Here is a 48,945-nt window from a genome sequence, read left to right as displayed (position 1 = left end):
CCCCTCGGGTGGCCCGGGGCCCCGCCGGCCCCCCGCGGGGGGCCCCCGCACGCTCGACTTCAGGTGGCTAGGCGAGGGTCCACTGCTGGTTGGTGCCGCCGTGGCAGGACCAGAGCTGGACCTTGGAGCCGTTGGCGGTCGCCGCACCGGACACGTCCAGGCACAGGCCGGACTGGCGGTTGGTGATCGTCCCGTTCGCGTTCAGGTTCCATTTCTGGTTGGTGCCGCCGTGGCACGACCAGATGATGGCGGCCGTCCCGTTCGCGGTCCCGCCTCCCGAGGCGTCCAGGCACTTCCGCGTCGTTCCCGAGTAGACCGAGAGTTCACCGGCGGTGGTGTACGTCCACCGCTGGTTCGCGCCGGTCCAGCAGTCGTAGATCTGCACCTGCGTGCCGTCGGTGGTCGACTGGTTCGGCACGTCCACGCAGCGGCCGGAAGCGGTGCCGCGCAACTGCCCGGAGCGCTCGGTCGGCGGGGGAGTGGTGGTCGGCGGCGTCGTGGAGCCCGGATCGCAGGTCGCGTTGGTCTGGGTCAGCAGGCCGAGCCGCCAAGGGAGTCCGTTGTAGTCGCCGCCGGAGTTCGGGTCGCGGCCCTGGTAGAGGTACCGCATGTCGCACGACGGCACCGTCAGCGACTGGTCCACGACCGTGCGGACCATCTCCCCGTGGCTGACGTCGTTGGTCCACGAACCGGACGGGAAGGACACGTTCGCCTTGCCCGCGAAGGGGTTGCTCTCGCTGGCCGCGAGCGCGCTCCAGGGCCCGGCGATGCTGCTCGAGGTCCACGACCGGAAGTAGCGGCCGTTCGAGCCGATCGCCTCGATGATGAGCAGGTACTGGTTTGAACCGTCCACCTTGTAGACGTTGCTGGCCTCCCACAGCGCGTACTTGTTGGAGTCCTGCATGACGATCACGGGTTCGCTCATGCCGTTCGGGAAGTTCGCCACGGAGGTCTGCGACCGGTAGAGGTGCCCGTTGTCGTCCGAGGAGAACAGGTGGCAGTTGGCGGTGTCACAGATGACCCACATGTCGACCCAGTAGCCGTTGCCGATGTTGTTCTTGATGATCTGGGGCATCGAGCCGTAGAAGTGCTTCGGCGCGGTCCATCCGGCCGGGTTCGAGATGTCCGGGTTGGTGGAGTAGGCGGCGTTGCCGTCCTGGTAGACGAGGTACCAGAGGCGTTGCGGCGCATAGTAGAACACCTCAGGAGCGGCGCGGTAGCCGGCGCCGATCCCGGACCGGTCGAGGTAGTAGTGCGGGGCCGAGCCCGCCTGCGACCAATCGCTGAAGTGCGTGTACATGAGGTTGTAGCCGGCCGCGGAGCTCGCGGTGCTGGCGAACACGTGGTACTCGCCGCCGTAGTAGACGACGGTGGGGTCCTTGATCCCCTGCGGATTGTGGGAGCCGTCCGGTTTGGGCCCGATGAGCGGCCCGGTCGAGTTCCAATGGAACGTGCTGGGCAGGGACTGCGCCTGTGCCGGGTGAGGCGCCGGATCCGCGACGGCGGCGAACGCGGCCGCCGCCACCGCGACCACGAACGCGGCGGCGAACACCACGATCCGCGCCCGAAGGGTGGATGGTTTCACTGGGGGTGCCTTTCTCTTGCAGCCGTACGCTTCTGCCGCGGGTACCGAAGCTGTTATCGATCACAGCCGCAGCGGCTTCGAAACGTTCGATCAGGATCCCGAAACGTACGAATCCTCGGATCAGCATAGCCACGCAAGATGAGGCATGTAAATAGATCAATGTGGTCGCAGCGTGCCAACCTCCGAACCCGGTGGCGGCCCGGGCCCTCAGTCGGCGTGCTGCTGCGAGAGCTCCCAGAGCCGCTGCAGGAGCGCCTCGTCGAGCCCGCCGCTCGGGGCCTCGTGCGCGGCGGCCCCGGCCGGGCCGTGCACCTCCGCGTGCAACTGCTCCATGCGCCGGTCGAGCTGCTCGGCCGCCGCCGCGGCCGCGCTCAGCTCCTCGGCGAGGTGCGCGGGGACGGCGCCGTCGTACTTGTAGAAGATCTTGTGCTCCAGGCTCGCCCAGAAGTCCATCGCGATCGTGCGGATCTGGACCTCGACGACCACCGGGACGGGCCCGGTCGACAGGAACACCGGCACTTCGATGATCGCGTGCAGGCTCTTGTACCCGTTCGGCTTCGGGTTCTCGATGTAGTCCTTGACCGTGAGCACCCGCACGTCGTGCTGGGAGGTGAGGGTCTTGAGGACGCGGTACGTGTCCGCGATGAAGCTGCAGGTGATGCGGATGCCGGCGATGTCCGTGATGTGCTCGCGGATCGACTCCAGCGAGGGCTCCAGGCCGCGGCGCGCGACCTTGTCGAGGATGCTCTCGGGCGTCTTGATCCGCGAGGCGACGTGCTCGATGGGGTTGTAGTTGTGCAGGTGGAGGAATTCCCTGCGGAGGATCGTCACCTTCGTGAGCACCTCGTCCGCGGCGAACTGGTACTCCATCAGGAACCGGGCGAAGTCCTCCCGCATCCGGCGCGCGAACGCGACCATCCCCGCGTCGGGCGCCGCGCCCTCCATCCCGCCGATGCCGTGCTCGTCCCGGATTGCGTCCATGCTTGAACGGTATCCAGCCGGGGCCGCCCCGGCGAAGCACGCCACCCGTCGTGTCGGTCACCCTCGGGCCCGGAATGCGATCCGCGCTCGGCATCCCGGCGGATCGGCGCGCTCCGCTGAACTCGCGCGCCTCCATCTGCTCTCGTACTCGGCGCCCGAATCCGAACCGGTCGGCGTCGCCGAAACGGCGGTCAAGTTGCTGTGCAAGGGCATCGCGGAGCCGGGCGCTCCGGTGGAACGCCGGCTCGTCACCCCGCGGCCCGACCGGAGCCCGAGTGTCGCGGACCCGGCCCAGACGTCGAAGCGCGAATCCCCGCGAGGATGACTGCGATGCCGTGGTCGAACTCCCCGTCGGCATCGGCGGCCGCGAGTTCGGCCGACGCGGCGGCGGTGAGCGGGAACCGGTCCGCATCGACGGCCTCGTCCAACCGGCCGTCCACATAGGGATTGGAGGCGTAGTCGGCGCCCATGCGCGACTGCTCCTCGATGACGTAGCCGATCGTGTAGTGCATCAGGATCGTGGCGGCGCGTATGGCGCTCCGGTCGTCGAACCCGGCGTCGATCATCATGCGCAGGGTCAGCTCCATGGTGCGCCACAGGGAGTCGTTGCTGACGAAGGTCCCCGCCAGCACCTTCGCGCCGTCGCGGCGGCGCAGCATCGCGCCGCGCAGCCGCCCGACGAGGGCGGCCAGCCACTCCTCCCAGGTGGTGCCGCGGCGGGGCGCCTCCAGGCCCTCCACCGCCTCGGCGAAGACGTGCTCGGCCATGGTGTCGAGCAGTTCGCGCTTGTTCTTGACGTGCCAGTAGAGCGCGGGGGCCTTCACATCGAGCCGGCCGGCGAGCGCGCGCATGGTCAGGCCGTCGAGCCCGACCTCGTCGAGCAGGTCGAGCGCGGTCTCGGCGATGAGCTGAGCGGTGAGCTTCACATCCGTCTCCAATCGGGGGCCGCTTGACACCTTAACAGGGTTCGATCTAGCCTTAACGATGTTAGATTTAACAACGTTAAGGAGTGCGTGATGGCTTCCACCCAGACCACCGACGTCGTCATCGCCGGAGCCGGCCCCACCGGCCTCATGCTCGCCCTCGAGCTCCGCCTCGCCGGGATCGACGTGACCCTGGTCGACGCCCTGCCCGGGCGCAGCGGCGAGTCCCGCGCGGGCGGCATCCACGCCCGCACGATGGAACTGCTCGACCAGCGCGGCCTGCTCGCGCCCCTCCTGGAGCGCGGCCGCGTCATGCAGGCCGGCCACTTCGGCGGGCTCCGCATGGACTTCGGCGACTTCCCGACCCGCTTCCCCTACATGCTCGGCCTCGTCCAGTCCGAGATCGAACGCGAACTCGACGCCCGCGCCCGCGACGCCGGCGCTGCCGTCCACTGGGGATCGCCCGTGGTCGGGCTCGCCCAGGACGGGACCGGCGTCGAGGTCGAACTGGGCGGCGAGCACCCGCGCCGCGTCCGCGCGGCCTACCTCGTCGGCTGCGACGGCGGCCGCTCGTCCGTCCGCAAGCTCGCTGGGATCGGCTTCTCCGGCACCGAGTCCACCGTGCTCGGCATGCTCGCGGACGTCCAGCTCGCCGACCCGCCGGAGGACATGTTCTTCGGCGCGCGGCGCGGCCCCGGCGACTACTCGGTGATCCAGTTGCAGCCCGGCTCTTGGCGACTCATCGTGCAGCGCCACGACCGCGTCCACGAACGCGGCGCCGAACCGACCTTCGAGGACTTCCGCCGCAGCTTCACGGAAGTGGCCGGGACCGACTTCGGGATGCACGACCCGATCTGGTTCTCGCACTACGGCGACGCGGCCCGCCTGGCCGACCGCTACCGCGACGGCCGCGTCCTCCTTGCCGGGGATGCCGCCCACATTCATTACCCCGCAGGAGGACAAGGCCTCAACACCGGCGTCCAGGACGCGGTCAACCTGGGCTGGAAGCTCGCCGCGTCCGTGCGCGGCGACGCCCCCGCCGGCCTGCTCGACACCTATGGGGGCGAACGGCGTCCGGTCGGCGAGCGGCTCCTGCACAACACCCGCGCCCAGACCCAGCTCATGCGCCCCGGCGCCCACGCCGACGCCCTCCGGGACGTCATGGGCGACCTGCTCGGCACCGACGACGTGCGCCACCGCCTCGGCCTCATGATCACCGGGCTCGACCAGCGCTACGAGACCGGCTGCGACCACCCCCTGGCCGGCCGCCGCGTGCCGGACGCGGAGCTGCGCGCCCCCGGCGGAGTGACGCGGATCGGCGAGCTGCTCGGCTCGGGCCGTCCGGTGCTGCTCGCGCTCCGAGACGCCGACGCGTTGGAGGCCACCGCGAAAGGCTGGCTCGACCAGGTCGTCTTCGCTTTGGCCGCATCGGTGTCGGAGCACTGGCCGCTTCCCGGCCAAGGCGAGTGCGCGGTCCCGGCGGGCGTCCTGATCCGCCCCGACGGCCATGCCGCCTGGGCCGGCGAAGCCGATGACGCGGACGGTCTCCGGGCGGCCTTGGCACGCTGGGTCGGCGACCGACCCGGTGTCGCCTGATCCGGGATGAGGGCGGGGCCCGGCCCCGCCCTGGTCAGGCGGCGGCGTACTCGTCCGCAGACAGCTCGAAGACCCGCACCCGCCGACCGGTGCCGGGGCTGACGGTCTCGCGCTCCAGGCGCATGCCGAGTTTGACCATGATGCGTTCGGAGGCGGCGTTGCCCACTTGAGCGATGCTGACGATCCGCTCGAGACCTCGATCCTCGAACCCGAACGCGGCCACGGCTTGCGCGGACTCGGTGGCCAGGCCCTGCCCCCAGTGGTCGCGGCCGAGCCGCCACCCGATCTCGACGGCGGGCAGCACCTCCGGCAGGAAGCGGGGGACGGCGAGGCCGGTGAACCCGGCGAGCCGCCCGGTCGCGCGGATCTCCAAGGCGAACAGGCCGAAGCCGTCGGTCTCCCAGTCGTGTTCCCAGGCCGCGATGCCGTCGCGGGTCTGCCGCTCGTCGCGCACGCTGCCGTCGCGGATCCAGCGCATGACCTCGGGATCGGCGTTGACGGCGGCCATCGGCGCGACGTCCTCCTCCCGCCAGCGGCGGAGTGTCAGGCGGGGAGTCTCGAGCACGACCATCCGGGCATCGTACGGCCGGTTTCCCCACGCGCCCTTGCGGACCTCAGCCGGAGACGACCGGGCCGCGCCCGATTCACTCATCACTGTGGACGGCCTGGTGCATGAACGCGGCGCGGGTGAAGCGGCCGTCGGCCCGGACGTGCCTTCTCGGTCAGCCTCGTTTGCCGCGGATCTTCATGTCCTCCAAACAGACCAGGCTCGTGTCCGTGATGCGGCCCTCGAAGCCGCGCTCCCCGATGCCGGCCTCGGCCCGATCTTCGGCTTCCAGGCGGGCGAGCAAGTCGGCGTCCTCTGGGCTGCCATCCTCGATGCTCAGCAGGTACCGGAACTGGTACCCGACCAGTTCGGGGCCGTAGAGGAACACGCCCTCGGGGGCGAAGCGGGCGGCGAACATGTCGTGCTCGCTCTGCTCGGCGCGGAGCCGCTCCCGCTGCGCGGCGGTGAGGTTCTCGAAGCGGCCGCGGACGGTCGCGCGGTAGGTGCGGCTCATGCCGGTGCTCCTTCGCTGCGGGTGGCGGCGGTGAACAGCGCGACGATCTCCGCGGTCACCTCGCCCGCATCGTTCGGCGTGGCGGACAAGCGCATCGCCGTGTTGTCGAGGACCGTGCGCACCGCGAACGCCATCGTCGGCGCGTCGAAGGCGCGCATCTCGCCGGCTCGCTGGCCTTCCTCGAAGAGGGCGACGAGGTCGGCGACGGAGGCGGCGGCGCGGTCGCCGTAGTACTGCGGCTGCTGCCGCCCGAAGTACTCGACCACCGCGATGAGCGCGCGGGTGGCGTCCGGATGCGCCGAGCAGTACTCGAGGAAGGCGCGGAGGTACGCCGCGAGCCGCGTCCCGCTCGGGGCCTCGGCCTGGAGGCATTCCCGGAGCTGCGGGCCGAGTTCGCCGACCACCGATTCGGCCACGGCCGCCGCCAGTTCGTCCTTGCTCGAGTAGTTGCCGTGCACGGCGCCCCGGCTGAAGCCGGCGTGCTCGGCGACGGCGTTCAGCGAGGTCGCGGCCACGCCGGACTGCGCGAACAGCTCGATCGCGGCCTCGACGAGGCGTCGTCGCGTCTCCACCTGGCTCTCCTTGCGGGTGAGCCTGGTCGGGCGGGTTTCCCTATGCACGAAACCAAGAATACAAGCCGGTATCCAGATGTCAACCTGTATTTGAAACCGATCAGGACGGGCGGCGCTTCCACACCTTGAAGTCGCTGATCTCCAGGTGGCTCCAGGTGGTGCGGAGGGCGAACCAGCCGTCCGTGTAAGGCTCGGGGTCGGTGTAGTCGAACAGGAGCGAGCCGTTGATCCAGTACTGCACGCGCTGCCCGTCGACGATCTGGCGGACGCGGTGGGGTTCGTTCGCGGTGAGCAGCGGTTCGGTGCGGTCGTAGATGAGCGGCCGGTTGCCCGGCTCGCCCACGTAGCGGCGGAAGCGGGTGGTGGTGTTGTAGTTGCCGCCGAAGCCCACGTAGTAGGTCTTCAGGTAGTCGTATTCGGCGAGCGCGCCGCCGCGGATCGTGGCGAAGAGGTCGTCGGGGGAGCGGACATCCCTTGCGCCCCAGAAGGTGTTGAGGTCCGAGACGCGGTCGTTCGGGCCGCCCGCGCTGATCGGGACGGCCGTGTACTCGACCGCGGAAGGGCCTTCGAGCAGGTGGCGGTACCAGATCGTGGCCCCGGCCGGGACGTCCACGATCAGCTTGCCGCGCTCGGCTTCCACGGTGCCGCCGTTCTCGAGTTCGGCGGTCCAGTGCCGCAGGCCGTGCCGGAAGTCGTCCCGCGCGGCCAGGTGCCAGTGGCCCCGGTTCGCGGCCGGATCCGCTTGGGCCGCAGCGGGTGCGATGAGCGCAGCGGTGGCGGCCGCGCCGAGAGCGGCGAGGGAGCGTCGGGTGAGTCGCAAGGTGGTTCCTCTCGGAGTGGGTAGAACGGCGCCGCGCGCCGGAACCGGCGCGCGGCGAAGGGAAGCGACGTCGTCAGCGGTCCTGGTTGAGGCCCCAGGATTCGCGGATGCGGTTGTCGGCGGCGCGGAACAGCGCGTCCACGAGGATGCCGATCACCAGGACCGTGATGATCCAGGTGAGCACCCGCGCGGAGTCGCTGAACTCCCTGGCGCCCTGCATGAGTGCGCCGATCGAGCCCTGCCCGGCCACGATCACCAGCAGCTCGCCCGCCATGAGCGACCGCCACGCGAACGCCCAGCCCTGCTTGAGGCCGGAGACGAACGACGGCAGCGTCGCGGGCAGGATCACGTGCCGGTACAAGGTCAGGCCGCGCATGCCCAGGACCGCGCCGACCCGCTTCCAGGCCGGCGGCACGTAGTCGATGCCGGAGATGATCCCGTTCGCGATCGAGGGCACCGCCCCGAGCACGACCACGAACATGATCGTGGACTCCGAGATCTGGAACAGCAGGATGGCCAGCGGGAACCAGATGATCGACGGCATCGTCTGCAGCCCCGTGATGAGCGACCCGATCGCCGCGCGCAGCGGCTTGAACCGCGCCACCGCGATGCCCAGCGCCGAGCCGACCGCCACCGACAGGGCGAACCCGGTCACCGCGCGCTGCAGCGTGATCCCGATGGCCTGCCAGTAATCCGGTGTGGCCATATAGGACGACAGGTCCTCCCACACCGTCAGCGGCGACGGGAGCACCCACGGGTCCTTCCAGCCGCTCACGAACAGCGCCTGCCACGCTCCGATGACGAGGACCAGCGCGAGCACCTTCGGCCACGTCCCGGCCCACAGGCGCGAGCCGAACCGGCCCCACCGGGTGTCGGAGACCGGCACGCGCTCCAGCTCGTCCAGCCCGGAGACCGTCTGGCGCGAATCGTCCTTCTCTTTGGCGCCCAAGACTTCAGCCGGCATGGCGGGCCACCTCTTCCCGCAGCGCGTCGGTGATCTCGGCCGCGAGCTCGGCGACCGGCGCCGAGTCGATGCGGCGCGGCCGCTCGAGCCCCACGTCGTACGTGTTGAGCACCCGGCCCGGCCGTGAACTGAGCAGCACCACCTGGTCGCCCAGGCGCACCGCCTCGCGCACGTTGTGGGTGACGAACAGGACCGTCAGCTCCCGCTCGCGCCAGATCCGCTCCAGCTCGTCGTGGAGGAGGTCGCGGGTCATCGCGTCGAGCGCCCCGAACGGCTCGTCCATGAGCAGCACCGAGGCGTCCTGCGCGAGGGCCCGCGCGAGCGCCACGCGCTGGCGCATGCCGCCGGACAGCTCGTGGGGGCGCTTGTGCGCGAACCCGGTGAGACGCACGGTCTCCAGCAGCTCCGCGGCCTTGCGGCGTCGTTCAGCCCGACCGACGCCTCTCACCCGCAGTGCGATCTCGATGTTGCCCGTGACGGTGAGCCACGGGAACAGCGCCGACTCCTGGAACATCATGGCCACCGGGCGGTCGACGTTCGTGATCGATCCGGCCGTGAGGTCGTCGAGCCCGGCGACGAGCGAGAGCAGCGTGCTCTTGCCGCAGCCGGAGGCGCCGAGCAGGCAGACGAAGCTGCCCGGCCGGACGCTGAGGGACACGCCGTCGAGGGCCGTGACGGCCCCGGGGCCCCGGCCGTAGCGCTTGACCACGTCGGTCAGCACCACGGCGCCGGAGCCCTGGGCCTCGTCGGCGGCCCGCTCGGCGGTGCCGTGGGGCGGCGCCGTGCGGGCGGGGCTCATGCGAGGTCACCCGCCGAGACCTCGGCGTCGCCGCGCGCGGACAGCACCTCGTTGAGCGGGTCGAGCTTGTAGATGCCCTTAAGGTCCACGTCCTCGAGGAGGCCGACCTCGACGGCGTGCTCTTTGCTGCCGTCGAGCGAGGCCGCGATCGGGTCCGCGGTGAAGCTCAGGTTCGCGAAGGCCGCGGCGATGACGGCGTCGTCCAGGCGCTTGTCGGTCAGGGACTCGATGCGGTCGTTCGAGACGGTCTGCGCCTCTTCGGGATTGGCGGCGATGTAGTCGAGGGCGGCGAGGTGGCCTTCGAGGAACGCCTTGACGAGCGCGGGCTTCTCGTCGAGGAACTTCTTGGAGACGATCACGTGCGTGGTGACGAACTCGCCGCCGTCCCACAGCTCGCGTTCGTTGAGGAACTCGACCGCGCCGTGCTTGAGCAGGAGGTCCGAGTAGCGCGGCTCGACGGCCCACGCGGCCTGGACGGTGCCGTCGTCGAACGCGGCGGCCACCTCGGAGTTCTCGATCGGGGTCACGGCGACGTCGCCGCCGCCGTTCTCGTCGGTCGCGAAGCCCTGCTCCTTGAGCCAGTAGCGGGCCGCGACGTCCTGGGTGTTGCCGAGCTGCGGCGTGGCGAGGGCCTTGCCGCGCAGGTCTTCCACGGTCGCGATCTCGGGCTTGACCACGAGGCCCGCGCCGCCGGAGGTGGAGCCCGCGATGATGTGGAGCGCCTGGCCGCCGGACTGCGCCCAGCCGTTGATCGCCGGGTTCGGGCCGATGTACGAGATGTCGATGGCGCCGTTGAACAGCGCCTCGATGGCCGAGGGGCCGGCGTTGAACACGGTCTCCTCGATGGTCACCTCGGCGGGCAGCGTCTGCTTGAAGACCTCCGCCTGGAGGCCGACGAGGGCGGGCGCGTGGGTGACGTTGCCGAAGTAGCCGAGGCGGATGGTCCCGCTGGCCGTGTCCTCGGCGCCGGCGGCATCGTCCTCGCCGCACGCGGCGAGCACCGGTGCGGCGGCGAGGACGGCGCCGGCGGCGGCGATCACGCTGCGGCGCTTGACGTTCTTGGGGGGCAAGGGGATGGCGCTCATGGCTCTCATTCTCTATTACTTCGATTAACTTGATCAGAATAGTAGGAATAATAGGCACGCCCGCCGCACCGGGCAACCACCGTCCCACTGGCTGGCACGCCGCACGCCTTGCGACCTGTCGTTCATCTGACAGGCGCCGTCCGCGTTGGAGGGTTCGGGAATGCTTTGTCGCGTTTAGTCCCGGCGCTCATCCGCACGGTCGCGAATAGGCGCCGTGCGAGCCGCGGCGACGCCGACGGCGAGGAGCAGGACCGAGCCGCCCAGGACGACCGGGTACCCGAAGGCCCCGGCCGCGGCGGTGGCCGCTGCGCCCGTGGCGAGGGAGACGCCGGTGCCGATCGTGGTCAGCGCGGTGTAGTCGCTCCCGGCGCTCGCGGGCCGGGAGAGGTCCATGCACACGGTGGACGCCGTGGTGACCGCCGCGGCGTAGGCCAGGTGGATCGCGATCACCACGGCCGCAACGAACATGTGGCCACCGCTGCCGAACGCGACCGGGAGGAGCCCCGCAGCGGCGAGGAGCTGCGCGGTCCCGAACAGCGTCAGGCTGCGGGCCCGCCCGACCCGGGCGGTGACGCGGCCGGCGGCGATCCCGCCCGCGATCGCGGCGAGGCTGCCGAGGACGGTCACCGTGAGGGAGATGCGGGTCAGCGACCAGCCGAGGTCCACGAGCATCGGGGTGAGTACCGCGAAGTAGCCGCCGATGCCCGCCCACATCAACGGCAGCAGCACCAGCGCCCACCGGGCCGTCCCGGGCTGCCGCAGCAGAGTGGCGAGCGAACCGAACCCGGCCCGGTCGCGGGCCTCCGCGGGCGGTTCCCGGAACCGGAGGATCTGCATGAGCGGCAAGAGGGTCGCCGCCGCGAGGCAGACCAGCGCGGGCGTCCACCCCCACCGGTCGAAGACGAGCAGCACCGCGCCGGCGCCGACGAGCGTGCCGAGGAACCCGGCGGCGGTCTGCACGCCGTTGGCGATCCCGCGATCGGCCGCGTCGAGCAGCCTGACCGACAAGGCATCGGTCGCGACGTCCTGCACGCCCATGACCACCCAGATCGCCACCACCAGCGCGGCGACCGCGGCGAGGTCGTCCACCGGGTCGAGCGGGACCAGCGCCGCCACGAGCAGCACCATCGCGGGCTGCGCGACGAGCAGCCACGACCGGTAGTGGCCGAGGCGGCGGACCCCGAAGCGGTCCATCAGCGGCGCCCACGCGAGGCGCGCCAAGCCGATGAGGGTGAGCGCCTGGAGGGCGCCGAGCCGTTCGAGCGGGACGCCTTCCCGGTAGAGGATGGTCGTCAGCCCGCCCATGCCGAGAAAGCTCGGGGCCAGCCACTGCGAGACCCACAGCCCCGCCAGGAGCGCGTGCGTCCTGCGGCGCGTCACCGGCGCGCGTCGAGGCGTTCGATCCACTCAGGACGAGCAGACCAGGCCTCGCGCACGTACCGGTCGACGAACGGCGCGAACACGTCCCCGGGGGCGTCGTCCCAGTCCAGACCCCCTTGCGGCGGTTGGGGATCGTATTCGAGCGCGTACTGGAGGAGCCGCGCGGTCGGGGCCCCGGCGAGACGGGCCGCGAGATGGAACGCCATGTCGATCCCGGCGGAGACGCCCGCCGCGGTGACGACCGGGCCGTCCTCGACCCATCTGGCGGCCACCGGGATCGCGCCGAAGACGCCGAGCAGGTGCCGGTACGTCCAGTGCGTCGTGGCGCGGCGGCCCTCCAAGAGTCCGGCCGCCGCCAGCAGCAGCGAACCGGTGCACACCGACGCGACGATCTCGGCGCCTTCGGCGGCCCCGCGCAGGTAGTCGAGCAGGCGCGGGTCGCCCATCGCCCGCAGCGCCGGCGCGTCCCCGCCCGGCACCACGAGCGCGAACGGATGAGGCGCCTCCTCGAACGTGCGGTCCGCGGCCACGGCCAGGGGCGTGTCGGTCGGCATGGGCCCCAGCCGCTCCGCCACCACCGCGACCTCGAACCCCGGCGACGCCTGCGCCAAGCCGGCGAGGACCTGCAAGGGCCCCACCAGGTCCAGGGCCGTGATCCCGGGATACAGCACGAACGCGATCGTCTGCACCTGCGCCGCTTGCGGATTCGTCGTCATGCCCACGAGCCTCCAGCGGCCCGAGCGATCGCAGCGCCTCGATGTCCGAAAACCTGCGAACCGCGTCGAACCGACCCGCCCTGCTAGCCTCGCCCTCATGCTCGAACCGCGGCGCATGGTCATCGTCGGCTACCCCGGAGCCGAAATGCTCGACATCGCCTCGCCCGCAGACGTGTTCGACGCCGCGAACCGGCTCGGCGCCGAGCGCGGCTACACGATCGAACTCGCCGGCGCCGACGGCGGCGAGATCCGCTGCCAGTCCGGGCTGCGGCTCCTCGCCGACCTCCGGCTCGACCAGGTTCGCGGCCCGCTCGACACGATTCTCGTCGCGGGCGGCCGGACCCACGAGGCCGCCGCCGCCGACCCGCGGCTCACCGCCCAGGTCCGGCGCCTGGCCCACCTGAGCCGCCGCGTCGCCTCGGTGTGCACCGGCGCGACGGTCCTCGCCGCGGCCGGGCTGCTGAACGGGCGCCGCGCCACGACCCACTGGGCCTACGCGGACCTGCTCGCCGCCCAGTACCCGCTGGTCGAAGTGGACGCGGGGCCGCTGTTCATCCGCGACGGCCGCATCGCGACCGCCGCCGGCGTCACCAGCGCGCTCGACCTCGCGCTGGCGTTCGTGGAAGAGGACGAAGGGGCCTCGCTCGCGAGGGAGGCGGCCCGCCGCCTGGTGACCTACCTGCAGCGCCCCAGCAACCAGGCGCAGATCAGCACGTTCCTCGCCGCGCCGCCGCCCGAGCACCGGATCGTGCGCGACCTCGCCGCGCACGCGGTCGCGCATCCGGGCGCGGACCTCTCCACGGCGGCCCTCGCCGCCCGGGCCGGGGTGAGCGCCCGGCAGCTCGCGCGGCTGTTCGCGGCCCACGTGGGCACGACCCCGGGCCGGTACGTGCGCATGGTCCGCACCGAGGCCGCCGCCCGGCTGCTCGAGACGAGCGAGCTGCCCCTGGCCGCGGTCGCGCGGCGCTGCGGATTCGGCTCCACCGAGACGCTGCGCACGGCCTTCCTCGAGCACCTCGACACCACGCCCTCGACCCACCGCCGCCTCCACCGCCGCGCCGCGTCGCGAGTGTGAAGGCGGGAGCCCGTCCGAGCCGAGTGTCGGGTTCGGTCGCGGCGGGCGCGCCTGCGGTGATCGTGCCCGAACGACCGAAACCGAGGCGCGCCCGCGTCCCCTTCGGAGCAGGGCGCGGGCCCGTGCCAGGCGTCGGGGCTTGGAAAGAGCGCTGAACGGGTATTTCCTTCCGGCCACCGGAAAGGGAGGCCCGAAATGTCTCAATCATCAATGCCCCGCACGCGCACGCCCGTGCAGACCGTGACGATGGCGATCGCCCTCGTCTTCCTGCTCGTCGGAATCCTCGGGTTCATCCCGGGCATCACGACCGATTTCGACACCATGACGTTCGCGGGCCATCATTCGGACGCGATGCTCCTGGGCGTCTTCGGGGTGTCCGTGCTGCACAACATCGTGCACCTGCTGTTCGGGGTCGTCGGCCTCGTCATGGCCCGCACCGCGGGCGGCTCGGTCGCGTTCCTGCTCGTGGGCGGCGCGATCTACCTCGTGCTCTGGATCTACGGCCTGCTGGTCGACCTCGACTCGACGGCGAACTTCGTGCCGTTCAACGAGGCCGACAACTGGCTCCACCTGATCCTCGGCGTCGCGATGGTCGGACTCGGCCTCGTGTTCTCGCGGGGCACCCGCGGCGTCACGACCTGAGCCGCGCCGACCGACCGCGGACGGGCCCCGCCCGCGGCCGGTTTCAGCGCCCTGGTCGGAGGGTAATCGCGGGCCGCTGCCGCCGAGCGAAGGAGACGAGCTTGCGAGGACCATGGGATTGGCAGGCCATGCGCGCGAAGCACGCGCTGGCGGCCCGCGCGCCCGAGCCCGACGCGCGCTTCACGAGCCGCTGGACCAACGTCCGCGGACTCCAGGTCCACTCGCGCGAATCGCGCGACGCGCCGATCGGGGTCACCCCGGTCGTGCTCGTGCACGGCCTGGCGGTCTCGCACCGCTACCTCATGCCGGTCGGCGCGCTCCTCGCCGCGCGGTACCCCGTCCGCGCGGTCGACCTGCCCGGGTTCGGACTCAGTGAGCACCCGGACGCGATCCTCGACGTCCCCGCGCTCGCCGAACGGCTCGCCGAATGGCTCAAGGCCAGCGGCAACGCGCCCGCCGACCTCCTCGGCAACTCCTTCGGCACCCAGATCGCCGTCGACCTCGCCGCCCGCCACCCCGAACTCGTCCGCAGACTGGTCCTGGCGGGCCCCACCATGGATCCGGAGGCGCGCAGCATGCCGCGCCAGGCGCTGCGCTGGCTGCGGGGCCTCCACCGTGAGGATCCCGGCCAGTTCCCGATCCTCATGCGCGACCTCGCCGACGCCGGGCTCGTCCGGGCGGTGCGCACTTTCCGTGCGGCGCTCCGCGACCCGATCGAGGAGAAGCTGCCCGCGGTCGAGGCGCCCACCCTGGTCACCCGCGGCGAGCATGAAGCCGTCTCCTCCAGCGAGTGGGCCGAACGGGCCGCCCGCCTGCTGCGGCACGGCGAGCTCGCGGTCGTCCCCGGCAGCCCTCACGACGCCACCTACACCGCCGCGGGTCCGCTCGCGGCCGTCGTGATGCCGTTCCTCGACCGCGACCCGTGACGGGCCCGGCCACCCCGAAAACCCCGCTACGGGTACCCGCGTTCCCGGCGGCCGTGCGGACGGCGGCGCACCAGCCGATCCTGCTCCATCCCGCTCCGCCGCCGCTTTCGCCGCAACGACGGTTCCCTGGTAATACCAGTACCCCTTTCGGGCCCCGTCCCGGACGTACCGTGGACCGCATGGATCGACGGCAGGACGCAGCGGAATTCCTCAGGTCACGGCGCGACAGGGTCACCCCGGACAAGGCCGGGATCTTCGGATCGGGCCGCCGCCGCGTGCCGGGGCTGCGCCGTGAAGAGGTCGCGTTCCTGGCCGGGGTGAGCGTGGACTACTACGTGCGCATGGAGAGAGGCGACCTGCGCGGCGTCTCCCCGGAGGTGCTGGACGCCCTCGCGCGGGCGCTGCAGTTGGACGAGGCCGAGACCGCCTACCTCCACGACCTCGCCCACGCCGCCGGGCCCGGCGCCCGCAAGCGCCGCGAGCAGTCCGCCGAAGCGAAGGTCCGCCCCGGGCTGCAGCAGTTCATCGACGCCGTCACGGGCGCGGCCGTCACCGTCCAGAACCGCGCCGGCGACATCGTCGCGGCCAACGCCCTCGGCCGGGCCCTGTACAAGCCGGTGCTCGAGAGCGCCGCGGCGCGCGGCAACACCGGCCGGTTCCTGTTCCTGGACCCGGCGGCCCGCACGTTCTGGCCCGAGTGGACGCTGGTCGCCGACCAGATCGTGGCCTCGATGCGGTCGATCGCCGGTCAGTACCCGCACGACAAGTCCCTCACCGACCACATCGGCGAGCTCGTGACCCGCTCCGAGGACTTCCGCGTCCGCTGGGCCGCGCACGACGTGCGCTTCCACCGCAGCGGGTTGAAGCGCCTCCACCACCCGGACGTGGGCGACCTCGAGCTGACGTACGAGACCATGGAGCTCCCCGCGAGCCCCGAGCTGCGCATGACGGCCTACACCGCCGAGGCCGGGTCGCCCAGCGCCGAGCGCCTCGCCCTGCTGGGCAGCCTCGCCGCCACGGACGCGCCCGCCGACACGGATGGAATCACGACTCGCCGAACGTGAGGCCCATGGGGGTAACGCCAGTCCCTCCCGGGGCGGCCGGATCGCGATTAGCGTCGAGACCGACCGATCCACCAGGAAGGACAGCGCAACGATGAAGGCCGCATTCATGTACGCCGCAGGGGACGTCCGCGTCGAGGAGGTCCCCGATCCCGTCCTCAAAGCACCCACCGACGCGATCGTGCGGGTCGTTCGCTCGTGCATCTGCGGGTCCGACCTGCACCCGTACCACTCGCTCCCGGCCACGCCCGAAGGCACCACGATGGGCCACGAGTTCGTCGGCGTCGTCGAGGACACCGGCTCCGAGGTGAGCTCGATCCGCAAGGGCGACTTCGTGATCGCTCCCTTCGCGGTCTCGGACGGCACGTGTGAGTTCTGCCGCGAGGGCCTGCATACCTCGTGCCTGCACGGCGGCTTCTGGAACGACCCCGGCATCGGCACCCAAGGCGGCCAGGCCGAAGCGGTCCGCGTCCCGCAGGCCGACGGCACGCTCGTGGCCGTGCCCGGGATCGGCGAGGACTCCGCGCACCTGGCCTCGCTGCTCACGCTCTCGGACGTGTACGGCACCGGCTGGCACGCCGCCCGCACCGCCCGCGTGGGCGAGGGCGACACGGTCGCCGTCGTCGGCGACGGCGCTGTCGGGCTCATGGCCGTGCTCGCCGCCAAGCAGCTCGGTGCCGAGCAGATCATCCTCATGGGACGCCACAAGGCCCGCACCGACCTCGGGCGCGAGTACGGCGCCACCGACGTGGTCGCCGAACGCGGCGACGAAGGCATCGCCAAGGTCCGCGAGCTGACCGGCGGCCGCGGGGTCCGCAAGGTCCTCGAGGCCGTGGGCCACCTGCCCGCCTACGAGCAGTCCCTCGGGATCGTCCGCGACGGCGGCACGGTCTCCCGCGTCGGCGTGCCGCAGTACGCGGACGCCCAGATCGGCTGGCCGTTCTTCGGCCGCAACCTGACCCTGACCGGCGGACCCGCGCCCGTGCGCGGCTACATCGAGCAACTGCTCCCGGCCGTCCTCGACGGCAGCGTCGACCCCGGCAAGGTCTTCGACCGCACCATCGGCATCGACGAGGTCCCGGCCGGATACGCGGCCATGGACGCCCGCGAGGCCCTCAAGGTCATGATCCGGATGTGAAGGAGCCGAGACCATGGAACTCATCGAGCAGCAGCCCACCGCCACCGGCCCGGCCGACTGGTTCACCGGCTCGGTCTACATCAGCCCGATCTGCGCCGGCGCCGCGCCCTCGCGTCTGCGCGCGAGCCTCGTCCGGTTCACCCCCGGCGCCCGCACGCACTGGCACCGCCACCGCCTCGGCCAGACCCTCCACATCGTCTCGGGCATCGCGCTCGTCGGCACCCGCGACGGCCGGATCATCGAAGCGCGCCAAGGCGACACCGTGTGGACGCCACCGGACGAGGAGCACTGGCACGGCGCGGTCGGCGACCAGTTCATGGCCCACCTCGCGATGTGGGAGGGCGACGACGTCACCTGGGCCGAAGCCGTCACCGACCAGCAGTACGGGCGCACGCCCGCGCACTGAACACACCGACCACTCAGGAGGAAGCACATGGAACGCCGCCAACTCGGCAACGGCCTCACGGTCTCGGCGATCGGCCTGGGCTGCATGGGCATGAGCCAGTCCTACGGCCCCAGCGGCAGCCGGGCCGAGTACATCGACCTGATCCGCTCCGCCGTCGACCAGGGCGTGACCTTCTTCGACACCGCCGAGGTCTACGGCCCGTACGTCAACGAAGAACTCGTGGGCGAAGCGCTCGCGCCCGTGCGCGACCAGGTCGTGATCGCCACGAAGTTCGGCTTCGACATCGGCCTCAACACCGGAGCCCCGGGCGGGCTCACGGCGCTCGACAGCCGCCCCGAGCACCTCCGCGAGGTCGTCGAAGGCTCGCTGCAGCGGCTGCGCACCGACCGCATCGACCTGTACTACCAGCACCGTGTCGACCCGCACGTCCCCATCGAGGAGGTCGCCGGAGCGGTCAAGGACCTCATCGCCGAAGGCAAGGTCAAGCACTTCGGACTCTCCGAGGCCGCGCCCGAGACGATCCGCCGCGCGCACGCCGTGCAGCCCGTGGCCGCCCTGCAGAACGAGTACTCGCTGTGGTGGCGCCGCCCGGAGGAGGGCGTGCTCGACACCCTCGAGGAGCTCGGCATCGGCCTGGTGCCCTACAGCCCCTTGGGCAAAGGCTTCCTCACCGGGAAGATCAACGCGGACACCGAGTTCGGCGAGGGCGACATCCGGGGCACCATCCCGCGCTTCGCCGCCGAAGCGCGCGAAGCGAACCAGGCCGTCGTCGACCTGCTCGAGGCGATCGCGCAGCGCAAGGGCGCCACGCCCGCGCAGATCGCCCTCGCCTGGCTGCTCGCGCGGCGCCCGTGGATCGCCCCGATCCCCGGCACCCGCCGGCCCGAGCGCCTGGCCGAGAACCTGGGCGCGGCCGAGGTCGAGCTGACCGAGGCCGACCTCGCCGAGATCACCGCGGCCGCCGACCGGATCACCGTCCTCGGCGACCGCTACCCCGAGCACCTCGAGCGGCTCACCAACCGATAGACCGCACGCGGCCCCGCGGCTCAGGTCGCGGGGCCGCGCAGCACCGACTGCACGGTCTCGGTCGCCACGCGGCCCACGTTCGCCTCGGTCAGATTCCCCGCGCGCAACTGCTCCGCCGCGCCGTGCAGCAGGTAATGCACCGCACTGACCAGCCACGGGAGCGGCAGGTCGGTGCGGAACGCGCCCTCGCGCTGGCCCCGCCGGATGAGGTCCTCCATCCGCTTCGCGGGCGAGGCGTGGAGTTCGCGGAGGCGGCCCGCGGGCAGCAGGCCCTGGGCCGCTTCGAGCAGCGCGGCCGACTCGGCCACGAGGTCCCAACTCGAGGCGAGGAGCCGGCCCAGCGCCTCCGTCGGGTCGCCGGAGAGATCGATCCCGGCCAGCTTCGCGTCCCCCACTTCGAGTGCGTCCGCGAGCGCCGCGTCCACGAGTTCGGCCCGGGTCTTGAAGTGGCCGTAGAGGGTCATGCGCCCCACCCCCGCCTCGGCCGCGATCGCCTCGATCGTGGCGTCGGGGTTCTCGCTGAGGCAGGCGCGGGCGGCGGCCACGATGCGGGCGATGCTGCGCTCGGCGTCGGCGCGGCGGCGCGGGCGGGTCTGAGAAGCCATGACCCCAGTTTATCTCGTACGGGAGTATACGAGTTAAGCTCTCGGTTATAACTCGTACTCCAACATACGACTTAATGCCCGGAGGGCATCATGACCGAGACCCAGACCCACGAACCGGCCGCACCCGCGGCCCCGCACCCCCAGCGCTGGAAACTCCTCGCACTCCTCGGAGTCGCCCAGCTCATGCTCATCCTCGACGTCACCGTCGTGGCGATCGCGCTGCCGCACATGGAAGCCGACCTCGGCCTCAGCCGCGAAGCCCTGACCTGGACCGTGAGCGCCTACACCCTCGCCTTCGGCGGCCTCATGCTCCTCGGCGGCCGCATCGCCGACCTCGTCGGCGCCAAGGGCGTCGTCCTCACCGGCCTCCTGCTCTTCACCGCCGCGTCCCTCACCGCCGGCCTCGCCGGCTCCGCCGAACTCCTCGTCGGCGGCCGCATCGCCCAAGGCGTGGGCGCCGCGCTCATGTCGCCCGCCGCACTCTCCTTGGTGGTCACGCTCTTCGACGGCGCGGAACGGCACAAGGCCCTCGGTATCTGGTCCGCCCTCGGCGGCGGCGGCGCGGCCCTCGGCGTGCTCCTCGGCGGCCTCCTCACCAGCGGCCCCGGCTGGTCCTGGGTGTTCTACGTGAACGTCCCGATCGGCCTCGCGATCGCCGCCGCGCTCGCGGCCATGCTGCCGCGCCGGACCGCGGCGGCCGCGCGAGCCCGGCTCGACGTGCTCGGCGCCCTGCTCGTGACCGCCTCCACGGCCGTCCTCATCTACGCGCTCATCAACGCGGGCGAAAGCGGCTGGCTGACAGCCGAAACGGGCTGGCTGCTGCTCGCCGCCGCCGTCGGCTACGGCCTGTTCGTCCTGTGGCAGCGCACCGCTCGCTCGCCGCTGATGAACCTCGCCCTGCTCGCCCGCCGTCCGGTCGCCACCGGAGCCTTCCTCATCCTCATGGCGACGGCGCTCATGATCGCCGGATTCTTCCTGGGCACCTTCTACTTCCAGCACGCCCTCGGCTACGGCGCGCTCCAGACCGGGCTGCTGTTCCTGCCCGTCGCGCTGGCGACCATGGTGGGCGCCAACCTGACCGGGCGGCTCCTCGCCAGGTTCGGCGGGCGCCCGCTCGCGGTGGCCGGGTTCCTGGTCGCCGCAGCCGGTCTCGCGGTGCCCGCCTTGTGGATCAACGCGGCAGCGGTGACGGCGGGCGTCGCGGCCGGAGGGGCCGGTGCCGGTGCCCTGTTCGTCGTCGCGTCGGCGACCGCGCTCGGCCAGGTCGCGCACGAGGAGGCGGGTGTGGCCTCGGGGATCGTGAGCACGTTCCACGAGTTCGGCGCCTCGATCGGCGCGGCGGTCGTCTCGAGCGTCGCGGCCGCGAGCCTCATCGGACACACCTTGGACGGCTTCACGGACGGGTTCACCGTGGCGGCGGCCTCGGCCGCGGTGGCCGCGATCGTGGCGGGAGTGCTCACGCCGCGCCGCTCCGCCGACGCGCCGCACGCGTCGAACCATCCCCTCCACTGAGGCTGATCGGGCCGCCGCGAAGCACTCGCGGCGGCCCCGGCTATGCGTCGTTGTTCAAGGCGTCCAGGCGAATCCGCACCTCGGCCGGGGTGGCGGCGTGCTCGTCCATGTTCGCCCACGGGTCGGTCTTGCGGGCGAGGCGGCGGCTGATCGCGGTGGTGTTGTAGCCGTTGGGCGTGGAGCGGCCGAGCTCGTTCCACTCGAGCGGGGTCGCGACGGCCGCGCCGGGGCGGGCGCGCAGCGAGTACGGCGCGACGAAGGTCTGGCCGTGGCCGTTCCGGTTGACGTCCAGGAAGATCCGGTCGCCGCGGCGGTTCTTGCGCTGCGCCGTCGTGAGCATGTCGGGGTCGGCGGCCGCCAGCCGGTCGGCGAGGTCCCCGGCGAGCGCGCGCACGAACGGGAAGTCGGCGGTGCGGTCGAGCGGCGCGACCACGTGGTAGCCGCGCCCGCCCGTCGCCTGCAGGTACGGCGTCAGGCCGACCTCGGTGAACAGGTCGCGGGCGCGCCGGGCGATCGAGCGGAGCACCGCGACCGGGACGCCTGAGGGCGGGTCGATGTCGACCACAAGGCGGTCGGGCCGCTCGATGTCGTCGACCGTGGCCGTCCAGATGTGGAACTCGATGGCGGAGAGGTTCGCCAGGAACAGCAGCGTCGCGGCGTCGTCGCCCACCACATAGTGGTCGGTTCCCGTGGTGCGCCGGTGCGGGACCTCGACCGTGCGCACCCACTCGGGCAGGCGGCCCGTGGGGTGCTTCTGGAAGAACCCCTCCGTCCCGATCCCGTGCGGGAAGCGCAGCAGCGTGAGCGGGCGTCCGGCCAGGTGCGGGACCATCGCGTCGGCGACGGTGCTGTAGTGGAGCAGCATGTCGCCCTTCATGAAGTGGTCGTCGGGGAACAGTTCCTTGTCGAGGCTCGAGACGGCGATGTCGTGCCCCGCGACCTGCAGCATCGGCGCCATCAGCTCGTCTCCCTCACGACGTCTTGGGCGGGCTTGTCGATCCGCTCGCCCCGGTAGCGGGGGTGGCGGAGCATCCCGTCCGGGGTCCATTCGCTGAAGCCGACCTGCGCCACCAGTTTCGGGCGCACCCAGTGGGCGCCCTTCTCGCGCACCGGATCGGCGAACGGGCTCTGGTCCTGCGCGAGGCCGTCCATGCGCCTGCGCAGGTCCCGCAGGGTGCGCTCGTCGTAGCCGGTGCCGACCTTGCCCGCGTACCGCAGCGTCCGGCCGCGGTCGTAGTAGCCGACGAGGAGCGCGCCGAAGCCGGCGCGCGAGCCCTGCGGGTCGGTGTAGCCGCCCACGACGAACTCCTGGTCGCGCACGCATTTGAACTTGAGCCATTCCTTGGACCGGCCGGGGTGGTACCGGGAGGTCGCGCGCTTGGCGATCAGGCCCTCCCAGCCGCGTTCGCAGGCCTGCTCGTAGAACGCCTCGCCGTCGCTGTTGCGGTGCACGGAGTACCGCAGCGGGTCGCGGAAGTCGAAGGCCCGCCGGAGGATCCGCTTGCGGTCGCGCAGCGGCAGGCCGGTCATGTCCTGGCCGTCGTAGGAGAGGAGGTCGAACAGGTAGTAGTAGACGGCGACGCCGGTGGCGGCGATGCGCGCGGCGCCGGTGAGGTGGATCCGCGCCTGGAGGCGGGCGAAGCTCATCACCCTGCCGTCGAACGCGACGATCTCGCCGTCCGCGGTGAACCGGGGCCCGCCCAGCTCCTCGAGCGCGTCCACGAGTTCGGGGAAGCGCTCGTCGAGGCGGTTCCCGTTGCGCGACCACAGCTCCGGGCGGCCGCCGTCCCGCGCGGCGATGGCGCGCATGCCGTCGAACTTGCGCTCGTACAGCCAGTCGCCGCTGGAGAAGCGGCGCTCGGTGAGCGAGGCGAGCATGGGCTCCCGGAAGCCGTTCACGCCAGGTCCCGGTTGGTGCGCCCGGTCAGGACCGAGGCGAGCTGGGTCTTGGCGGGCTTGCGGCGGCGGTCGGCGCCCTCGTCGTCCTTCTTGATGAGCAGCCAGTTCCGGCCCTCGCCCATCCGCGAGAGCGCGAAGCCGCCGCTGAGCTTCTCGCCTTCGAGCCGGAACGAGACGTGGCCGTGCTCGACGGCGTCCGCCATCGCGATCGGCCGGCCGCGCTTGGCCGTGACGTTCTCGTAGGTCCCGGTGTCCCAGACGATCATCGTGCCCGCGCCGTACTCGCCTGCGGGGATGCGGCCCTCGAACACGAGGTAGTCGAGCGGGTGATCCTCGGTCTGGACGGCCAGCCGCTTGTCGCGCGGGTCGAGCGACGGGCCCTTCGGCACGGCCCACGAGACGAGCACGTCCCCGACCTGGAGTCGCAGGTCGTAGTGCAGCCGCGAGGCCTCGTGCCGCTGGATCACGAACCGGTCGGTCGCGCCCTTGCCGCGCCCGCCCGCGGGCTCGCCCGATCGCTTCAGGTCCCGCTTTCTGCGGTATTCGTCCAGCTTGCGCCCCCGTGCCATGGCCCGGAGATACCCGGGCCGGACGAGGGCAAAACCGTGGACGCCGTCGGGCCCACGCCTGGGCGGCCCGCTTGAGCAGGCGCAACGCGCTTGATCGATGCTCACCCCGCCATTATCAAGCGAGCAAAGATCACATATTGCATTTACTTGATTACTCTCGGTGCCATGCTGTGGACATGCCTGCGATCTGGACCGGGGTCATCGCGTTCGGGCTGGTGAGCATTCCCGTCAGCCTGCGATCCGCCACGTCGAACCACGACGTGGCGATGCACCAGTACCACGCGGCCGACGGCGGCCGGATCCGCTACCAGAAGATCTGCGAACTCGACGACGAGGTCGTGCCGCCCGAGGACATCGTCAAGGGCGTCGACCACGAGAGCGGCGACGTCGTCCTCCTCGACGACGAGGAGCTCGAGGACCTGCCCGTCAGCACCTCGAAGACCATCGACGTGGTCCAGTTCGTGAGCGCCGACCAGATCGACCCCATCCACTACGAGCGGTCCTACTACGCCGACCCCGGCAAGGCCGCCGCGAAACCCTATGTGCTGCTTCGTGAAGCGCTCGAGGAATCCGGCAAGATCGCGATCGTCAAGGTCGCCCTCCGCCGCCGCGAGAGCCTCGCCGCGCTCCGCCCGCGCGACGACATGCTCGTGCTCCACATGATGCTGTGGCCCGACGAGATCCGCCAGCCCGAGACCGCCGGCCTCGGCGGCGAGGCCCGCAAGCAGGAACTCCAGATGGCCGCCACCCTCATCGACGCCATGACCGGCGACTTCGACCCCGAGGAGTACAGCGACTCCTACCAGGAGGCCCTGCGCGCCCTCATCGACGCCAAGGCCAGCGGGCGCAAGACCCCGTCCAAGGCCAAGAAGGAAGCCCCCGAGGCCAAGGTCATCAACCTCATGGACGCCCTCCAGAAGAGCGTCGAGGCCAGGGAGGGCGGCCGCAGGCCCGCGAAGAAGACCGCCAAGAAGGCCGCGAAGAAGGCGGCCAAGAAATCGACCCCGCGCAAGCAGACGGCCAAGAAGGCCGCCAAGTCCACCGCCCGCAAGCGCAAGACCGCTTGAGCCGCATGGCCTCCACGACGGCGCTCCACGCCCGGTACCCCTTGCCGGACTGGAGGATCGACTCCAAGTTCAAGCGTGACTTGACCCTCGCGATCGCCGCCGCCATCGCCGCCGAGACCGACCGCTGGCCTCCCGCGACCCCCGCCGAGCACGCCCGCCGCGTCACCGAAGCGGCCCGCGCCGCCGTCGAACCCCGCCTCACCTGGCTCGACGAAGGCGCCACCGACGGCTTCAGCTACCCCGGCGACGACCTCGTCGCCTACATCGCCCAACTCGCCCTCACCCGCCCCGGCGAAGTCCTCACCCCCGACCACTACCGCGACCTCCTCCGCGCCTACCGCCACCACCTCGAATCCGAGGCCCGCCGCTTCGAGGGCTAGTCACGTGCCCTGGGGGCGTCGGCGGTAGGCGGTGGGGGTCTGGGCGTGGTGGTGGTGGAACTGGCGGGAGAAGTACATGGGGTCGTCGTAGCCGGTCTCGCGGGCGACGGCGGCGACGGGGAGGTCGGTGCCGTCGAGGAGTTCGCGGGCGCGGGCCATGCGGAGCTGGACCTGGTACTGGAGGGGCGAGACGCCGAGGTGCTCGCGGAAGAGGGCGCTGAGCTGGGACTGGCTGAGGCCCACCATCGAGGCGAGGGCGGCCGCCGAGGTGCGTTGCGGGGCGGTCGCCCGCAGGTGTTCGACGGCGCGTTCGACGGGGCTGAGCTGGGAGCCGGGGTGGCGGCGGCCGGTGGCGACGACGTGGGCGAGGGCGTGCCAGGCCGCGCCGGAGCCGCGGATGAGGGACGCGCTGGTGACGCCGGCGTCGAGCGCGTCGATGACCTGCGAGACCAGGCTCGCGACCGGTGCGGGGTCGCGGAGGTGGGTTACCGGGCCGCCCGCCGCGTCGTGCGCGGCCCGCACCAGTCCGGCGGCGTCCGAGCCGGTGAAGTGCAGCCACCACAGGGTCCACGGATCGTCTTCGGCCGCACCGTAGGCGTGGGCCCGGTGGGCGGGGAGGAGGACGACGCCGCCGCGCGAGACCGGGAACCGGGTGCCGCCCGTGCGGCACCAGCCCTGGCCGCCGGTGCAGACCAGGAGCAGGTGCTCGGCGGCGCCGGCCGGGCGGGAGCGGCCGTGGCGGGCGGCGTGCGGGAAGAAGCCCGCGTCCGTGACCAGGAGTTTCCCGGTCACCGGATGGCGCAGGGCCCGCTCGGCGGCCGCGCGGGGGACGACGAGCATCCGCTGCCCCGCGAAGCCCTCGGCGACCGCGTGGTCGTCGGCGTCGATCGTCGGTTCGTCCATACCCGCCATTGAAATGACCATCGACAGCCATGTCAAGCCCTCATAAGGTCGAAGGCATGCCGACCGAAGAGCCGAGGATCGTCCTCCCCGCTGCACTCGACCACCTGCCCGAACGCCTCGCGATCACCCTCTGGGACTTCTCCTGGTACGTGCGCACCGGCCCGGGCGAGCCCTTCGCGGACCTCGACGCCGCGTTCGCCCGCGCCGTGGACCTCGGCTACAACGCCGTGCGCATCTGCGCGATGCCGTTCCTGCTCTTCAGGTCCGGCGTGGACACCTCCGCGCTGCGCCTCGAACCCCTGGGCGGCGCCGGAGCCTCCAACGGCTATGGCTCACGGGTGCGCTGGTACGACGTGCGCGAGCCGACCGTGATCGACGCCAAGGCCCACCTGCTGGAGTTCTGCCGCGCCGCCGACCGCCACGGCGTCAAGGTGATCGCCTCCTCGTGGGAGTACCAGCAGAGCCCGGCCTTCGCCGCCGACCCGGCCTGGTACGAGGCCCTGCACGCGGTCGACCCGGAGGACCGGCTCGCCGTTCTCGGCGAGGCCCAAGCGGATCTTGTGGACTTCCTCGCCGAGCACGGCCTCGCGCACGTGATCGCGTGCGTCGAGCCGCACAACGAAGTCCAGATCGGACACCTGACGGCCGGGCTGCCCGGCGTCGAGGACGCGGTGGTCGAACTCCAGGGCCGGCTCGAGGCCGGCATCGCCGCCTTCCAGGCCCGCCATCCCGAGGTCCTGTGCGCTCCGAACTACGGCGGCGTCCCGATCGGGTCCCTGCGCGGCCTGCCGCGCAACGCGACCGCGCTCGGCTTCCACCCGTACGTCTACGGCGTGCTCGACGACCTCATCGAGGAGTTCGGGCTGCGCCGCGACCCGGCGCTGTTCGACCAGGCCCGAGCCGACGCCGAACTGCTGCGGGCCGGGGCCCCGCCGCTCGCCGAGTGGCGGCTGCCGGAGGCCAACGCGTGGAAGCTGAAGGCCTCGATCATGCAGCCGGTCGAGATCTACGTGCACGACTGGTGCGACCCCGAGAAGTTCGACCGCTGGCTCTACAACGGCTATGGGGCGCACCGGATCGCGATGGCGAACCGGCTGCGCGACTGGATCGACGCGGCCGCCGACCACGCGGCCCGGCTCGGGGTCCCGGTGTTCTTCGGGGAGGGCTGGGTCGGCTACACGCCGCGCGACGGCCGCTTCGAGGAGGGCCCGGTGGGGGCGCAGATCTGCCGGGACGCGATCGCGCACTCGGTGCGGGTGGGCGCGTGGGGTTCGATCGTCTGCTCCAACGCCGCCCCGCAGCACCCGATGTGGGCCGATGAAGCGCTGCAGCGCGAGTGCAACGCCGCGCTGCTCGCCCCGGTGAAGTGAGCTGAGGCCCGGGTCAGGGACGACCCGGGCCTTGCCTTACGCGTTCAGGAGGGACAGTTCGCGGAGCTTCGCCTCGACGTCGGCGTTGCTCGGCTCGACCTGGTGGGTGCCGTCCGGGTAGACCACGACCGGGATGTTCGTGCGGCCCGAGATGCGCCGGGCCTCGTCGGCGGCGGCCGGCTCGGTCTCCAGGTCGACGTAGTCGTACGCGACGGCGAGCTCGTTGAGCTGCCGCTTGGTGCGGCGGCAGTCCCCGCACCATTCGGCCCCGTACACGCGGAGCGCGGTGCCGTTCGTGCCTTCGGCGTCAGCCATGTGGGTACCTCTCCTTCTGACGGTCTGCAACGGTACGCCTTCCGGCCGCGCGGCGGCCGCTCACGGACGGAGCCGGTAGGCCTTGTGTGTCGCACGGAACCCCGCCGCCTCCAGGAGCGGGCCGATCGGCGCGGAGAGCGCCGTGGCGTCGTTGACGCGCTCGATCGACACCGCGCCCGCCGCGTCGGCCCGTACCGCGTCCGCGAGCGCTTCGACGGCCACTTGCATACGTGGGTCCGTTTCGCCTGCGGGCCAGGCGAGGAGCGTCCTGCCGCCGCGTTCAAGGTAGAGGACGAGCTCGCCGTCGACCAGGACGACGAGCGACCCGGCCTTGCGGCCCGGCTTGTGCGCCGCGGCCGAGGGCGGTTCGGGCCAGGGCAGGGCCGCGCCGTACGCGTTGGCGGGGTCGGTCGCGGCCAGGACGATCGTCTCGGGTTCGTGCGGGCGTTCGCGGCCGGCGGCGACGGCGCGCAGGCGGTCGACCGCCCCGTCCGCGGCGAACTGGGCCGCGCCGAGGCCTTCGACCACGTACCCGCGCCGGGCCTTGCCGGACTCCTCGAAGACCGAGAGGACCCGGTAGACCTTCGCGAACCCGCCCTCGATGTCCTCGGCGGCCACGGCTCCGCGCGTCACGACGCCGTGCCGGTCCAGGAGCGTCGTCGCGAGCGCGTGGGCTCGCACCGTGGCGTCCGTCGCGGGCGCGGGCAGCAGCGACCAGCGTCCGGCCACGGTGGGCGGCACGGCGATGCCGGTCCCGGCGCGCAGTTCGCGCCAGCCTGAGCCGACGCCGGGGGAGTACCGCCCGCGCGGGGCCGGGCGCTTGGCCCGGTGGGCGGTCGCGCCGGGCGCGCTGCCCGAGCCGAGGTGGGCGCGGAGCGGCGCGAGCGTGTCGTTGGTGACGCGCCCGGCCCACACGAGGTCCCAGAGTGCTTCGGCCAGTTGGGCTTCCAGCGCCTCGGGGTGCTCGACGCGGACCTGCTCGGCGAGCTGGCGGAAGAACAGCCCGAACCCGCCCGCGAGGGCGTCCAGGAGCGCGTTGTGGAGCGGTCCGGCGTTGAACGGCACGGCCTCGGGGAGGAACAGCGGCGCGGTCTCGGCCGGGTAGAGCGCGATCCAGCCGTCCGTGCCGGGCAGCGCGCCCGCCCCGGCCCACAGGACCTCGCCGGAGGCGGTGAGCTCGTCGAGCAGCGCGGGGCTGTAGTCGGCGACGCGGGCGGGCAGGATCAGTTTCTCCAGCGCCGAAGCGGGGACGGGCGCGCCTTGGAGCTGTTCGACGGCATGGGCGAGGCCGTCCACGTCGCTGAGGCCGCCGCCGTGGTGCTGCCATTCGGGCAGGAACGCGGCGAACGCGGCAGGGGCGACCGGTTCGAGCTCTTTGCGCAGGGCCGCAAGGGAACGGCGTCGCAACCGCCGCAGCACCGAGAGGTCGCACCATTCGCGGCCCTCGCCGCCGGGCCGGAACTCGCCCCCGGCCAGGCGGCCGTCCGCGGCGAGGCGCTGGAGCACGCCGTCCGCGACGGCCGTGCCGAGGCCGAAACGCGTGGCGGCGTCGCCGGAGGTGAAGGGGCCGTGGGTGCGGGCGTAGCGGGCGAGGAGGTCGCCGAGCGGATCGGGCGAGGGCTCGAGGAAGACCTCGGGGACGTCGGCGGGCAGTGTGACGCCGAGGGCGTCGCGGAGGCGGCCCGCGTCTTCGACGGCGGCCCAATGCTCTCGACCGGCGATGCTCACGCGCAGCGCCCGCCCCGCGGCCGCCAGGGACGCGGCCCAGTCAAGGTCCGCGCCGCGTTCGGCGAGTTCGTCGTCCCGGAGCGGCCCGAGGAGGCGCAGCAGGTCGGCGACACTCTCGGCGTCCCGCGCCCGGCGGTCCTCGGTGAGCCACTGCAGTTCGCGCTCAAGGGATTCGAGCGCCTGCGGGTCGAGCAGCTCGCGCAGCTCGGCCTGGCCGAGGAGTTCGCCGAGGAGCCGCGAGTCGAGCGAGAGCGCGGCCGCCCGCCGCTCGGCCAGCGGCGTGTCCCCCTGGTACATGAACTGCGCGACGTACCCGAAGAGGAGCGAGCGCGCGAACGGCGAGGCCTCCGCGGTCGTGACCTCGATGAGCCGCACGCGGCGGGCCTCGATGTCGCCCATGAGCTCAGCGAGGCCGGGCACGTCGTAGACGTCTTGCAGGACTTCGCGAACGGCCTCGAGGATGATCGGGAACGACGGGTACTGGGCGGCCACTTCGAGCAGTTGGGAGGAGCGCAGCCGCTGCTGCCACAGCGGTTGGCGTTTGCCCGGCTGGCGGTGCGGCAGGAGGAGGGCGCGGGCGGCGGCCTCGCGGAAGCGGGAGGCGAACAGGGCCGAGCCGCTGACGGCCTCGGTGACGAGGTCGGTGATCTCGCCCTTGTCGAAGGCCAGGTCCGTGGGGTCGAAACCGAAGTCGTCGGTGTCGGGCAGGCGCAGGACGATGCCGTCGTCGTGGTGCATGAGCTGCGGGTCGACGCCGTGCCGTTCGTGAAGGCGGGCACCGAGGGCGAGCGCCCAGGGCGCGTGCACGCGGGCGCCGAAGGGGGAGTGGACGACGACGCGCCAGTCCCCGAGCTCGTCGCGGAAACGCTCGACGACGATCGTGCGGTCGTCGGGCACGTGCCGGGTGGCCTCGCGCTGCTCGTCGAGGTACGCGAGGGCGTTGCGGGCGGCGAAGTCGTCCAGGCCCGCCGCGTTCAGCCGCTCGTGCGCGCGATCCTTTGGGAGCGAGGCGATCTCGCGGGTGAACTCGCCGAGCGCGCGGCCGAGTTCGAGGGGCCGTCCGAGGCTGTCGCCGATCCAGAACGGGAGCCGCCCGGGCACGCCGGGCGCGGGCGAGACCACGACCCGGTCGCGGTTGACCTCCTCGATGCGCCACGAGGAGGTGCCGAGGGAGAACACGTCGCCCACTCGCGACTCGTACACCATCTCCTCGTCGAGTTCGCCCACGCGGCCGCCGCCGCGCTTCGGGTCCGTGCCCGCCAGGAACACCCCGAACAGGCCCCGGTCGGGGATGGTGCCGCCGGAGGTGACGGCGAGGCGCTGGGCCCCCGGGCGGGCCGTCAGGTTCCCGGTCGTGCGGTCCCAGACGAGGCGCGGGCGCAGCTCGGCGAACGCGTCCGACGGGTACCGGCCCGCCAGCATGTCCAAAGTGGCCTCGAATGCGGATTCGGGGAGCGACGCGAACGGCGCGGCGCGGCGCACCAGCGCGAGGAGGTCCGCGGTGGTCCAGTCGTCCATCGCGCAGATCGCCACGATCTGCTGGGCGAGCACGTCGAGCGGGTTCGCGGGGACCTGCATCGCCTCGATCGCGCCCGCCCGCATCCGCTCGGCGACGACCGCGGACTGGATGAGGTCGCCGCGGGTCTTGGGGAAGAACACGCCGCGCGAGACCGCCCCGACCTGGTGCCCGGCCCGGCCGACCCGCTGCAGCCCGGACGCGACCGACGGCGGCGCCTCGACCTGGACGACGAGGTCGACCGCGCCCATGTCGATGCCCAGTTCCAGGCTGGAAGTGGCCACGACGGCACGCAGGCGGCCCGCCTTGAGGTCCTCCTCGACCTGCTTGCGCTGCTCCTTCGAGATCGAGCCGTGGTGCGTGCGGGCCAGGACTTGCGGTGCGGCCGGCGTCGCGGAGGCGTTGCCCATCAACTGGGCCGGGCCGTGGTCCTCCGGGAGGCGCTGCCCGGTCTGCCGCTCGTGCTCGATCTCGTTGAGCCGGCTCGAAAGCCGCTCGGCGACGCGGCGCGCGTTGGTGAACACGATCGTGGACCGGTGCTGCTCCACGAGGTCGGTGATGCGCTCCTCGACGTGCGGCCAGATCGACCCGGCGGAGCGGGCCTCGGCGGCGGCGGACGCGCCGGCGACCGGGGCGCCCGCGAGGTCCCCCATGTCCTCGACCGGGACGACCACCGAGAGGTCGAAGACCTTCGCGGACGGCGGCTGCACGATCTCCACGTTCCGTTGCGGCGAAAGGAACCTCGCGACCTCCTCGGCGGGCCGCACGGTCGCCGAGAGCCCGATCCGCCGTGCGGGCCGGTCCAGCAGCGCGTCGAGCCGTTCGAGCGAGAGGGCGAGGTGCGCACCGCGTTTGGTGCCCGCGACCGCGTGGACCTCGTCGAGGATCACGGTCTCGACGCCCGCCAGCGCCTCCCGCGCCTTCGAGGTGAGCATGAGGAACAGCGACTCGGGAGTGGTGATGAGGATGTCCGGCGGCCGGACCGCGAGCGAGCGCCGCTCGGCGGGCGGCGTGTCGCCGGAGCGGACCCCGACGCGGATCTCCGGCTGGGGCAGGCCGAGCCGGGCCGCCTCGGCGCGGATGCCTTCGAGCGGGACGGCGAGGTTGCGTTCCACGTCGACGCCGAGGGCCTTGAGCGGGGAGATGTAGAGGACCCGGCAGCGCAGTTTCGGGTCCTCGGGCGGCGGGGCCGAGGCGAGCGCGTCGAGCGCGGACATGAACGCCGCGAGGGTCTTGCCCGAGCCCGTGGGGGCGACGACCAGCACGTCCTTCTCCTCGGCGAGGGCCCGCCACGCGTCCTCCTGCGCGGGCGTGGGCGCCTTGAACGCGCCGGTGAACCACGCGGCGGTCGCGGGGGAGAAGCGGTCGAGCGCGGGTTCGCGCGGTGCACGGGCCATGCCGTCCATGGTGCCCCGAACGGCCGACACTCCCGCCGCGTTCGCTGATCTGCCATGTGGGCCTCCCGGCCCTCGGGCTCCGCTACTGTAGCGAGCGCGAACGGTAGGAGACGAGTCGTCGGGAGGCGCCGGATGCCACGGAAGAAAGCGGTGCACCATCCGATCGGAGCGCACGTGCCCGTCGGAGGCGGCCTGGTCAAGCGCGGCATCCCCAACGCGCTCGAATTCGAGGTCGAAGCCCTGCAGGTGTTCATCGGCTCGCCGCGCGGCTGGGCCCCGCCGCGCCTGGACGCGGCGGTGGCCGAGGCGTTCCGCGACGAGTGCACCGCGCAAGGCTGGCCGGTCTACGTGCACGCCGCCTACCTGCTGAACCTCGCCTCCCCGGTGCCCGAGACCGTGGAGCGCTCGGTCGAGAACCTGCGCGTAGCGATGACCTCCGCCGCGCGGATCGGCGCGGCCGGGGTCGTCGTGCACGCCGGCTCGTCGATCGACGGGGACCGGGACGCGGCGCTGCGCCGCCTCCCCTCTGCGTTCCATGCGGTCCTGGACGATGCGCCGCCGGTCCGGCTCCTGGTCGAACCGACCGCCGGGGGCGCGAACTCGATGGCGTCCACACTGGCGAGCGCGGGCGAGTACCTGGAGGCCGTGGGCATTCCCGAGGTCGGGCTGTGCCTGGACACCTGCCACCTGCACGCCGCCGGTGAGCGGCTGTCCGATCGGGACGGTCTGGAGGCCTCGCTCAAGGCGCTGGGCAAGGCCGTGGGGTCGGACCGGATCGGCCTGATCCATTTCAACGACAGCAAGGACGCGTGCGACTCGCGCCGCGACCGGCACGAGGCGCTGGGCGAGGGCCTGCTCGGCGACGACGGCCTGAAGGCGGTCATGGCGAGCCCGGCGCTGGCCGGTGTGCCGCTGATCGTGGAGACCGCGACGCAGGCCCGCGATGTGGCCCATGCGAAGCGGCTGCTCGCCGAGGTGCAGTCCGAACGTTCTTGAGCCGCCGTCCCGGGTCCTGAAAAAGTGTCGACAGGCGACGGACCGTCGGTACGCTCGGGTGCGGGCCCTCCCCGGTCCACGATGGGCACTCCCCGCCGTCGAACCCTTCAGAAAGCAGAGCGATGCCTGAAATCCGTCCGCTGAGGGTGCTGTTCGTCGCCTTCAGCCGCTCGAGCCTCGGCCACGTGACGCGCATGCGCACGGCCGCCCGGCGCTTCGCCGACGCCGGCCACACGGTGGCCGTCGCCGCCCACGAAGAGGTCCGACCCCTCGTCGAACACGCTGGGCTGCAATGGATCGGCATCGACGAGATCGGCCCGGCCCCGGCCTGGCGCGGCATGAACGACGTCGCGAGCCTGCGCGCCTTCGCCCGCACGCGCCTCGCCAGCCCCGCCTACGTGCAGGCCTCCCTCGACGACGAGCTGCGCGCCATCGACGGGTTCGCGCCCGACGCGGTGGTCAGCGACATGCGCAACACGGCGTCCGTCGCGGCCTCCATGCGCGGCCTGCCGAGCTTCACCTGCCACAACCTGCGCCTCTTCCGCCACCCGATGCACGCGGTGCTCCCGGAGATCCTCGCGACCCTCGAAGAGGTCGGCATCGATCCCGCGCACCGCCGTCCCCTCGGGGACGCGGTGCTCGTGCCCGACCTGCCCCTGCTCGACCCGCTCTCCGACGTCCCGGCCGAGACCGCCGGGCTCATGGCCGGACTGACCGCCGAGATCCGCCACATCGGACCGCTCGTGCCGAGCGAGCTGCTGGAGCAGCCGGTGCGGCGCGACCGCGAGCCGGTCCTGAACGTCACGCTCGGCGGCTCGGGCGCGGGGGACAAGGACCTGCTGCGGATCGCGGCCGCCGCGAGCGGCCTCGGGGTGCGCCTCGCGGTGACCCTCGGCGTCGACGGACCCGGCAGCGACGCGCTCGCCGAACAGGTCCGCGCGGCCGCCGGCGACGCCGACATCGAGATCGCCGCGTTCCGCCACGACGCCGTGGACCTCATGTCCCGCAGCGCCGCCGCCGTCGTCCACGGCGGACACGCGTCGATGATCGAGGGGCTGCTCTGCGGGACCCCGCTCGTGTTCGCGCCCCACTCGAACGAGCAGCGCGGCAACGCCGCCCGCGTCGCCGGGCTCGGGCTCGGCACCGTCGCGGCCGAAGACGACTCGACCGAAGCGGTCACGGCGGCGATCCGCGCCGCCCTCGACGCCGACCGGGAGCGGCACGCCGCGTTCGCCTCCGTGCTGCGCGCCGCCGACGGCGCGGACGCGATGCTCGAAGCCGTCGAACGCGCGGTCGCCCTGCGCCGCTTGGAAACAGCGCACTGAAAAGCCCCGGGCGACGCGTCGGAAATGAGCACGTCGCCCGGGGCCTCAGGTCCGGTCAGAAGCTGGCCGGGGCCAGGATCGGGCTGCCGACCCTGCCCATGAGGTCGTTCGCCGGGTGGTTGCGCTCGCTCCCGAGGAAGAAGCTGAAGATCGCGCTGCGCCACTCGTCGGGCGAGATCCGGTTGTCGTGGTCGGCGTCCAGGTACTCGAACACGCGGTGGCTCTCCTGGTAGTCCACGCCGTTCCAGTTGCGCATGAGCTGCACGAACTCGCCGGAGCTGATGAGGCCGTCCCCGTCCTCGTCCGCGATCGAGAAGTACGCGTCCGCGATCGACGCGAGCTTCGCGGCGGCAGCGAACTGGTCCGCGAGCATGTGCTCGGCCAGCGCCGTCCGCAGCTCCCGGCGGCCGACGCGGCCGTCGTCGCCGATGGCCTTCGGCGCGATGAACTCGGCCCACAGCCGCTGCGTGGCCTCGTGGAGCTCCATCCCCATCGGGCTGTCGACCGGGACGCCCCGGGCCCCGAGGACGCGGCCGGCGGCCTCGATCAGGTTCGCTTCGGTGATGTAGTCGTTCCCGGCGGTGTCGAGCGTGTCGAACCAGCGGTCGAACTTGTTCAGGCGGACCCGGCCGACCGTCGCCGTCGGCTTGAGCCTGGTGCCGATGGCGATCGCCGCGCCCGCGGCCACAGCCGCCGCGACGGCCCCGACTGCGATGGCCCTCTGCTTCGTCTTCGCCTTCATGGATCTCCCGTTCCTGTGTCATCGCGTGACCGGACCCCGTACGGGGAATGTCCGGTTTCATGTCCAGATCGGATCGTGCCACGGTAAGGACGGCGAGGGACTGAAACCGCTGATCCCGCCCGCTCGCCGGGACCGGTCCCGAGCGATCGGTGCTCCACTGGGACGGTCCCGACGCCCCGAGGAGTGCCGCCATGTACCCCGAACCCGCCCCGACCGAGCCGCCCATCGCGCCGCCGACCGCGCCGCCGTCCCCGCGTCCCCGGCCCGCGACCGATCCGGTCGTCGCCGTCGCCGGGAACGCCACCATGCTGGGCCTCGGCTACATGTCCATGCGTCGCCCGGTCCTCGCGGCGCTGGCCCTGACCGGGACCGGGTTCCTGCTGTGGTCGGCCGCCGTCCAGACCGAGAACCCGCTCTGGCGCTACCTGCTGCCCGCCTGGGGCCTGGTCATGATCGTCCACGCCTGGTGGCTCACCCGCCGCGTGCGCCTCGACCGCCTCGCGACCCTGGGGGAGGACCCGGCCCGGCGGCCCCGGTTCTTCGCCGTCACAGCCGCCGCGCTCGTCCTGCTCACCGTCACCTGGTTCAGATTCGACGCGTGGTGGATCGCCCATGATGCCGAGGCCGCGCACGCCGCCGGGGACTGCGAGGAGGCCAACGCCGCGCTCGACCGTCTCGACGTCGTCCACCGCGTCGCCTTCGGCCCGGCCGTCCTGCGCGGCGAAGAGGAGCACGAGGCCTGCGACCTGCTCCTGGCCGCCCTCGACGCCTCGCCCACCGAGGCCGCGGCCACGCTGGAGACCTATCTCGACCACCCCGGCGCCCTCTGGGACGGCGCGGGCCCCAAGCGCGCCGAGTTCCTGTTCCAAGCCGCCCTCCTCGACGGCGTCCCCAACCCGGCCACGATCGAGCGGGGCTTCACGCAGCTCACCGACACCCTCGCAGACCACCCCGGCCAAGCCGACACGGTCGAAGCCACGGTCACCGCCTTCATGGACGACCTCGCCGAGGCCCCGTCCCCCTGCACCGGCCACGCCGTCGACGACTGGCTCGCCGGACGGACCTGGGACGCCGAGGCCATCAGCGCACCGGTCAACGCCGCCGCAGGCCAGGTCCCGGACCGGCTCCTCGACTGCGCACAGGAACGCGTCGAGACCCAAGACGCCGCGGCCCTCTTCCGCGAATTCCTCACCGCCTACCCCGACCACGAACGCGCCGCCGAAGCCGCCGACGGCGTCCTCGCCTCCGGCACCTACTGCGCCGACCCGGTCGCCTACCCCGCCGCCCCCGACGCGGGCGGTCCCGGACCCCACCCGATGCGGCTCGTCGGCACCTGGACCGCCGAGGGCCGCGGCTTCCCCGACTCCTGGCTCGCCGCGACCGCCGCCGAGACCGCACTCGCGGTCTGCGTCGAAGCCGAGGTCGGCGAGTTCCAGGAGTCCTGCCAGTACCGCCGCCCCGACGGCAGCACCTTCTGGGCCGGGTTCTTCGCCCACCGCTTCACCATCGAGGCCTACTCGCTCAAGACCGGCGAACTCGTCGACGAGTACGCCCGCGAGATCGGCGACCCCTGCCCGAACCGCCTCGACGGCACCTACAACACGATCTCCCTCTACATCTCCGACACCACCATGACCATGGCCTCCGAATACTCCGACGAGGACTTCCGGAACATGTTCACGAGACTCATGGACTGAGACCCGCTGCGCGGCAGCGCAATGGCGCGGCCCGCGAGGGCCGCGCCACCATCATCCGAAAGGGCCCTAACTCAGCGTCCACTTCTGGTTCGAAGCGCCCGTGCAGCTCCACAGGTGCACCTTCGTGCCGTTGGCCGTCCCCTGACCCGAGACGTCGAGGCACAGCCCCGACGCCGCGTTCGTGATCGAGCCGTCCGCGTTCCGGTTCCACTGCTGGTTCGCACCGCCGTGGCACGTCCAGATGATCGCCGGCGTGCCGTTCGCGGTCCCGCCGCCGGAGGCGTCGAGGCAGCGCTTGTTCCCGTCGGCGTACACCGTCAGTTCCTTTGCGGCCGTGTAGGTCCACAACTGGTTCGCGCCGCCGTGGCAGTCCCAGATCTGCACCTGGGTGCCGGTCGCCGTCGCCGAGTTCGGCACGTCGAGGCAGCGGTTCGCGCTCACCGAGTGCAGCGCGCCGGTGGTCGCCCCGGTCCCGCCGTCGCGCGGACCCGCGTCCGCCATGATCCGGGACGCCTCGGCGGGCGGCGAGCCCGCGCTGAACGTCGTGTTGTTCCGGACGGTGTTGCCGCGCTGGCCGTCCACGAGCCCGGTGATCGCCGAGTTCGTGGTGTAGTTGCCGGTCAGCGTCATGTCGCCGGTGAGGTTGCCGCTCTGGTTGTTGGCGTGCGCCCACTGGCCCGCGGTGTTGCGGAAGACGTTGCCGTTGGCCGTGAAGTACCGCGAGCCCTCGTCGAAGTACAGGCCGAGCTGCCCGCTGTTCTCGCAGAAGTTGCCGTTGATCGTGCTGCTCGGGTGCGCCGAGAGCGAGTAGATGCACCCGGCGTCCCACAGGGTCTCCACGACGTTGCGCACGTGGTTGCCCGTGACGTGCACTTCCCGTGCGGTCGTGGGCGTCTGGTAGATCGGCTGGTAGTCGTAGAGCCCGCGGTTGAGGTACTCGGGACTGCCGCCGGGGTCGTTGGCGCCCCATCCGAAGCCGACGTTGATGCCGCTGTACGGCATGTCGGACACGTAGTTGTGATCGATGGTCAGCCGCGTCGCGTAGGTGCCGAGGATCGCGGCGTGGTCGAGGTATTCGACGGCCGTGTCGTGCACGCTGTTGTCGCTGATGAGGATGTCGCTGTTGACCATCCGGGCGTCGGACGGGTGGTGCGCGTCGGGCCGGACGCCGCCGACCACGATGCCGCCGCCGGCGCTGGAGGTGAACTCGTTGCGGAGGACCTTGATGTTCTTGGCGCCCAGGCCCACACCGGTGCTGTGGGCGTTCGCGTCGTTGCCGATGCCGAGGGCGACCGAGCCGAGGTTCACGAAGTCGTTGTCCGAGAACGTGATCCCGTCGGAGGCCGAGACCTGCACGGCGGCCGGGGCCTGCGCCCAGGAGTTGCGCGCCGCCTCGAAGCCCTTGCAGCCGGACTTGCACGAGGTGAACGCGTCCGCGGGCCGGTTCGGCTGGACGCCGGTGATGAACGTGCCGGTCTGCTGGTTCGCGTACCCGTTGTTCGAGCCCGGTTCGAGCCAGGTCGTGCCGGTGAAGGTGAGCCCGGAGAACACCAGGCCGCGCACCGGCGCGTCATAGGTGCCGCCGACCTCGACGAGGGTCTTCAGGCGCGGCAGCTCCACCTTCGCGTTCGCCATGTTCTGGCCCGAGAGCGGTTTGTAGTAGAGCCGCCCGGCGGTCGTGTCGAGGTACCACTCGCCGCCCTGGTCGAGGAAGCGCTTGGAGTTGAGCAGGTAGAAGGTGGGGTTGCGGAACGGGCTCTGGATCGTGTCGTACCCGTAGGTGTTGTTGTTCCACGCGGGCTGCTGCATGGTCACGGTGCGGCCGCTGATGCCCTGCACGGGCGCGAACCTGTTGGTGAACGACAGCATGGCCTGGAGTTCGATGCGCTGCTTGTCGGGCAGCGAGGCGAGGTAGTCGAAGTTGCCGTTGTTGAGGGTGAACCCGGAGGCGTTGAGCGTCATGTCGCCCGCGGCGATGCCGGTGCGGGCCCGCTGCGCGAGCCGTCCGTCCACATAGAGCTGCCGGGTGTCGAAGCCGGTGCCCACGTCGGCCCGGTAGACGCCCGTGGCGGCGTCGTCGAGGGTCCAGCCGGTCACGGCCTGCGCGCCGGTCACGACCGGGTGGGCGCCGTCGGCGGCCTTCCAGGTGACGGTGTGGCCGTTCTTGCCGGAGTCGCCGGCGCCGAACCGCAGCGGGGCGCTGAGCCGGTAGGTCCCGTCGAGCAGGTTCACCGTGACGTCGCCGTCGCCCGTCGCGGCGGCCGTGCGGGCGCGCTGCTGGGCGGCGGTGAGGGTCTTCAGGGGCTGGGCGGCGGTGCCGGGATTGCTGTCGTTGCCGTTGGGGGAGACGTAGTAGGTGTACGCGGTCTGCGCTTGTGCCGGGGAGGCGCCGAGGGCCGCGAGGGCTCCGGCGACGGCGAGAAGCAGGGCCGCCGCGAGGGCGGGGATTCGGTTCTTTTGTGAGCGCGGTTGAGGTGAATGCAGTGGGGGTGAATGCCGCATGTCGTTGTGCCTTTCCTTCATTGGCGAGGCAGGGTGGTGGGTTAGGTGACGGGTACTCGCCGGGCGGGCGGTGCCTCGGTCTCCTCCGTTTCTCGGCGAGCAGGGAATCGGTGGGAATCGTTGCCCTGCAAGGCGGTGGCCAGCAGGTGCAGTCCGGCGCGCGCGGGCCGGACGCCCGGCCCGGCGGGGTCGGCCGGGCGCGGCGCGCTGCCGAGTCCGGCGATCGCTCCCTCATGGACGGTGAGTCCGAGGCCGGGGCTGTCGCCGAGGACGAACGCGCCGTCCTCGATGTCGAGGTCGGCGGTGACGCCGACGGGCGGGCGCAGGTCCTGCAGCTCGCTCACGAGGTGGTTGGGGACGGACGTGGCGGCGTGGAGCAGGCCCACGGGGATGTTCCCGATGGGGCTCACCGGGAGGTCGAAGGCGTGGGCGAGCGCGGCGACGCGCAGGAAGTGCGTGACGCCGCCGACCGCGGCGGTCTGCACGACATCGACTGCGCCCGTCTGCAGGAGCGGCCGGAACTGCTCGAGTCCGGTCAGGTTCTCGCCGGTCGCCACGGCCGCGCGCACGCCCCGCTGGACGACGGCCAGCCCGTCGGCGTCCCAGCGCCGCACCGGCTCCTCGACCCACGCGAGGTCGAGGTCGCGTTCGAGTTCGCGCACATGGCGCACAGCCTGCTTGCGCGACCAGATCTCGTTCGCGTCGAGCATGAGCCCCGGCCGCGGCGTGCCCGCCTCGATGAGCACGTCCCGCACCAGTGCGAGCCGGCGCCGGTCCGCTTCGACGTCAAGGCCGCCTTTGAGTTTCGCGGCCCGGAGCCCGCGCTCGGCGTACACGCGGTAGGCCCCGGCCAAGGCCTCGTCGTCCAGGCCGATGTCGAGACCGGAGGCGTACGCCGGCACGACCCGGTCGCGCCCGCCGAGGAACCGCCACAGCGGCTCGTCCGCGCACTGCGCCTTGAGGTCCCACAGCGCGGTGTCGAGCGCGCCGATGGTGGCGAACAGGGCCCCGCCGTGCCCGGCCTTGAACGCGCGCCGCAGCATCCGGTCGTACAGTGCGGTGACGGCGCGCGGGTCCTCGCCCTCGATCGCGGCGAAGACCGCCGCGATCTCGACGTGCGAGCCGATCCCGACGCCGGTGAGGCCTGCATCGGTGTCCACCAGGACGATCGGGACGGTGGTGGTGCCGTCCGCGAAGACGCCGTTGGCGTCGCCGACGGGCCGGGCCCATTCCTGGACCGTCGTCAGCGCGCGGTAGCCGGTGATCCGCATGTCATCCCTTCGTGGCGCCGGCCGTGACGCCGGCGGTGATCTGGCGCTGGAAGCAGAGGTAGAGCACGAGCACCGGCACGGCCGCGATGAGCACGCCCCCGGCGAACGTGGGTATGTCCGCGGAGTACTGGCCGCGCAGCGAGGTCACGCCGACCATGAGCGTGCGGTGCTCGGCAGAAGGCATGAGCAGCAGCGCGATGAGCACGTCGTTCCAGCAGAACAGGGCGTTGAGGATGCCCACCGAGAGCAGCGCGGGCCGCCCGAGCGGCAGCATGATCCGCCCATACACCCCGTACACGGAGTTCCCGTCGATGCGGGCGGCGTCGATGATCTCGGCCGGGATGCCGCTGTAGTAGCTGGTCATCAGGAACACCGTGAACGGCAGGAACTGCGCGGTGTAGGCGAGGATCAGCCCGGGGTAGGTGTCGATGAGCCCGGCCTGCCCCAGCGTGCGGGCGAGCGGGACCATGATGACCTGGAACGGGATGAACAGTGCCGCCAGGCACGCGAGGTACAGCACCCTCGATCCTCGGAACCGCAACTGGCTCAACGCGAATCCCGCCATCGACCCGAACAGCAGCAGGAGCGCCACTGAGCCGGAGACGACGAGGAGCGAGTTGGCGAGGTACCGGCCCATGTCCGCGCTCGACCAGGCGGTGGCGAACGCGTCCCAGCGCAGGCCCTCGGCCGGCGCGAACCGGTCGAGCACGTATTCGCGGCGGGTCTTCATGGCCACGTTCGCGGTGAACACGAGCGGGTAGACGGTGGCGAGGGCCAAGGCGGCCATGGGGATCGCGGCGATCCAGCGTCCGGCGCGGAGCGGCGACATCAGTCCTCCCTCCCGGTGCGGCGCAGCACCGCGATCTGGGCGAGCCCGACGACGAGCATCACGCCGAAGAGCACTGTGGACGCCGCTGAGGCGAGCGCCGGGCGGCTCATCTGGCCCTGCTGGAACCAGATGTAGTACTCGGGCAGGTAGGTCGAGCCCTCCGGCCCGCCGCCGGTCATCACGTAGAGCAGGCCGAACATCGAGGTGAGCATCCCGATCATGGTCGTCACGACCACGAACTGGATCGTGCGCGAGAGGCCCGGGACGATCACATGCCGCACCACGCGCGGCAGCGAGGCGCCGTCCACGCGGGCCGCGTCGATGAGCGAGGCGTCCAACGTGGCGAACCCGGCGAGGAACACCACGAGCGCCATCCCGAAGGTCGCCCAGATGTGCACGGCCACAACGGCGTACATCGCCACATCGGGATCGCCGAGCCAGTCGACCGGCCCGATCCCGACCGCGCCCAGCAGTGCGTTCACCGGCCCGTCGAACGCGAGCAGCAGGTTGAAGATCGCGCCGATGATGACGGGGGAGAGCACGGCCGGGAAGAAGTAGACGCCGCGGTACACGCGGTGCCCGGGCACGCGCATGTAGACGAAGGTGGCGAGGAGCCCCGGGATCGCCACGGCCACAGGCAGGAGCAGCACGAGCAGGCCCACGTTCCGCATGGACGCGAGGAACAGCGGGTCGTCGAAGAGGGTCGCATAGTTGTCGAACCCCACGGCCTGCCCGTTCCGGTCGCCGTCGCCCGTGAACGAGAAGTTCACGCCGAGCGCCAAGGGGTACAGGCGGAACACGCCGATGATGAGCGCCGCGGGGGCGACGAGCACGTACGGCGCGAGCCGTTCGGCCCGGGACTTGCCCGCGGCGCCGCGCCCGGATCTCACGCGGCGCCGCGGGGTCTGGGCGCCGGCCCGGACGGGGGTCCGGACCGGCGTTGAGGCGGCGGTCATGCCTACCCCTGGTCGCTCTCGGCCAGCTGGGCCAGCGCGTCGTCCACAGTGACCGATCCGCTGAGGAGCTGCTGGGACAGGCGCCCCATGAGCTCCAGCGTCTCGGCGGAGAGGGCCACGTGCAGGGCGGGCTCGCCGGTCTGGATCGCGTCGACGATCTGGGCCGTGGCGGGCCCGGAGCTCGAGGCGTCGATGGTGGTGTCCGCGGCGATCGCGCCCGCGTCGGCGTAGAACGCCTCCAGTGCGGCCGTCGAGGAGAGCGAGCGCACGAGGTCGGCCGCGAGCGCGGGGTCCTCGGTCCACTCGGCGACGCCGTAGCCGATGCCGCCGTCGTACGGGAGGCTCGGCACGGCCGCGGGGTTCGCGAGCGGCGCGGGCATGACGCCGACGTTCTCGGCGCCCAGGAACTCGCCGAAGTCCTTCCAGTGGCCGACGTCGGACATGAGCCCGATGACGTGGGCGGCTTCGCCCGCGTCGAAGATCGCGAACTCGTCGTTGAACATCGCCGTGGAGTTCACGCCCTCGTTGTTGAGCCCGGACTGCTCGGCCTCGACCCACATCTCGAAGAGGCGCTTCACGTTCGGGGAGGTCCAGTCGCGGTCGCCCGCGATCCAGGCGTCGTACTCCTCGGGCGTCAGCACGCCCGAGCCGAGACCGGAGAGGAAGAACTGGATGCCGATGCCCTCCTTGTTGCCCAAGGCGAAGCAGGTCGCGTCGGTCTTCTCCTCGATCTGGGCGCAGTCGGCCAGGAACTCCTCCCAGGTGGCGGCGGGCGCCTCGGGGTCGAGCCCGGCCTCCGCGTAGAGGGCCTTGTTGTAGTAGATCGGGTGGCCCTGCAGGGTCACGGGCGCGGCGTAGATGTGGCCGTCGGCGCTGAACGCCTCCCAGCCGGCCAGGCGCTCCATGTCGTCGGCGAGGTAGTCCTCAAGGGGCAGTAGGGCGTCGGTGCGGTCGCGGAGCTGGCCGCCGCCGTTGAAGAGCATGACGTCCGGGCCCTCGCCGGACTGGATCGCCGTGCCCAGCAGGTTGTAGTACTGGTCGAACGGCTGGGCCACGAACTCGACCTCGACGTCCGGGTGCGCCTTGGCGAAGTCGGCCTTCGCCTGCTCGATGTAGGACTTCGCGGTCTCGTCGCCGGACTTCCAGTCCCACACGACGAGGGTGCCGGACTCGCCGCCGCCTCCCGTGTCGGGCCCGGCGGCGCTGCCGCATCCGTACAGCGCAAGGGGCGCAATAAGAACGCTCGACCACAGTGCTCGTCGCTTCATTGCAGATCACTCTCTGTAGGGGCGCCGGAGGGGTCCGGCTCACAGGGTCGCCGGTTAACATAACTCGTATGACGTCTTACGTCAATGGAGTGATGTCGTATACTGGGCGGCGACCCCAGCTCTGTGTACGGAGGACCGATGACGGCACTGCAGCGCCCGACGGCGCCGGAACCCGCGCCCCCGGCCTGGTCGCGCCGGCCCGCCAACCTCGCGAAGGCCGTCACCGCCGAACTCGTGCGCCGCGTCGTGCGCGGCGACTACGAGCCCGGCTCCGCGCTCCCGGCCGAGCACGCCCTCTGCGACGCGTTCTCGGTGAGCCGCACCGTGGTCCGCGAGGCCGTGAAGGTCCTGCAGGAGAAGGGCCTGGTGCAGATCCGGCAGGGCTCGGGCACCGCCGTGCTGCCGTCGACCTCGTGGAACCTGCTCGACGAGCTGGTGCTCGCCGCGGTCATCGACGACGACGCGACCCTCGGCATCCTCGACGACGTGGTGGTCACCCGGCGGCTCCTGGAGTCGGACATGGCGAACGTGGCTGCCCGTACCGCGGACGACGAGGCCGTCGCCCGGATGGGCGAGCTGGTCGACCGCATGGACGAGCTCCTCGACGCCCCGGAGTCCTATCACGAGCACGACCGGGCCTTCCACGACACCGTCATGCGCGCCTCGGGCAACCGCATCGCGCGCGCCGTCGTGCGCTCCCTCGAAGGCCAGGTCATCAATACCGCGAGCTACATGGGACGGACCGAGCGCGCGCTGTGCGAGGCCTCGAACCAGGGGCACCGCCGCATCTTCGAGCGCATCGCCGCCCGCGACCCCGATGGCGCGGCCGAGGCGATGTTCGCCCACATCACGGACGCGTGGCTGGTGCGGCGCGCCGAGCAGGGCGACCCGGACCGCCTCGCGCGCTGAACGCGGCGCTCCGATGGGGAGAGATCCGATGTATCCCAACGGGATTCGTGGACATTTTGCGGCGAACTTCTGAAAGGCCGCGGGTATTGACCGCATAGATCCAATCTATATAGACTGGCGTCAATATTCAAGGCGCCGCACGGCCTGATCCCCGCACCGTCTGGGAGCGATCCCAGATGCGCTCCGGCCGCACCCTCCACTCACCCGGACCTCTCATGCGGTGCCGCCCTACAGGTCTCACACGAGCCTGACCCACAAGGAGTTCCGACCGATGTCGAGCATCAGATCCGTACTCGCGTGCCTCGGGGCCGCGATCGTCATGGCCGCGGCCGGGGGAGCGGCGGCACAGGCCGCCGAGACGCCCCAGGCCACCGCCTCCGACGTCACCGCGGCCGCCAGCACCGGCTGCGGCAAGGCCCCGACCCTCAACAGCGGCAACCACACCATCCAGAGCAGCGGCCAGAACCGCAGCTACATCCTGAAGGTCCCCGCCAACTACGACATGAACAAGCCGCACAAGCTGATCTTCGGCAACCACTGGTGGGGCGGCACCGCCAACGACGTCGCGGGCGGCGGCTCCGACGGATCCGTCTACGCCTACTACGGTCTCGACGCCCTGGCGGGCGGCTCGGCGATCTTCGTCGCGCCGCAGGGCCTGGGCAACGGCTGGGCGAACTCGAACGGCCAGGACGTCGTGTTCTTCGACGACATGATCCGGACCATCGAGGCCGCCCTCTGCGTCGACCAGTCGCAGCGGTTCTCCATGGGCTTCAGCTACGGCGGCGCGATGAGCTACGCGCTGGCCTGCGCCCGCCCGAACATGTTCCGCGGCGTCATCGCCATCGCCGCCCCCGGCGGCATCAGCGGCTGCTCCGGCGGCACCGGTGCGGTGGCGTACATGGGCGTCCACGGCGTCTCCGACAACATCGGCGCCGGCCGCGGCCTGCGCGACCGGTTCCTCGCCAACAACGGCTGCGCCGCGCAGAACGCGCCGGAGCCGGCGGCGGGCAGCCTGACGCACATCATCACCAACTACTCGTGCCGCGCCGGGTACCCGGTCGTGTGGGCCGCGTTCGACGGCGGGCACCAGCAGGGACCGGTCGACGGCTGCAGCGGCTGCGAGAGCGGCGCCCGCAGCTGGGTCAAGGGCGAGGTCTGGAAGTTCATCAGCCAGTTCAGCTCGACCCCGCCGGCCGACACCGACCAGGTCAAGAACGCCGCGGCGAACCGCTGCCTCGACGTCGCGGCCCAGTCCACGGCCAACGGCGCCCTGACGCAGCTCTGGGACTGCCACACCGGCACGAACCAGGCGTGGACCCGCACCGCCTCGAAGCAGCTCTCCGTCTACGGGAACAAGTGCCTCGACGCGGAGGGCGCGGGCACCGCTCCCGGCACGCGGGTCATCATCTGGGACTGCCACACCGGCGCCAACCAGCAGTGGAACGTGAACAGCAACGGCACCATCACCGGCGTCCAGTCGGGACTGTGCCTCGGCACGGTCAACAACGGCACGGCCAACGGCACCGGCGTGGTCCTGGCGACCTGCAACGGCTCTTCGAGCCAGAACTGGTCCCTGGCCTAGTCCGCGCAGCGGCGCACCCTCACCGCCGCACGTGAAAGAACGGGCCTCCCTTCTCGGGAGGCCCGTTCCTCTTGCGCTCCTTCGCTACCGGGCTACACCGCGAACTGCCACGAGTCCACGTTGAACAGGTAGCCGCTCCCGCCGGTGAACCGCAGGTACACGTCGTGCGTCCCGGTCGCGCCGCTCACCGGGCACGACACGCTCGACCAGGTCTGCCAGCCGCCGGTGCCCGTCACCGCGCACGTGCCGACCCGCGTCCCGGTCGGGGAGTCGAGCCGGACCTCGATCGAGCCGCCCGCGGTCGCCGAGGCCACCCGCGCGGTGAATTGGCGCGCGCCGGTGCCGAACGCGGCGCCCTTGACCTTGATCCAGTCGCCGTTCTCGATCCAGCCGACGTTCATCCCGCCCCCGCTCGCCCGCTCGGTCTCGATCCCGGACTCCCAGGCGATCGTCTCGGCCTCTTGGCGCACATAGGGATTGAGGGTGCCGACCTGCGGCGCCCCCGCGGTGGTCATGTTGATCTGCGGGAAGGTCCCGTCGGCGTTGTACGTGAACTTCTCGACGGCCACGGACCTCGTGAAGCCGCCGCCGCCCGGCAGGGCGCCGTTGTGGTAGAAGAAGTACGACGATCCCTTGAAGTCGATCACCCCGGCGTGGTTGGTGAAGCTCGAGCCCTGCGTCGGCATGATCGTGCCGCGGTAGGTCCACGGCCCGGTCGGCCCGGGGGACGTCGAGTACGCGATGAACTCCGAGCAGCACTGCGCGGCGAACACCATGTAGTACAAGGAGTTCCGCTTGTAGAACCACGGCCCCTCCTCGTACAGGGTCGGCCGCTGGGCGTTGTTCGGGCGCGAGCCGAAGCCCTGCGTCGTGAGCTGGATCTTGGTGGGGGAGCCCGAGTACGAGGTCATGTCGGCGTTGAGCTTCACGTACCACAGGTTCGGGTTGCCCCAGTAGAGATAGGCCTGCCCGTCGGTGTCGATGAAGACCGTGGGGTCGATCTCGCCGTTCTCGACGAGCGGGTGCCCGATGGCGTCCCGGAAGGGCCCGGTCGGGCTGTCCGCGACGGCCACGCCGATCGCCATCCGGCCGGTGGCGTCGTTGACGACGGGGACGTACCAGTAGAACTTGCCGTTGCGCTCGACGGCCTGGCCGGCCCAGGCGTCCTGACGCGCCCAGCTGAACGTGTCGATGTTCAGCGGCGAGCCGTGGTCGGTCCAGTTGACCATGTCGTCGGACGACCAGACGCGCCACTCCTTCATGGTGAACCAGGTCGAGGCGTCCTCGTCGTGCCCGGTGTACAGGTAGACGCGGCCGTTGTAGACGAGCGGCGCGGGGTCGGCGGTGTAGATGGTCTGGATGATCGGGTTGTCGGCCTGTGCCGGGTCGGGCGACGGATCGGCGGCGGTGCTCAGCAGGGCCGCGACGAACGCCGCGACCAGCGCCGCCGCGAGGCGGCCCCGCAGGTGCCGGGGTTTCGGACGCAGCGTCTTGGGATGGGGGCTCAGAGGTGGAGTCATGGGAGTACCTCTCCGGCGCTCGCGCGCCACGGGTGTCACGCAGGATGCTCGGGTCGCCCGTGATTCGTCCGGCGTTTCCGCCGGGCGAGCGCGGGCTTCGGGCCAGGGTATCCATAGTGTCCATATATGTAAATGCCTCGATATAAAAATGATCTGATGTTTTCCCGCTCCGGATCTTGGCCGGACCGGGCGTTCCAGGTACCGTGAACCTTCCCGGAAATGCCCCGGCGCCCCCTGCGACTCCAAGGAGACCCGTGTCCACCGCAACCGCCCGTGCTTCTGACGGCGCTTCCGCTCATGCCGGCTACCTCTACGTGCACTTCAAGCGCGAGGCGGCCGACGGCGAGCAGATCTACTTCGCCCTCAGCGAGGGCAACGACCCGCTGCGCTTCGACGACCTCAACGGCGGGGAGCCGGTGCTGCGCTCCACGCTGGGCGAGGGCGGCGTCCGCGACCCGCACATCGTGCGCTCCCCGGAGGGCGACCGGTTCTTCATGGTCGCCACCGACCTGCAGCTCTTCAAGAGTCACGACTGGGACCGCCATGTGCGCTGGGGCAGCCGCTCGATCATGGTCTGGGAGTCCCGCGACCTCGTCGACTGGGGCGAGGGCCGACTCGTCGAGATCTCGCCGCCGGAGGCCGGCAACACCTGGGCGCCTGAGTCCGTGTGGGACCCCGAGCAGGAGGCCTACCTCGTGCACTGGTCCTCGACGCTCTACGACGACCCCCAGGCGCACGAGGGCGAGAGCTACAACCGGATCATGTGCGCCACCACCCGCGACTTCCGCGAGTTCTCCGCGCCGCGCGCGTGGATCGACCGCGGCTGCCAGACGATCGACACCACGGTCATCGAGCACGACGGCCTCTACTACCGCTTCACCAAGGACGAGCGCGAGCGCGGCGGACTGGCGCCCCTGGGCAAGTCGATCTTCTCCGAGACCTCGCCGTCCCTGACCGCCGCCGAGTGGACGCCTCTGGCCGAGGGCATCGGCCTCGGCGCGATCAAGCAGGGCGAGGGCCCGCTCGTCTACAAGTCGAACACCGAGGAGAAGTGGTACCTCTGGATCGACGAGTTCACGCCCGAGCGGCGGTACGTGCCGTTCGAGACCGACGACCTCGCGGGCGGCCAATGGACCCCCTCCACCGATTTCCGGCTGCCGAAGGACCCGTGCCACGGCGTCGTCCTGCCCGTCACGGCTGAGGAGTACGAGCGCCTGGCCAAGGCCTGGGCCTGAGTTCACGGGAGGCGGGGGGGCCCCCCGGGCCCGCGCGGGGCCCGGGGCAGGGGGGGGGCGGGGGGGGGTGGGCGGGGGGGGGGGGGGGGGGGGCGG

General features: G+C 71.7%; 44 protein-coding genes and 1 pseudogene. 18 read left to right on the top strand and 27 right to left on the bottom strand.

Annotated elements, in window-relative coordinates; all coding sequences use genetic code 11:
• Positions 1 to 67: 67 nt before the first annotated feature.
• The 4 genes and pseudogenes from O2L01_RS25625 to O2L01_RS03555 all read right to left on the bottom strand — a co-directional run bounded on the left by O2L01_RS25625 (position 68) and on the right by O2L01_RS03555 (position 3,492).
• Complete coding sequence (locus tag O2L01_RS25625; protein WP_374727693.1) at positions 68 to 451, bottom strand: RICIN domain-containing protein; 384 nt, start codon at positions 449 to 451, stop codon at positions 68 to 70.
• Positions 452 to 511: 60 nt separating this feature from the next.
• Positions 512 to 1,471, bottom strand: a pseudogene (locus O2L01_RS25620) (non-reducing end alpha-L-arabinofuranosidase family hydrolase); the annotation flags it as partial.
• A gap of 321 nt (positions 1,472 to 1,792) precedes the next feature.
• Complete coding sequence (locus tag O2L01_RS03560; RefSeq protein WP_270120436.1) at positions 1,793 to 2,566, bottom strand: GTP pyrophosphokinase; 774 nt, start codon at positions 2,564 to 2,566, stop codon at positions 1,793 to 1,795.
• 248 nt (positions 2,567 to 2,814) lie between these two features.
• Positions 2,815 to 3,492 carry a TetR/AcrR family transcriptional regulator C-terminal domain-containing protein gene (locus O2L01_RS03555; RefSeq protein WP_270120435.1) on the bottom strand — a complete coding sequence of 226 codons (678 nt, stop codon included), beginning with the start codon at positions 3,490 to 3,492 and terminating at the stop codon, positions 2,815 to 2,817.
• 90 nt (positions 3,493 to 3,582) lie between these two features.
• On the opposite strand from O2L01_RS03555, the gene O2L01_RS03550 reads away from it, so the two are divergent.
• Entirely contained in the window at positions 3,583 to 5,085 is a 1,503-nt protein-coding gene (locus O2L01_RS03550; protein ID WP_270120434.1) for an FAD-dependent monooxygenase, read from the top strand.
• 34 nt (positions 5,086 to 5,119) lie between these two features.
• Here O2L01_RS03550 and O2L01_RS03545 read toward each other — a convergent pair whose 3' ends face one another.
• The 9 genes from O2L01_RS03545 to O2L01_RS03505 form a co-directional block, all read right to left on the bottom strand.
• On the bottom strand, positions 5,120 to 5,656 hold the full coding sequence (locus O2L01_RS03545; protein WP_270120433.1) for a GNAT family N-acetyltransferase: 537 nt from the start codon (positions 5,654 to 5,656) through the stop codon (positions 5,120 to 5,122).
• A gap of 151 nt (positions 5,657 to 5,807) precedes the next feature.
• Positions 5,808 to 6,146 (bottom strand): DUF6204 family protein, encoded by a 339-nt coding sequence (locus tag O2L01_RS03540; RefSeq protein WP_270120432.1) that lies wholly within the window; start codon positions 6,144 to 6,146, stop codon positions 5,808 to 5,810.
• The gene (locus O2L01_RS03535) at positions 6,143 to 6,718 is read right to left on the bottom strand and encodes a TetR/AcrR family transcriptional regulator (RefSeq protein WP_270120431.1); all 576 of its coding nucleotides are present in this window, start codon (positions 6,716 to 6,718) and stop codon (positions 6,143 to 6,145) included. Before O2L01_RS03535 ends, O2L01_RS03540 begins: the two co-directional genes overlap by 4 nt.
• Before the next feature lie 100 nt (positions 6,719 to 6,818).
• The gene (locus O2L01_RS03530; protein ID WP_270120430.1) at positions 6,819 to 7,538 is read right to left on the bottom strand and encodes a DUF6250 domain-containing protein; all 720 of its coding nucleotides are present in this window, start codon (positions 7,536 to 7,538) and stop codon (positions 6,819 to 6,821) included.
• Between the two features lie 73 nt (positions 7,539 to 7,611).
• The gene (locus O2L01_RS03525) at positions 7,612 to 8,502 is read right to left on the bottom strand and encodes an ABC transporter permease (RefSeq protein WP_270120429.1); all 891 of its coding nucleotides are present in this window, start codon (positions 8,500 to 8,502) and stop codon (positions 7,612 to 7,614) included.
• A complete protein-coding gene (locus O2L01_RS03520; RefSeq protein WP_270120428.1) occupies positions 8,492 to 9,301 on the bottom strand; it encodes an ABC transporter ATP-binding protein in 810 nt (269 codons plus the stop codon). The genes O2L01_RS03525 and O2L01_RS03520 overlap by 11 nt, the downstream gene beginning before the upstream one ends.
• A complete protein-coding gene (locus O2L01_RS03515) occupies positions 9,298 to 10,386 on the bottom strand; it encodes an ABC transporter substrate-binding protein (protein WP_270120427.1) in 1,089 nt (362 codons plus the stop codon). Before O2L01_RS03515 ends, O2L01_RS03520 begins: the two co-directional genes overlap by 4 nt.
• A gap of 174 nt (positions 10,387 to 10,560) precedes the next feature.
• Complete coding sequence (locus O2L01_RS03510; RefSeq protein WP_270120425.1) at positions 10,561 to 11,766, bottom strand: MFS transporter; 1,206 nt, start codon at positions 11,764 to 11,766, stop codon at positions 10,561 to 10,563.
• Positions 11,763 to 12,482 carry a DJ-1/PfpI family protein gene (locus O2L01_RS03505; protein ID WP_270120424.1) on the bottom strand — a complete coding sequence of 240 codons (720 nt, stop codon included), beginning with the start codon at positions 12,480 to 12,482 and terminating at the stop codon, positions 11,763 to 11,765. Before O2L01_RS03505 ends, O2L01_RS03510 begins: the two co-directional genes overlap by 4 nt.
• Before the next feature lie 97 nt (positions 12,483 to 12,579).
• Here O2L01_RS03505 and O2L01_RS03500 point away from each other — a divergent pair, with 97 nt between their 5' ends.
• The 7 genes from O2L01_RS03500 (at position 12,580) to O2L01_RS03470 (ending at position 18,756) form a co-directional block, all read left to right on the top strand.
• Positions 12,580 to 13,557, top strand: a complete 978-nt coding sequence (locus tag O2L01_RS03500; RefSeq protein WP_270120423.1) for a GlxA family transcriptional regulator — start codon at positions 12,580 to 12,582, stop codon at positions 13,555 to 13,557.
• Between the two features lie 195 nt (positions 13,558 to 13,752).
• A complete protein-coding gene (locus O2L01_RS03495; RefSeq protein ID WP_270120421.1) occupies positions 13,753 to 14,199 on the top strand; it encodes a DUF4383 domain-containing protein in 447 nt (148 codons plus the stop codon).
• Positions 14,200 to 14,300: 101 nt separating this feature from the next.
• The gene (locus O2L01_RS03490) at positions 14,301 to 15,125 is read left to right on the top strand and encodes an alpha/beta fold hydrolase (RefSeq protein WP_270120420.1); all 825 of its coding nucleotides are present in this window, start codon (positions 14,301 to 14,303) and stop codon (positions 15,123 to 15,125) included.
• A 179-nt stretch (positions 15,126 to 15,304) separates the two neighbouring features.
• Positions 15,305 to 16,189, top strand: a complete 885-nt coding sequence (locus O2L01_RS03485) for a helix-turn-helix domain-containing protein (protein WP_270120419.1) — start codon at positions 15,305 to 15,307, stop codon at positions 16,187 to 16,189.
• Positions 16,190 to 16,280: 91 nt separating this feature from the next.
• A complete protein-coding gene (locus O2L01_RS03480) occupies positions 16,281 to 17,324 on the top strand; it encodes a zinc-dependent alcohol dehydrogenase family protein (RefSeq protein ID WP_270120418.1) in 1,044 nt (347 codons plus the stop codon).
• Positions 17,325 to 17,337: 13 nt separating this feature from the next.
• Positions 17,338 to 17,730: a (R)-mandelonitrile lyase gene (locus tag O2L01_RS03475; protein WP_270120416.1), complete on the top strand. Its 393-nt coding sequence runs from the start codon at positions 17,338 to 17,340 to the stop codon at positions 17,728 to 17,730.
• A 27-nt stretch (positions 17,731 to 17,757) separates the two neighbouring features.
• The gene (locus tag O2L01_RS03470) at positions 17,758 to 18,756 is read left to right on the top strand and encodes an aldo/keto reductase (protein ID WP_270120414.1); all 999 of its coding nucleotides are present in this window, start codon (positions 17,758 to 17,760) and stop codon (positions 18,754 to 18,756) included.
• Positions 18,757 to 18,776: 20 nt separating this feature from the next.
• On the opposite strand, the gene O2L01_RS03465 is transcribed toward O2L01_RS03470, so the two are convergent.
• Positions 18,777 to 19,361, bottom strand: a complete 585-nt coding sequence (locus O2L01_RS03465) for a TetR/AcrR family transcriptional regulator (protein ID WP_270120413.1) — start codon at positions 19,359 to 19,361, stop codon at positions 18,777 to 18,779.
• A 90-nt stretch (positions 19,362 to 19,451) separates the two neighbouring features.
• Between O2L01_RS03465 and O2L01_RS03460 the strand changes: the two genes are divergently transcribed.
• Positions 19,452 to 20,873: an MFS transporter gene (locus tag O2L01_RS03460; RefSeq protein ID WP_270120411.1), complete on the top strand. Its 1,422-nt coding sequence runs from the start codon at positions 19,452 to 19,454 to the stop codon at positions 20,871 to 20,873.
• A 40-nt stretch (positions 20,874 to 20,913) separates the two neighbouring features.
• Here O2L01_RS03460 and ligD (O2L01_RS03455) read toward each other — a convergent pair whose 3' ends face one another.
• Genes ligD (O2L01_RS03455) through O2L01_RS03445 form a run of 3 tightly spaced genes read right to left on the bottom strand, consistent with a single transcriptional unit; the run spans position 20,914 to position 23,341 of the window.
• A complete protein-coding gene (gene ligD, locus O2L01_RS03455) occupies positions 20,914 to 21,831 on the bottom strand; it encodes a non-homologous end-joining DNA ligase (RefSeq protein WP_270120410.1) in 918 nt (305 codons plus the stop codon).
• Positions 21,831 to 22,751, bottom strand: coding sequence for a non-homologous end-joining DNA ligase (gene ligD / locus O2L01_RS03450; protein ID WP_344468989.1), 921 nt, complete (start codon positions 22,749 to 22,751; stop codon positions 21,831 to 21,833). Before ligD (O2L01_RS03450) ends, ligD (O2L01_RS03455) begins: the two co-directional genes overlap by 1 nt.
• A 17-nt stretch (positions 22,752 to 22,768) precedes the next feature.
• The gene (locus O2L01_RS03445) at positions 22,769 to 23,341 is read right to left on the bottom strand and encodes a DNA polymerase ligase N-terminal domain-containing protein (RefSeq protein WP_270120408.1); all 573 of its coding nucleotides are present in this window, start codon (positions 23,339 to 23,341) and stop codon (positions 22,769 to 22,771) included.
• A 176-nt stretch (positions 23,342 to 23,517) separates the two neighbouring features.
• Here O2L01_RS03445 and ku point away from each other — a divergent pair, with 176 nt between their 5' ends.
• Both ku and O2L01_RS03435 read left to right on the top strand, forming a co-directional pair.
• Positions 23,518 to 24,408: a non-homologous end joining protein Ku gene (ku, locus tag O2L01_RS03440; protein WP_270120407.1), complete on the top strand. Its 891-nt coding sequence runs from the start codon at positions 23,518 to 23,520 to the stop codon at positions 24,406 to 24,408.
• A 5-nt stretch (positions 24,409 to 24,413) separates the two neighbouring features.
• Entirely contained in the window at positions 24,414 to 24,788 is a 375-nt protein-coding gene (locus O2L01_RS03435) for a hypothetical protein (protein ID WP_270120406.1), read from the top strand.
• Here the strand turns inward: O2L01_RS03435 and O2L01_RS03430 are convergent, their stop codons facing one another.
• Positions 24,789 to 25,691: an AraC family transcriptional regulator gene (locus O2L01_RS03430; protein WP_270120405.1), complete on the bottom strand. Its 903-nt coding sequence runs from the start codon at positions 25,689 to 25,691 to the stop codon at positions 24,789 to 24,791.
• 56 nt (positions 25,692 to 25,747) lie between these two features.
• On the opposite strand from O2L01_RS03430, the gene O2L01_RS03425 reads away from it, so the two are divergent.
• Entirely contained in the window at positions 25,748 to 27,061 is a 1,314-nt protein-coding gene (locus O2L01_RS03425) for a cellulase-like family protein (RefSeq protein ID WP_270120404.1), read from the top strand.
• Between the two features lie 36 nt (positions 27,062 to 27,097).
• On the opposite strand, the gene O2L01_RS03420 is transcribed toward O2L01_RS03425, so the two are convergent.
• Both O2L01_RS03420 and O2L01_RS03415 read right to left on the bottom strand, forming a co-directional pair.
• Positions 27,098 to 27,376 (bottom strand): glutaredoxin family protein, encoded by a 279-nt coding sequence (locus O2L01_RS03420; protein WP_270120403.1) that lies wholly within the window; start codon positions 27,374 to 27,376, stop codon positions 27,098 to 27,100.
• A 60-nt stretch (positions 27,377 to 27,436) separates the two neighbouring features.
• A complete protein-coding gene (locus O2L01_RS03415) occupies positions 27,437 to 32,026 on the bottom strand; it encodes an ATP-dependent helicase (RefSeq protein ID WP_425555126.1) in 4,590 nt (1,529 codons plus the stop codon).
• Between the two features lie 123 nt (positions 32,027 to 32,149).
• Here O2L01_RS03415 and O2L01_RS03410 point away from each other — a divergent pair, with 123 nt between their 5' ends.
• Together O2L01_RS03410 and O2L01_RS03405 are read left to right on the top strand one after the other, a co-directional pair.
• Positions 32,150 to 33,013 (top strand): deoxyribonuclease IV, encoded by an 864-nt coding sequence (locus O2L01_RS03410; RefSeq protein WP_270120401.1) that lies wholly within the window; start codon positions 32,150 to 32,152, stop codon positions 33,011 to 33,013.
• A 122-nt stretch (positions 33,014 to 33,135) separates the two neighbouring features.
• On the top strand, positions 33,136 to 34,338 hold the full coding sequence (locus O2L01_RS03405; protein ID WP_270120399.1) for a glycosyltransferase: 1,203 nt from the start codon (positions 33,136 to 33,138) through the stop codon (positions 34,336 to 34,338).
• 55 nt (positions 34,339 to 34,393) lie between these two features.
• On the opposite strand, the gene O2L01_RS03400 is transcribed toward O2L01_RS03405, so the two are convergent.
• Positions 34,394 to 35,080 carry an EF-hand domain-containing protein gene (locus O2L01_RS03400; protein ID WP_270120398.1) on the bottom strand — a complete coding sequence of 229 codons (687 nt, stop codon included), beginning with the start codon at positions 35,078 to 35,080 and terminating at the stop codon, positions 34,394 to 34,396.
• A 191-nt stretch (positions 35,081 to 35,271) separates the two neighbouring features.
• Between O2L01_RS03400 and O2L01_RS03395 the strand changes: the two genes are divergently transcribed.
• On the top strand, positions 35,272 to 36,777 hold the full coding sequence (locus O2L01_RS03395) for a hypothetical protein (RefSeq protein ID WP_270120396.1): 1,506 nt from the start codon (positions 35,272 to 35,274) through the stop codon (positions 36,775 to 36,777).
• A gap of 66 nt (positions 36,778 to 36,843) precedes the next feature.
• On the opposite strand, the gene O2L01_RS03390 is transcribed toward O2L01_RS03395, so the two are convergent.
• From O2L01_RS03390 to O2L01_RS03370, 5 genes are read right to left on the bottom strand one after another with little or no spacing between them, the layout of a single operon-like run.
• On the bottom strand, positions 36,844 to 39,279 hold the full coding sequence (locus O2L01_RS03390; RefSeq protein WP_270120395.1) for an RICIN domain-containing protein: 2,436 nt from the start codon (positions 39,277 to 39,279) through the stop codon (positions 36,844 to 36,846).
• Positions 39,280 to 39,320: 41 nt separating this feature from the next.
• Positions 39,321 to 40,550, bottom strand: a complete 1,230-nt coding sequence (locus O2L01_RS03385) for a mandelate racemase/muconate lactonizing enzyme family protein (protein ID WP_270120394.1) — start codon at positions 40,548 to 40,550, stop codon at positions 39,321 to 39,323.
• 1 nt (position 40,551) lies between these two features.
• Positions 40,552 to 41,379 (bottom strand): carbohydrate ABC transporter permease, encoded by an 828-nt coding sequence (locus O2L01_RS03380; protein ID WP_270120393.1) that lies wholly within the window; start codon positions 41,377 to 41,379, stop codon positions 40,552 to 40,554.
• Positions 41,379 to 42,335: a carbohydrate ABC transporter permease gene (locus tag O2L01_RS03375; RefSeq protein ID WP_270120392.1), complete on the bottom strand. Its 957-nt coding sequence runs from the start codon at positions 42,333 to 42,335 to the stop codon at positions 41,379 to 41,381. Before O2L01_RS03375 ends, O2L01_RS03380 begins: the two co-directional genes overlap by 1 nt.
• Before the next feature lie 2 nt (positions 42,336 to 42,337).
• Positions 42,338 to 43,603, bottom strand: coding sequence for an ABC transporter substrate-binding protein (locus tag O2L01_RS03370; protein WP_270120391.1), 1,266 nt, complete (start codon positions 43,601 to 43,603; stop codon positions 42,338 to 42,340).
• 138 nt (positions 43,604 to 43,741) lie between these two features.
• Between O2L01_RS03370 and O2L01_RS03365 the strand changes: the two genes are divergently transcribed.
• Entirely contained in the window at positions 43,742 to 44,512 is a 771-nt protein-coding gene (locus O2L01_RS03365) for a FadR/GntR family transcriptional regulator (protein WP_270120390.1), read from the top strand.
• Between the two features lie 271 nt (positions 44,513 to 44,783).
• Positions 44,784 to 46,094, top strand: coding sequence for a ricin-type beta-trefoil lectin domain protein (locus O2L01_RS03360; protein WP_270120389.1), 1,311 nt, complete (start codon positions 44,784 to 44,786; stop codon positions 46,092 to 46,094).
• Positions 46,095 to 46,186: 92 nt separating this feature from the next.
• On the opposite strand, the gene O2L01_RS03355 is transcribed toward O2L01_RS03360, so the two are convergent.
• Positions 46,187 to 47,614, bottom strand: coding sequence for a glycoside hydrolase family 43 protein (locus tag O2L01_RS03355; RefSeq protein WP_270120388.1), 1,428 nt, complete (start codon positions 47,612 to 47,614; stop codon positions 46,187 to 46,189).
• A 254-nt stretch (positions 47,615 to 47,868) separates the two neighbouring features.
• Between O2L01_RS03355 and O2L01_RS03350 the strand changes: the two genes are divergently transcribed.
• The gene (locus tag O2L01_RS03350; protein ID WP_270120387.1) at positions 47,869 to 48,849 is read left to right on the top strand and encodes a glycoside hydrolase family 43 protein; all 981 of its coding nucleotides are present in this window, start codon (positions 47,869 to 47,871) and stop codon (positions 48,847 to 48,849) included.
• Positions 48,850 to 48,945 lie beyond the last annotated feature (96 nt).

Source organism: Glycomyces lechevalierae (assembly GCF_027622945.1).
Taxonomy (GTDB): domain Bacteria; phylum Actinomycetota; class Actinomycetes; order Mycobacteriales; family Micromonosporaceae; genus Glycomyces; species Glycomyces rutgersensis.
This window is presented reverse-complemented; position numbering and strand designations above follow the sequence as displayed.

Bases quoted from the DNA above. Each gene is read 5' to 3' on its own strand.
- ligD (WP_270120410.1), bottom strand. From the start codon at position 21,831: ATGGCGCCGATGCTGCAGGTCGCGGGGCACGACATCGCCGTCTCGAGC.
- O2L01_RS03410 (WP_270120401.1), top strand. From the start codon at position 32,150: ATGCCACGGAAGAAAGCGGTGCACCATCCGATCGGAGCGCACGTGCCC.
- O2L01_RS03540 (WP_270120432.1), bottom strand. From the start codon at position 6,146: ATGAGCCGCACCTACCGCGCGACCGTCCGCGGCCGCTTCGAGAACCTC.
- O2L01_RS03375 (WP_270120392.1), bottom strand. From the start codon at position 42,335: ATGACCGCCGCCTCAACGCCGGTCCGGACCCCCGTCCGGGCCGGCGCC.
- O2L01_RS03460 (WP_270120411.1), top strand. From the start codon at position 19,452: ATGACCGAGACCCAGACCCACGAACCGGCCGCACCCGCGGCCCCGCAC.
- O2L01_RS03515 (WP_270120427.1), bottom strand. From the start codon at position 10,386: ATGAGCGCCATCCCCTTGCCCCCCAAGAACGTCAAGCGCCGCAGCGTG.
- O2L01_RS03370 (WP_270120391.1), bottom strand. From the start codon at position 43,603: ATGAAGCGACGAGCACTGTGGTCGAGCGTTCTTATTGCGCCCCTTGCG.
- O2L01_RS03395 (WP_270120396.1), top strand. From the start codon at position 35,272: ATGTACCCCGAACCCGCCCCGACCGAGCCGCCCATCGCGCCGCCGACC.
- O2L01_RS03520 (WP_270120428.1), bottom strand. From the start codon at position 9,301: ATGAGCCCCGCCCGCACGGCGCCGCCCCACGGCACCGCCGAGCGGGCC.
- O2L01_RS03485 (WP_270120419.1), top strand. From the start codon at position 15,305: ATGGATCGACGGCAGGACGCAGCGGAATTCCTCAGGTCACGGCGCGAC.
- O2L01_RS03435 (WP_270120406.1), top strand. From the start codon at position 24,414: ATGGCCTCCACGACGGCGCTCCACGCCCGGTACCCCTTGCCGGACTGG.
- O2L01_RS03465 (WP_270120413.1), bottom strand. From the start codon at position 19,361: ATGGCTTCTCAGACCCGCCCGCGCCGCCGCGCCGACGCCGAGCGCAGC.
- O2L01_RS03550 (WP_270120434.1), top strand. From the start codon at position 3,583: ATGGCTTCCACCCAGACCACCGACGTCGTCATCGCCGGAGCCGGCCCC.
- O2L01_RS03445 (WP_270120408.1), bottom strand. From the start codon at position 23,341: ATGGCACGGGGGCGCAAGCTGGACGAATACCGCAGAAAGCGGGACCTG.
- ku (WP_270120407.1), top strand. From the start codon at position 23,518: ATGCCTGCGATCTGGACCGGGGTCATCGCGTTCGGGCTGGTGAGCATT.
- O2L01_RS03430 (WP_270120405.1), bottom strand. From the start codon at position 25,691: ATGGACGAACCGACGATCGACGCCGACGACCACGCGGTCGCCGAGGGC.
- O2L01_RS03405 (WP_270120399.1), top strand. From the start codon at position 33,136: ATGCCTGAAATCCGTCCGCTGAGGGTGCTGTTCGTCGCCTTCAGCCGC.
- O2L01_RS03355 (WP_270120388.1), bottom strand. From the start codon at position 47,614: ATGACTCCACCTCTGAGCCCCCATCCCAAGACGCTGCGTCCGAAACCC.
- O2L01_RS03560 (WP_270120436.1), bottom strand. From the start codon at position 2,566: ATGGACGCAATCCGGGACGAGCACGGCATCGGCGGGATGGAGGGCGCG.
- O2L01_RS03470 (WP_270120414.1), top strand. From the start codon at position 17,758: ATGGAACGCCGCCAACTCGGCAACGGCCTCACGGTCTCGGCGATCGGC.
- O2L01_RS03425 (WP_270120404.1), top strand. From the start codon at position 25,748: ATGCCGACCGAAGAGCCGAGGATCGTCCTCCCCGCTGCACTCGACCAC.
- O2L01_RS03360 (WP_270120389.1), top strand. From the start codon at position 44,784: ATGTCGAGCATCAGATCCGTACTCGCGTGCCTCGGGGCCGCGATCGTC.
- O2L01_RS03400 (WP_270120398.1), bottom strand. From the start codon at position 35,080: ATGAAGGCGAAGACGAAGCAGAGGGCCATCGCAGTCGGGGCCGTCGCG.
- O2L01_RS03365 (WP_270120390.1), top strand. From the start codon at position 43,742: ATGACGGCACTGCAGCGCCCGACGGCGCCGGAACCCGCGCCCCCGGCC.
- O2L01_RS03475 (WP_270120416.1), top strand. From the start codon at position 17,338: ATGGAACTCATCGAGCAGCAGCCCACCGCCACCGGCCCGGCCGACTGG.
- O2L01_RS03385 (WP_270120394.1), bottom strand. From the start codon at position 40,550: ATGCGGATCACCGGCTACCGCGCGCTGACGACGGTCCAGGAATGGGCC.
- O2L01_RS03525 (WP_270120429.1), bottom strand. From the start codon at position 8,502: ATGCCGGCTGAAGTCTTGGGCGCCAAAGAGAAGGACGATTCGCGCCAG.
- O2L01_RS03390 (WP_270120395.1), bottom strand. From the start codon at position 39,279: ATGCGGCATTCACCCCCACTGCATTCACCTCAACCGCGCTCACAAAAG.
- O2L01_RS03380 (WP_270120393.1), bottom strand. From the start codon at position 41,379: ATGTCGCCGCTCCGCGCCGGACGCTGGATCGCCGCGATCCCCATGGCC.
- O2L01_RS03505 (WP_270120424.1), bottom strand. From the start codon at position 12,482: ATGACGACGAATCCGCAAGCGGCGCAGGTGCAGACGATCGCGTTCGTG.
- O2L01_RS03415 (WP_425555126.1), bottom strand. From the start codon at position 32,026: ATGGACGGCATGGCCCGTGCACCGCGCGAACCCGCGCTCGACCGCTTC.
- O2L01_RS03500 (WP_270120423.1), top strand. From the start codon at position 12,580: ATGCTCGAACCGCGGCGCATGGTCATCGTCGGCTACCCCGGAGCCGAA.
- O2L01_RS03545 (WP_270120433.1), bottom strand. From the start codon at position 5,656: ATGGTCGTGCTCGAGACTCCCCGCCTGACACTCCGCCGCTGGCGGGAG.
- O2L01_RS03420 (WP_270120403.1), bottom strand. From the start codon at position 27,376: ATGGCTGACGCCGAAGGCACGAACGGCACCGCGCTCCGCGTGTACGGG.
- ligD (WP_344468989.1), bottom strand. From the start codon at position 22,751: ATGCTCGCCTCGCTCACCGAGCGCCGCTTCTCCAGCGGCGACTGGCTG.
- O2L01_RS03480 (WP_270120418.1), top strand. From the start codon at position 16,281: ATGAAGGCCGCATTCATGTACGCCGCAGGGGACGTCCGCGTCGAGGAG.
- O2L01_RS03495 (WP_270120421.1), top strand. From the start codon at position 13,753: ATGTCTCAATCATCAATGCCCCGCACGCGCACGCCCGTGCAGACCGTG.